This window comes from Nodularia chucula CCY0103 (assembly GCF_963923915.1).
In the GTDB taxonomy this organism is placed as follows: Bacteria; Cyanobacteriota; Cyanobacteriia; order Cyanobacteriales; family Nostocaceae; genus Nodularia; species Nodularia chucula.
The window spans coordinates 1-43,135 of the sequence record NZ_CAWUOL010000036.1 but is presented as its reverse complement, the minus strand read 5'-3'; the positions used below and the strand labels follow the sequence as shown (position 1 = coordinate 43,135).

General features: G+C 39.8%; 49 protein-coding genes, 1 tRNA gene and 1 pseudogene. 23 read left to right on the top strand and 28 right to left on the bottom strand.

Features of this window, described 5'->3' with window-relative positions; genetic code table 11:
- The first annotated feature begins 153 nt into the window (after positions 1-153).
- On the top strand, positions 154-414 hold the full coding sequence (locus ACM0OP_RS12205; RefSeq protein WP_414528675.1) for a MoaD/ThiS family protein: 261 nt from the start codon (positions 154-156) through the stop codon (positions 412-414).
- A gap of 90 nt (positions 415-504) precedes the next feature.
- Here the strand turns inward: ACM0OP_RS12205 and ACM0OP_RS12200 are convergent, their stop codons facing one another.
- Entirely contained in the window at positions 505-2,154 is a 1,650-nt protein-coding gene (locus ACM0OP_RS12200; RefSeq protein ID WP_414528674.1) for an alpha-keto acid decarboxylase family protein, read from the bottom strand.
- Positions 2,155-2,313: 159 nt separating this feature from the next.
- Positions 2,314-2,463 carry a DUF2267 domain-containing protein gene (locus ACM0OP_RS12195; protein WP_414528673.1) on the bottom strand — a complete coding sequence of 50 codons (150 nt, stop codon included), beginning with the start codon at positions 2,461-2,463 and terminating at the stop codon, positions 2,314-2,316.
- Between the two features lie 143 nt (positions 2,464-2,606).
- Here ACM0OP_RS12195 and thrC point away from each other — a divergent pair, with 143 nt between their 5' ends.
- The 3 genes from thrC (at position 2,607) to ACM0OP_RS12180 (ending at position 5,361) form a co-directional block, all read left to right on the top strand.
- Entirely contained in the window at positions 2,607-3,911 is a 1,305-nt protein-coding gene (thrC, locus tag ACM0OP_RS12190) for a threonine synthase (protein ID WP_414528672.1), read from the top strand.
- A 292-nt stretch (positions 3,912-4,203) separates the two neighbouring features.
- Positions 4,204-4,479, top strand: a complete 276-nt coding sequence (locus tag ACM0OP_RS12185; protein ID WP_414528671.1) for a MoaD/ThiS family protein — start codon at positions 4,204-4,206, stop codon at positions 4,477-4,479.
- A 135-nt stretch (positions 4,480-4,614) separates the two neighbouring features.
- Positions 4,615-5,361, top strand: a complete 747-nt coding sequence (locus tag ACM0OP_RS12180) for an FkbM family methyltransferase (RefSeq protein WP_414528670.1) — start codon at positions 4,615-4,617, stop codon at positions 5,359-5,361.
- On the opposite strand, the gene ACM0OP_RS12175 is transcribed toward ACM0OP_RS12180, so the two are convergent.
- On the bottom strand, positions 5,326-5,682 hold the full coding sequence (locus tag ACM0OP_RS12175; protein ID WP_414528669.1) for a PIN domain-containing protein: 357 nt from the start codon (positions 5,680-5,682) through the stop codon (positions 5,326-5,328). The genes ACM0OP_RS12180 and ACM0OP_RS12175 overlap by 36 nt on opposite strands.
- Positions 5,679-5,945, bottom strand: a complete 267-nt coding sequence (locus tag ACM0OP_RS12170; protein ID WP_414528668.1) for a hypothetical protein — start codon at positions 5,943-5,945, stop codon at positions 5,679-5,681. The genes ACM0OP_RS12175 and ACM0OP_RS12170 overlap by 4 nt, the downstream gene beginning before the upstream one ends.
- A 287-nt stretch (positions 5,946-6,232) precedes the next feature.
- On the opposite strand from ACM0OP_RS12170, the gene ACM0OP_RS12165 reads away from it, so the two are divergent.
- The gene (locus ACM0OP_RS12165) at positions 6,233-6,424 is read left to right on the top strand and encodes a type II toxin-antitoxin system RelE/ParE family toxin (RefSeq protein ID WP_414528678.1); all 192 of its coding nucleotides are present in this window, start codon (positions 6,233-6,235) and stop codon (positions 6,422-6,424) included.
- A 10-nt stretch (positions 6,425-6,434) separates the two neighbouring features.
- Entirely contained in the window at positions 6,435-6,728 is a 294-nt protein-coding gene (locus tag ACM0OP_RS12160; protein ID WP_414528667.1) for a HigA family addiction module antitoxin, read from the top strand.
- Positions 6,729-6,926: 198 nt separating this feature from the next.
- Here the strand turns inward: ACM0OP_RS12160 and ACM0OP_RS12155 are convergent, their stop codons facing one another.
- The 5 genes from ACM0OP_RS12155 to ACM0OP_RS12135 form a co-directional block, all read right to left on the bottom strand.
- The gene (locus ACM0OP_RS12155) at positions 6,927-7,481 is read right to left on the bottom strand and encodes a hypothetical protein (RefSeq protein ID WP_414528666.1); all 555 of its coding nucleotides are present in this window, start codon (positions 7,479-7,481) and stop codon (positions 6,927-6,929) included.
- A gap of 13 nt (positions 7,482-7,494) precedes the next feature.
- Positions 7,495-7,908, bottom strand: coding sequence for a type II toxin-antitoxin system VapC family toxin (locus tag ACM0OP_RS12150; protein ID WP_414528665.1), 414 nt, complete (start codon positions 7,906-7,908; stop codon positions 7,495-7,497).
- A complete protein-coding gene (locus ACM0OP_RS12145; RefSeq protein WP_414528664.1) occupies positions 7,895-8,155 on the bottom strand; it encodes a DUF2281 domain-containing protein in 261 nt (86 codons plus the stop codon). The genes ACM0OP_RS12150 and ACM0OP_RS12145 overlap by 14 nt, the downstream gene beginning before the upstream one ends.
- Positions 8,156-8,316: 161 nt before the next feature.
- Positions 8,317-8,730, bottom strand: a complete 414-nt coding sequence (locus tag ACM0OP_RS12140) for a PIN domain-containing protein (RefSeq protein WP_414528663.1) — start codon at positions 8,728-8,730, stop codon at positions 8,317-8,319.
- Positions 8,720-8,956: a hypothetical protein gene (locus tag ACM0OP_RS12135; RefSeq protein WP_414528662.1), complete on the bottom strand. Its 237-nt coding sequence runs from the start codon at positions 8,954-8,956 to the stop codon at positions 8,720-8,722. Before ACM0OP_RS12135 ends, ACM0OP_RS12140 begins: the two co-directional genes overlap by 11 nt.
- A gap of 191 nt (positions 8,957-9,147) precedes the next feature.
- Between ACM0OP_RS12135 and ACM0OP_RS12130 the strand changes: the two genes are divergently transcribed.
- Together ACM0OP_RS12130 and ACM0OP_RS12125 are read left to right on the top strand one after the other, a co-directional pair.
- Positions 9,148-9,384, top strand: coding sequence for a DUF2281 domain-containing protein (locus ACM0OP_RS12130; RefSeq protein ID WP_414528661.1), 237 nt, complete (start codon positions 9,148-9,150; stop codon positions 9,382-9,384).
- Between the two features lie 14 nt (positions 9,385-9,398).
- Positions 9,399-9,797 carry a type II toxin-antitoxin system VapC family toxin gene (locus ACM0OP_RS12125; protein WP_414528660.1) on the top strand — a complete coding sequence of 133 codons (399 nt, stop codon included), beginning with the start codon at positions 9,399-9,401 and terminating at the stop codon, positions 9,795-9,797.
- Positions 9,798-10,017: 220 nt separating this feature from the next.
- On the opposite strand, the gene ACM0OP_RS12120 is transcribed toward ACM0OP_RS12125, so the two are convergent.
- The 3 genes from ACM0OP_RS12120 to ACM0OP_RS12110 form a co-directional block, all read right to left on the bottom strand.
- Positions 10,018-10,947: a GTPase gene (locus ACM0OP_RS12120; RefSeq protein ID WP_414528659.1), complete on the bottom strand. Its 930-nt coding sequence runs from the start codon at positions 10,945-10,947 to the stop codon at positions 10,018-10,020.
- Between the two features lie 187 nt (positions 10,948-11,134).
- Positions 11,135-13,339, bottom strand: a complete 2,205-nt coding sequence (locus tag ACM0OP_RS12115; RefSeq protein ID WP_414528658.1) for a phosphoketolase family protein — start codon at positions 13,337-13,339, stop codon at positions 11,135-11,137.
- 257 nt (positions 13,340-13,596) lie between these two features.
- The gene (locus ACM0OP_RS12110; RefSeq protein WP_414528657.1) at positions 13,597-14,355 is read right to left on the bottom strand and encodes a YebC/PmpR family DNA-binding transcriptional regulator; all 759 of its coding nucleotides are present in this window, start codon (positions 14,353-14,355) and stop codon (positions 13,597-13,599) included.
- A 125-nt stretch (positions 14,356-14,480) separates the two neighbouring features.
- Between ACM0OP_RS12110 and ACM0OP_RS12105 the strand changes: the two genes are divergently transcribed.
- On the top strand, positions 14,481-15,830 hold the full coding sequence (locus tag ACM0OP_RS12105) for an ABC transporter substrate-binding protein (RefSeq protein WP_414528656.1): 1,350 nt from the start codon (positions 14,481-14,483) through the stop codon (positions 15,828-15,830).
- Between the two features lie 122 nt (positions 15,831-15,952).
- Here the strand turns inward: ACM0OP_RS12105 and ACM0OP_RS12100 are convergent, their stop codons facing one another.
- Genes ACM0OP_RS12100 through ACM0OP_RS12090 form a run of 3 tightly spaced genes read right to left on the bottom strand, consistent with a single transcriptional unit; the run spans position 15,953 to position 18,295 of the window.
- Positions 15,953-16,864, bottom strand: a complete 912-nt coding sequence (locus ACM0OP_RS12100) for a glycine betaine ABC transporter substrate-binding protein (RefSeq protein WP_414528655.1) — start codon at positions 16,862-16,864, stop codon at positions 15,953-15,955.
- Positions 16,865-16,907: 43 nt separating this feature from the next.
- Positions 16,908-17,540 carry an ABC transporter permease gene (locus ACM0OP_RS12095; RefSeq protein ID WP_414528654.1) on the bottom strand — a complete coding sequence of 211 codons (633 nt, stop codon included), beginning with the start codon at positions 17,538-17,540 and terminating at the stop codon, positions 16,908-16,910.
- A complete protein-coding gene (locus ACM0OP_RS12090) occupies positions 17,537-18,295 on the bottom strand; it encodes an ATP-binding cassette domain-containing protein (RefSeq protein WP_414528677.1) in 759 nt (252 codons plus the stop codon). Before ACM0OP_RS12090 ends, ACM0OP_RS12095 begins: the two co-directional genes overlap by 4 nt.
- A 37-nt stretch (positions 18,296-18,332) precedes the next feature.
- On the opposite strand from ACM0OP_RS12090, the gene ACM0OP_RS12085 reads away from it, so the two are divergent.
- The 4 genes from ACM0OP_RS12085 to moeB all read left to right on the top strand — a co-directional run bounded on the left by ACM0OP_RS12085 (position 18,333) and on the right by moeB (position 21,500).
- Complete coding sequence (locus ACM0OP_RS12085; RefSeq protein WP_414528653.1) at positions 18,333-19,148, top strand: alpha/beta fold hydrolase; 816 nt, start codon at positions 18,333-18,335, stop codon at positions 19,146-19,148.
- Positions 19,149-19,449: 301 nt separating this feature from the next.
- On the top strand, positions 19,450-19,815 hold the full coding sequence (locus ACM0OP_RS12080) for a four helix bundle protein (protein ID WP_414528652.1): 366 nt from the start codon (positions 19,450-19,452) through the stop codon (positions 19,813-19,815).
- The gene (locus tag ACM0OP_RS12075) at positions 19,808-20,275 is read left to right on the top strand and encodes a M67 family metallopeptidase (protein ID WP_414528651.1); all 468 of its coding nucleotides are present in this window, start codon (positions 19,808-19,810) and stop codon (positions 20,273-20,275) included. The genes ACM0OP_RS12080 and ACM0OP_RS12075 overlap by 8 nt, the downstream gene beginning before the upstream one ends.
- 52 nt (positions 20,276-20,327) lie before the next feature.
- Positions 20,328-21,500 carry a molybdopterin-synthase adenylyltransferase MoeB gene (gene moeB / locus ACM0OP_RS12070; protein WP_414528650.1) on the top strand — a complete coding sequence of 391 codons (1,173 nt, stop codon included), beginning with the start codon at positions 20,328-20,330 and terminating at the stop codon, positions 21,498-21,500.
- Between the two features lie 119 nt (positions 21,501-21,619).
- On the opposite strand, the gene ACM0OP_RS12065 is transcribed toward moeB, so the two are convergent.
- The 8 genes from ACM0OP_RS12065 to ACM0OP_RS12030 form a co-directional block, all read right to left on the bottom strand.
- Entirely contained in the window at positions 21,620-22,360 is a 741-nt protein-coding gene (locus ACM0OP_RS12065; protein ID WP_414528649.1) for an ABC transporter ATP-binding protein, read from the bottom strand.
- A 306-nt stretch (positions 22,361-22,666) separates the two neighbouring features.
- Positions 22,667-23,452 carry a PEP-CTERM sorting domain-containing protein gene (locus ACM0OP_RS12060; RefSeq protein ID WP_414528648.1) on the bottom strand — a complete coding sequence of 262 codons (786 nt, stop codon included), beginning with the start codon at positions 23,450-23,452 and terminating at the stop codon, positions 22,667-22,669.
- Between the two features lie 396 nt (positions 23,453-23,848).
- Complete coding sequence (locus ACM0OP_RS12055; RefSeq protein ID WP_414528647.1) at positions 23,849-24,073, bottom strand: indolepyruvate ferredoxin oxidoreductase subunit alpha; 225 nt, start codon at positions 24,071-24,073, stop codon at positions 23,849-23,851.
- 116 nt (positions 24,074-24,189) lie between these two features.
- A complete protein-coding gene (locus ACM0OP_RS12050) occupies positions 24,190-25,401 on the bottom strand; it encodes an ATP phosphoribosyltransferase regulatory subunit (protein WP_414528646.1) in 1,212 nt (403 codons plus the stop codon).
- Complete coding sequence (locus ACM0OP_RS12045) at positions 25,401-26,345, bottom strand: J domain-containing protein (protein WP_414528645.1); 945 nt, start codon at positions 26,343-26,345, stop codon at positions 25,401-25,403. Before ACM0OP_RS12045 ends, ACM0OP_RS12050 begins: the two co-directional genes overlap by 1 nt.
- Positions 26,346-26,465: 120 nt before the next feature.
- Entirely contained in the window at positions 26,466-27,278 is an 813-nt protein-coding gene (locus ACM0OP_RS12040) for an inositol monophosphatase family protein (protein WP_414528644.1), read from the bottom strand.
- Positions 27,279-27,377: 99 nt separating this feature from the next.
- A complete protein-coding gene (locus tag ACM0OP_RS12035) occupies positions 27,378-27,932 on the bottom strand; it encodes a thermonuclease family protein (protein WP_414528643.1) in 555 nt (184 codons plus the stop codon).
- A gap of 3 nt (positions 27,933-27,935) precedes the next feature.
- Positions 27,936-28,304 carry a 2Fe-2S iron-sulfur cluster-binding protein gene (locus tag ACM0OP_RS12030; RefSeq protein ID WP_414528642.1) on the bottom strand — a complete coding sequence of 123 codons (369 nt, stop codon included), beginning with the start codon at positions 28,302-28,304 and terminating at the stop codon, positions 27,936-27,938.
- Positions 28,305-28,409: 105 nt separating this feature from the next.
- Between ACM0OP_RS12030 and ACM0OP_RS12025 the strand changes: the two genes are divergently transcribed.
- Together ACM0OP_RS12025 and ACM0OP_RS12020 are read left to right on the top strand one after the other, a co-directional pair.
- Positions 28,410-28,496 (top strand) — tRNA-Ser (locus tag ACM0OP_RS12025).
- A gap of 128 nt (positions 28,497-28,624) precedes the next feature.
- Positions 28,625-29,401 (top strand): ABC transporter ATP-binding protein, encoded by a 777-nt coding sequence (locus tag ACM0OP_RS12020; RefSeq protein ID WP_414528641.1) that lies wholly within the window; start codon positions 28,625-28,627, stop codon positions 29,399-29,401.
- On the opposite strand, the gene ACM0OP_RS12015 is transcribed toward ACM0OP_RS12020, so the two are convergent.
- The gene (locus tag ACM0OP_RS12015) at positions 29,398-30,060 is read right to left on the bottom strand and encodes a GIY-YIG nuclease family protein (RefSeq protein WP_414528640.1); all 663 of its coding nucleotides are present in this window, start codon (positions 30,058-30,060) and stop codon (positions 29,398-29,400) included. The two genes, ACM0OP_RS12020 and ACM0OP_RS12015, sit on opposite strands and share 4 nt — an antisense overlap.
- 147 nt (positions 30,061-30,207) lie before the next feature.
- Between ACM0OP_RS12015 and ACM0OP_RS12010 the strand changes: the two genes are divergently transcribed.
- The gene (locus ACM0OP_RS12010; protein ID WP_414528639.1) at positions 30,208-31,131 is read left to right on the top strand and encodes a carbohydrate ABC transporter permease; all 924 of its coding nucleotides are present in this window, start codon (positions 30,208-30,210) and stop codon (positions 31,129-31,131) included.
- A gap of 236 nt (positions 31,132-31,367) precedes the next feature.
- Here the strand turns inward: ACM0OP_RS12010 and ACM0OP_RS12005 are convergent, their stop codons facing one another.
- Positions 31,368-32,243, bottom strand: coding sequence for a phytanoyl-CoA dioxygenase family protein (locus tag ACM0OP_RS12005; RefSeq protein WP_414528638.1), 876 nt, complete (start codon positions 32,241-32,243; stop codon positions 31,368-31,370).
- A gap of 1,816 nt (positions 32,244-34,059) precedes the next feature.
- Here ACM0OP_RS12005 and ACM0OP_RS12000 point away from each other — a divergent pair.
- From ACM0OP_RS12000 to ACM0OP_RS11985, 4 genes and pseudogenes are all read left to right on the top strand, one after another.
- Positions 34,060-34,581 (top strand): LabA-like NYN domain-containing protein, encoded by a 522-nt coding sequence (locus ACM0OP_RS12000; RefSeq protein ID WP_206265518.1) that lies wholly within the window; start codon positions 34,060-34,062, stop codon positions 34,579-34,581.
- A 92-nt stretch (positions 34,582-34,673) separates the two neighbouring features.
- Positions 34,674-36,269 (top strand): 2-isopropylmalate synthase, encoded by a 1,596-nt coding sequence (locus tag ACM0OP_RS11995; protein WP_414528637.1) that lies wholly within the window; start codon positions 34,674-34,676, stop codon positions 36,267-36,269.
- A 237-nt stretch (positions 36,270-36,506) separates the two neighbouring features.
- Positions 36,507-36,809, top strand: coding sequence for a type II toxin-antitoxin system ParD family antitoxin (locus ACM0OP_RS11990; RefSeq protein ID WP_414528636.1), 303 nt, complete (start codon positions 36,507-36,509; stop codon positions 36,807-36,809).
- A gap of 76 nt (positions 36,810-36,885) precedes the next feature.
- Positions 36,886-37,533, top strand: a pseudogene (locus tag ACM0OP_RS11985) (ester cyclase).
- 235 nt (positions 37,534-37,768) lie between these two features.
- Here the strand turns inward: ACM0OP_RS11985 and ACM0OP_RS11980 are convergent.
- The 3 genes from ACM0OP_RS11980 to pdxR all read right to left on the bottom strand — a co-directional run bounded on the left by ACM0OP_RS11980 (position 37,769) and on the right by pdxR (position 39,977).
- Complete coding sequence (locus ACM0OP_RS11980) at positions 37,769-38,173, bottom strand: type II toxin-antitoxin system VapC family toxin (protein WP_414528635.1); 405 nt, start codon at positions 38,171-38,173, stop codon at positions 37,769-37,771.
- Positions 38,170-38,397 carry a hypothetical protein gene (locus tag ACM0OP_RS11975; protein ID WP_414528634.1) on the bottom strand — a complete coding sequence of 76 codons (228 nt, stop codon included), beginning with the start codon at positions 38,395-38,397 and terminating at the stop codon, positions 38,170-38,172. Before ACM0OP_RS11975 ends, ACM0OP_RS11980 begins: the two co-directional genes overlap by 4 nt.
- Positions 38,398-38,510: 113 nt before the next feature.
- Positions 38,511-39,977, bottom strand: coding sequence for a MocR-like pyridoxine biosynthesis transcription factor PdxR (pdxR, locus tag ACM0OP_RS11970; RefSeq protein ID WP_414528676.1), 1,467 nt, complete (start codon positions 39,975-39,977; stop codon positions 38,511-38,513).
- Between the two features lie 183 nt (positions 39,978-40,160).
- On the opposite strand from pdxR, the gene ACM0OP_RS11965 reads away from it, so the two are divergent.
- The 3 genes from ACM0OP_RS11965 to ACM0OP_RS11955 all read left to right on the top strand — a co-directional run bounded on the left by ACM0OP_RS11965 (position 40,161) and on the right by ACM0OP_RS11955 (position 43,116).
- The gene (locus tag ACM0OP_RS11965) at positions 40,161-40,715 is read left to right on the top strand and encodes a GNAT family N-acetyltransferase (protein ID WP_414528633.1); all 555 of its coding nucleotides are present in this window, start codon (positions 40,161-40,163) and stop codon (positions 40,713-40,715) included.
- A 53-nt stretch (positions 40,716-40,768) separates the two neighbouring features.
- The gene (locus ACM0OP_RS11960; protein WP_414528632.1) at positions 40,769-41,434 is read left to right on the top strand and encodes a pyridoxamine 5'-phosphate oxidase family protein; all 666 of its coding nucleotides are present in this window, start codon (positions 40,769-40,771) and stop codon (positions 41,432-41,434) included.
- Between the two features lie 101 nt (positions 41,435-41,535).
- The gene (locus tag ACM0OP_RS11955; RefSeq protein ID WP_414528631.1) at positions 41,536-43,116 is read left to right on the top strand and encodes a GAF domain-containing protein; all 1,581 of its coding nucleotides are present in this window, start codon (positions 41,536-41,538) and stop codon (positions 43,114-43,116) included.
- The last annotated feature ends 19 nt before the right edge of the window (positions 43,117-43,135 follow it).

Here is a 43,135-nt window from a genome sequence, read left to right as displayed (position 1 = left end):
TTACTGTATTTACTTATTGTTACACATTTTGGTTATTTCACGCCCACCTACTTATACCATACTTGTGAATGGTGAATCTATTCAAACCATTAATTTAGATGCCGATTCCCAGCCTTATCAAGAACTAGACATTCAGCAGCCATTCTGATTTTTATGTCCCAATCTACAATTACAGTAAAAGTCAAGTTATTTGCTGCCTATCAAGAAGCATATCAGGTTGCAGAATTAACCCTGGAGTTTCCTGAGCATACACCAGTTAGCCAAGTGTGCGATCGGCTGATTTCCCAACACCCAGAATTAAGTAAATGGCGTGATATCACCCGGTTTGGCATTAATTTAAGCTTCGTTTCACCAGATACACCCCTGCAAAATGGCGATGAAGTTGTCTTAATTCCTCCAGTCAGTGGAGGTTAATTACTAACGGTGTTTCCCACTCCCCACACTCCCTACTCCCCACTCCCTACTCCCCACCTACGCAAGTAAGTTTAAAAATCAAAGCGGATTCTATGCCTTTTTACCTAAAGCTTTACCTAAACGGATTAAACCTGGAGAACAATCAAACCTATCCAAATGAATTTCAATAAAAGAAACACAATCAGTATTGGCTTTAGCTTGGGATAAAGCTGCTTCTAATTCCCCTTCTGTAGAAACTTCACAACTCCAACTTTCGCCAAAAACTTGCGGTATTTGATGATATTTCCAAGGTTGAATATCATTATAAGCACCATCTTGAATCACCCGCTCAATAGTGTAACCATCATTATTAATTAAGAAAATGATCGGGTTCAATTTATAGCGAATAATCGTAGATAATTCTTGAGCCGTCATTTGAAAAGCGCCATCACCCACAAAAATCATTAACCGACGGTGAGGATCAGCCATAGCTGCACCTAAACAAGCCGGAATGGAATAACCAATGGATAAATAAAAGGCTTGTCCAATAAAATCTGTATTTTGAGGCATGAATAAATCCATTGTCGAGATAATAGCATCTCCCGTATCAGCAATTACAATAAAATCATCTTCCAGAAAATGATTAATCCGCTCATAAAAACGCTGATTTGTCAATTTGTTTTCTGGTTGGGAAATAAAACTTTCAGAAAGTACATGACAAGCTGGTTTAATATCTAAATTTTCGGGGTCTTTTTTCTGAAGTTTGCTAATTAAACCCTCAATAAAATCTCCTAAATATACAGGTTGATAAAAATGATGCTTAATCTTCACTTTCTCAGAATTAGCATTAATCAACTTACGCTCATCCAGGTTAGCTGTATATCCTCCCAAATTCATATCAGACATAATCGCACCCAGACATAACACACAGTCAGCCGTTTCGATCCTTTGACAGACATCTTCTCGACTCAAAGCCCCGACATAGTTACCAATAAATTGGGGGTGCATTTCCGAAATACAAGATTTACCCAGCATAGTGGTAGCCAGAGGATAGCCAGTATTTTCTAACAGTTGCAGCAATTGATTTTCTAAACCAAACCGATGAAATTCCACACCTGCTAAAATTACGGGACGCTGTGCTTTTTCTAATAAATTGACCGCTTCTTCTACTGCTTCCTCTAAAGCGGCTGATTCTGTTTCTGGATTTGTGAACTTTAAGGACAGAGGTAGTTGAATTTCGGGAATAATGCAAGGTTGATTCACCAAATCTACAGGAATTTCAATATAAACAGGTCGTTTATAATGCAGACAAGCCGCCAAAGTTTGATCAATTTGAGTTGCTGCTTGACTAGCTTGAGTCAAATTGACAGCAGCAACCGTGATTTTTTCCATAATCGAAAGTTGCAGGTTATAGTCTCCGGTAGTGTGGTGTAACAGCAATTTACTTTTTTTCACGGAACTGTTAGGCGCACCACTAATTACTACTAGGGGAACCCGTTCTGCATAAGCACCAACCACAGCATTCACTAAACTAAAACCACCCACACCATAGGTAATACAAACAGCACCTAACCCCCTGATCCGTGCATAAGCATCTGCTGCATAACCAGCATTTAATTCATTACAATTACAAATTAAATTTATGGAGGTTTGGTTCAAGACATCCATTAAATCAAGAACATAATCTCCCGGTACACCGAATATATGTTCCACATCTAAGCCTTCTAATCGCTGAAATAAATATTCGCTAACTGTAGTCATGAGAAAAGAAAAATAACTAAAAATAATTTATGTATTATTTTAGCTTGCAGATTCTTCTTCCTCCACCTTAAATATCTATTCCTCATGCATTTAAGCGCGGACTTCTTCAGGCCAAAGTTCTCGCAAAGCGGGCGGTAACATATTAATCACATCATCAATTTACCCTCTGGTAATGCGTTGAGATAGTAATTGGAAAACTGAGCGCACTACTCGTTCTGCATCAACTTCTGGATCTGTGTTACGGAAGTAATCACGGATATGTTGCAAGAATGCTTCTTTATTCCTTTCTTTATTGGGAGTAGCTGTCATAGCTGAACAACTCCTCTATCTAAAGGATTCACATCCACACGATAACAATACCCGATAAAAATAGTCGGGTATGTTTGACGGTTATTTTGCCTCGTGCTAGTATCAATCCACAGTTGACTGACAAAACAGGGAAGGCTTTATTTATGACTCAGGCAATCACCAAAGATACCCAAGCAACAAACGCGACGTTCACCGCATTAAAGTGTAAAGAGTGTGGTGCAGAATACGAACTTAAAGCTAGTCATGTTTGCGAGTTGTGCTTTGGTCCACTGGAAGTGAAATATGACTATAGTCAATTACGTCTAACTGTCACCCGTGAAAAAATTGCCGCCGGTCCCAATTCTATTTGGCGTTACCGCTCCTTCTTACCTGTTGCAACTGATAACGTGATTGATGTGGGAACAGGTATGACTCCCCTGGTTCGTTCCCACCGTCTGGCGCGTCGCCTGGGTCTAAATAAACTTTATATTAAAAATGATGCTGTAAATATGCCCACCTTGAGCTTTAAAGATCGGGTGGTGTCAGTGGCTCTTAGCCGGGCGAGGGAATTAGGCTTTAGTACAGTTTCCTGTGCTAGTACTGGTAACTTAGCAAATTCTACAGCTGCGATCGCAGCTCATGCCGGTTTAGATTGTTGTGTATTCATCCCCGCAGATTTAGAAGCTGGTAAAATCTTGGGTAGTTTAATCTACAGTCCCACCCTCATGGCAGTTAAAGGCAACTACGACCAAGTAAATCGCCTCTGCTCTGAAGTTGCCAATACACATGGTTGGGGTTTTGTCAATATTAATTTACGTCCTTATTATTCTGAAGGTTCCAAGACATTAGGCTTTGAAGTAGCAGAACAACTGGGATGGGAACTTCCTGACCATGTAGTTGCTCCCCTGGCTTCTGGTTCCCTATTTACAAAAATTTATAAAGGTTTCCAAGAGTTTGTAGAAGTCGGTTTAGTAGAAGGTAAAGATGTCCGCTTCAGTGGCGCTCAACCAGAAGGATGTTCACCCATAGCCGAAGCCTTCAAAGAAGGACGAGACTTTATTAAACCCGTCAAACCCAATACAATAGCTAAATCATTAGCTATTGGTAATCCTGCTGATGGTATTTATGCTGTGGAACTAGCCAAGAAAACTGGCGGTAATATTGAATCAGTAAACGATGCCGAAATTATTGACGGAATCAAGCTACTAGCAGAAACAGAAGGCATTTTTACAGAAACAGCCGGCGGTACAACTATTGCTGTGCTGAAAAAATTAGTCGAAGCCGGCAAAATTGATCCAGATGAAACTACAGTGGTTTACATTACTGGTAATGGTTTAAAAACCCAAGAAGCAGTCCAAGGCTATATCGGTGAACCGTTGACAATTGACGCTAAACTCGATAGTTTTGAACGTGCCTTAGAGCGCTCTCGGACACTTGACCGCTTAGAATGGCAACAAGTCTTGGTTTAATTTAGTAGTTGTGAGTTAAGAGGATGTTTGTAAATTATCGATTATTACTAGCCCTGGCGACTAGAAGTCGCGGCTACACAAACTAAACCCGCCTGCGCGGGTTAAAAACCTCGGTTTTTCATTAGTCCACGGAGGTGGACTTCCCTACGGGAAGCCGCTACGCGTTCTGCTTGTGTAGTAGCGAATTATATTCGCCCAAAACTTTTAAAACATCCTCTAAGAGTTTTTTCCTAACTTTCAACTGCTAATCTGACTCTTAACTCTCCCCTTTCATTCTTAAATTTCTACTTCTATGGCTGTTACTGTTTTAGTTCCCACTGCGCTGCAAAAATTCACCAATAACCAAGCTACCCTCACCTGTAGTGGTAGTAGTGTTTCCGAACTTTTTGACTCTTTAGAAACACACTGTCCAGGTATCAAAGCTCGGTTGTGTGATGAAACAGGACAGGCTCGGCGCTTTTTAAATTTCTATGTGAATAGTGAAGATATTCGCTTTTTAGAAGGGATAGATACACCCCTAAAAGATGGCGATGAGGTCAGTATTGTCCCAGCTGTGGCTGGTGGTTGATATAGGGTAATTTTGATTGGAATTTTCATGCAGGCGATCGCACGTTAAAGAATGCGATCGCTTTCCAGTAAAATTGAGCTATGGCGGTATCAACCACACTCCCCCCACTCCCCACTCCCCACTCCCCAGATATATATGCCTACTGAAACAAGCAAATTTATTGCAAAAATTAAACAATCTGTAAAAGTAGCTCTCGGATACTCTACCGCATATACTAATCACCAGTATGCTTTCCACAAAATATCCTGGTCTCAAGATGGGGAGGATATGATTGTTGCAGAATTGTTTGACGGTAGGTTCAAAGGTTTTTATGTAGATGTCGGCGCGCATCATCCCCAAAGATTTTCTAATACATATTATTTCTACTTACTCAGAGGATGGAAAGGGATTAATATTGATGCTATGCCGGGAAGCATGAAAATTTTTAATGATTTGCGTCCCAGGGATATTAATTTGGAAATTCCCATATCTGATAAACCAGAAACTTTAACTTATTATCAATTTGATGAACCAGGACTCAATAGTTTTTGTTTACCCGTATCCTCAGAACTTGCTACTACAAGAAGTAAATATAAAATAGTTGCTGAAACTCAACTACAAACTCAAACATTAGCTGAAGTTTTAGATCAATATCTCCCCCCAGGACAGACAATTGATGTCTTGAGTATTGATGTTGAGGGTTTAGATTATCAAGTTATGATTTCTAATAACTGGGATAAATATCAGCCTAAAGTTGTTTTAATAGAAGATTTAGCCCTAACTAATCTCAAAAATATAGATACTTCTAAAGTATATCTGTTTTTAGAAGCAAAAGGTTATGTCTTGTTTGCTAAAACCATGAGAACTTTAATTTTTAAATTGGAAAGCTGGGAGAAAATCTAAACTTGCAGCCATTGCTGCTGCACTTGTCACTGCATCTTCAAAATCTTTAATTGGACTTTGCAAAGATTGGTGAATTACTTCATCTGTAACGCTGGCAATTTTAATGTGTTGCAATAAGGTTTCTATTAATTTACGTGCTGCTTCGCTACTAATTTGGCGACGTAAAATATAGAAAATATTAGTAACAGCGTGTCCTGAAACAAAGCCTTGTACCTGTTTTTTGATAACTGTATTTAATGCTTGCGCTGAGGCGACAACAAACGGTTGTCGCTCTGCTAAAATATCCAGCAAAACATCGCTGTCAAATAATACCCGTTTCAACTATATTTCTCCTCTAGGTAATTAACATAACTTTCTTCTGGATTTTCTGATTCTAAGCGAATTACACCTATTAGGCTTTGTGTCCAGGGGTCAAGCTCAGATAAAGATTCTAGGGTTTGGAGAGGAGAAATAGAAGTATGATTTTCTAATTCTGTTTGTGGGTAACGCTTTTTGAGTAACTGAATAAAATCAAGTAGTAAGGTTTGAGCTTCTTCTGGTAAAGTATCAATATCTCTATATATTTCTTCAAATTTTATTACCATGATTAACTCCTACATTGAGTAAAATTTTCGGTATTATTTTATTATAACTGAGGCGCACCGGATAATCTGGTAAACATGATGATTGTCCTTTGCAACCTCAGCCACTATTTACACATATTTATTGCTTTGGTGGCTTACGCGATCGCTAACTATTGACGAGTGTAACCTCATGGGTTACACTAAATATTATTATTTTACTTATGATCAGAAATTTCAAGCATAAGGGCTTAAGAAAGCTGTTTGAAGACGATAATAGAAGTGGGGTTAATCCAAATCATGCTTAAAAACTGTTAGATTTATTAGATAGATTAGATGCTGCATCTGTAGCTGAGGATATGAATTTTCCTGGCTCTAAGTTTCATCAATTAATAGGAAATAGGAAAGGTGAATATTCAGTTACAGTTTCTGGTAATTGGCGTTTAACTTTTGTTTTTCAAGATGGAGATGCTTACGACGTAAATTACGAGGATTATCATTAGGATTATGAACATGAATACTAACAGAAAACCTAGACATCCTGGTGCTTTGATTAAACGTCAATATTTAGAACCTTTAAATATAACGGTGACAGAACTTGCTAATATTTTGGGTGTGTCTCGAAAAACGGTTTCGGAAATTGTCAATGAACGTGCAAGTGTAACACCTAATATTGCTTTGCGGTTAGCAAATGCTTTTCAAACTACGCCGGAACTTTGGTTAAATCTTCAGCAGAAGTTTGACCTTTGGTGTGCAAAAAATGACTCTGAAGAATGGAAAAATGTCTCACCTATTGAAATTAGTTAAAATAGTTCGACGGACTGTTTTGCAACCTCAGCCACTATTTACACATATTTATTGCTTTGGTGGCTTACGCGATCGCTAACCCACCCTACAGACTGAGGCGCACTGGATAATCTGGTAAACATGATGATTGACCTTTGCAACCTCAGCCACTATTTACACATATTTATTGCTTTGGTGGGTTACGCGATCGCTAACCCATCATCGCTGTGTTATCATAACGTCTGAGGTCAGAGATGATAAGAAAACTATCATTTCTTGTATTAATGGGTGTTGTTGCAATATTTTAATTTCTTTCTCATTGATATTGCTAAATATTCTCTCGTTTATTGACTGTTCTTTTCCTAAGACTGTCTCTAAAAATTCTTTAGGTTTACTTTGTGCAAATTGCCATTCTAAATCATTAAATTTCCTTTGTGCCATTTTCTCAATTAATGATTTATCTTCTAACAATAAAATTTCTAATTGAGGAACAGCCAAAAATAATTGAAAGGGAGTACCAGAAGATGCAAGATTTAATACATAATTAATTAAATCTTGCTTTTCAAATACTTGAGATTCGTTATCTGTATCTGCATCGATGACAAGAGCAACTGGTATTTTTCGAGTCGCTAGAAGTGAAGTAGCTAAAGAACGCGCTCTATAAGAACTTTCACCTGCTATAAATTGGATATCTTGAATCAAATTTTTTGGCAGTAATTTCTGTAAAATCTCTATATCTGTTTCACCTTTTGCAATCATATATGCTAGTGTCATCAAAAACTCTCCGTTAAAATAGGAGATTTTCAAAAGGATAAGTTTGCTTCCAACGATAGGTATTAAAATCACGTTGGTCTACTGAAAAAATGCGTCCATGTCCTAAATGTTCTGCTAAAATTACTAAGGAAGCATCAGCTAAATCCATTGGTAGGTCAGCATATTTTTCCATTAATTCAATAATTCTAGCAGTATGATTAGTTTCTAAATTAAAAATCGTAAATAATTCTTGTTTCAGACTATTGATAAAAGTAACTTGAGCTTTAACTCCCTTGCGAGTTAGCAAAAGATAACAGGTTTCTGTTACAACACACCATGTTGTGATTAAAGGTTCGTTGTATTTTTTCAAAGCTTGTTTAGCTATTTCATGGTAATTGTCTTTTTTATCAATCAGAGCTAACCAAAATCCTGTATCAACGATGATCATATTTAGTCGATAATGTATTAGATAAAACTTGTTTATAAGTGGTTGATAAATCTTCTTCGACAGAACAACAACCAATTAATCCCATTTTCTCAAACTTTTCATAGAGATTTTTCTCTTGATTATCATTTTCCAACTCTGTTTGTGGGTAACACTTTTTGAGTAACTGAATAAAATCAAGTAGTAAGGTTTGAGCTTCTTCTGGTAAAGTATCAATATCTCTATATATTTCTTCAAATTTTATTACCATGATTAACTCCTACATTGAGTAAAATTTTCGGTATTATTTTATTATAACTGAGGCGCACCGGATAATCTGGTAAACATGATGATTGTCCTTTGCAACCTCAGCCACTATTTACACTTATGTTATTGGTTTGGTTGGTTACTGAATACTGAATCAAAATTAAATTAAATCAATGGATTGAGGATTCTTACTTTATTCTCTATTAGCTGATTATGTTGCATATATTCTGAGTAGATGATGGAACATTCACTTAGTAAAGCTGTAGCTATAATCAGACTATCCCAATAAGAATAATGATATTTTGCGTTAATTTCTAATGCTTGTATAACCTCTGTTGTGTTAATTGGCTGAATCGGAAAAGTGTTAACTATATCTGATATTATTGTTATAGCATCTGCTTTTGATGTGAATTTTTTTCTGGTTAAAACATGAAATAATTCACCCAAAATCTGAGTGCTAACTAGAAGCGATGAAGAATTATTTTTTAATATTTCTGCAACTTGCTGGGATTTTTCGGGCGGATTTTTAGCATAAAGATAAATCCAGCGATTGGTATCGAGAAAAATTTTATCTGTCATAGATTTCTTCTCGATTGAATTTGTAGTTTTGGGGGAGTGGGAAGGAGTAGTTATTAACTCGTTCTAGAAATTGCTGTATTTTGGATTCTTCAGAATCTATTGCTTGAGTAGATTCGCTTGGTTCGAGAATCATAATTTGTATGGTTTTACCCTCTAATTCGGAACTTAGCTTTTCACTCAAAACAAGTTCACCGTTTGTACAGGTTGCTTGGATGATTTGCAGCATTATGAATAACCTTAAGTCTGAAATTGAGGAAAATTTTTGGTATTATTTTATTATAACTGAGGCGCACCGGATAATCTGGTAAACATGATGATTGACCTTTGCAACCTCAGCCACTATTTACAATAGTAGCTAATTATAGTGTTATGTGATAAAATATCAACTATATTTATTTCTCCTAGAGGACAAATAAAATGAGTATTGAAGAAATCATTATAGATAAGGTAAGGATATTACCTCCTGATAGGCAACAAGAGGCGCTGGATTTTGTGGAATTTTTACTAGCGAAAATCGACAAACAAGGGTTATCAAATCAACCCCAAACATCAGGTGTTTCGGCTTTAACTATGGCTCAAGAATACATTGGTTGTGTGGAAGCAGCAAATGATTTGTCTACCAATAAAAATTATTTGGATGGTTACGGTTCGTGATGAAGGGATGTGTATTGCTAGATACAGGACCATTGGTTGCTGCAATTAATCGCCGGGATAATTTTCATACATGGGTAACAGCACAATGGGCTAATATTGAACCGCCTTTATTAACTTGTGAAGCTGTTATTTCAGAAGCTTGCTTCATATTGCGAAATGTTTATGGTGGTCAATATGCTGTGATAAGTTTGGTGAGTAATGGAGTTATTAAAATACCTTTTAATTTGGATGAAGAAGCTACCGTTATTGGGGAACTTATCAAAACTTATCAATCTGTACCTATGTCTTTAGCGGATGCTTGTTTGGTGCGAATGTCTGAAATGTATTTAAATAGTTCTTTATTAACTTTTGATAGTGATTTCCTTGTGTATCGACGAAATAAAAATCAAGTTATTCCGATAATTATGCCATAGTAGAGTTCTATTTCTATGTCATCTCTTATTTGTATAAGAACTAAAGATACAAAGGATGTAGGGTGGGTTAGGCGCAGAGAATAATATGTTGAACGTGAAGATTTTTGTTTGCAACATAACCCACCATTTTAGCTTAGGTTATTGGTTTGGTGGGTTACGCTGTCGCTAACCCACCCTACAGACTATATATTTAATATTTTTTTCAATAGTATGTATAAATTTAATCCCAAAGCCATGCAATTAATCCTATTGCAGCACCAATTCCACCACCAATAGCAGTACCTGCCGGACCGAATACCGATCCAATACTAGCTCCTGCTATCGCTAAACCTGGGATAATTGAAGCATCAATTCTTTTTTTGACTTCCTTCTTCTGTTCTTCAGTAAGTTCTATTCTCGCTTGATAAGCACCGACGGTATTATCTATTAATGGATTTAGTGATACTGGTTTAATACTATCTGCCATCATCAAAAAAAATGGTAAGGCAGCACGTTCTGATATTCTAGAAAATACTTTTGTAAAAAGTTCTCCCAGCCATTTTTCGCCATCTGGGGTTGTTTCGCTTTCAGTATCGACTGCTAGAGATGGAATAGCTTGTGCCACTTCTGAACCTACATCTTCACAATTCGCTATTGCTTTTTGAATAAGTTCTGTTCTTTTTCTTAAAGCTTCTGAATATTTTGATGAATTAACATAATTAGCAAATGTGAATATAATAACAGCGTGTTCCCATACTTTAGTACCAAATGCTTTTGTAATTAATTCAATTGCCTGAATCTCATCTCTCCTAACTCTTGTCTCATTTAAAGGACTAACAAACCACATTGAATCTATCTGTGTTACTTTTGAAAGCATAAGGTCTAAATACTCTTGATCTCTTCCTGCTTCTTCAATATCGTCGCAAAGACCGGGAGTATCAATCACTTGAAATTTTATGCCTTCTAATTCAGACTCATAAGATTCAACTCCCATTGTTGTTGCTTCATAGTCACCAACTTCTGCAACTGTTTTTCCTATCAGTGCATTGACCGTACTAGACTTTCCAACTCCTGTACGACCAATTAACAGAAAAACAAGTTTTTTCTTCCGCAGACCTGGAACTTTCTCTTGAAAAGCTTGAAGAAATTTTTCTGCTTGTTGTTCACGCATAACATTGTTATTTAATTTATAGATCAGTTCAGTAGAAAATTAATCTAGAGTTATATTTATGAAAATTTATAAATATAAAACATTAAGAAATTATCTTATGTTTATTTTATATTGCAAACAGCAAATATACGCAACCAAACGCCAAATTATGCGCGTTCGTCTGCGTACATCTGCGGTTTAAAAATCCTTAATGGACTAACTCAATAGCCCGCTTAGTCAACGCTTCCGCAGTCAAGCCATTAAACGCCATCAACTCACCAGCACTGGCGGTAGTTTCCCCACGCTTCCAGGCGAAAGTATCACGCTTGCAATTACTGCGTAACATAATTGGTTCCAGCATCGCCGCAGCACCACCAGTTACACCAATTAAGGCACTTCCATCAAACAATTCGGCAAATTTGGCATCATCCATAAAACCACCATCGGCTTCTGAACAAGTTTCCCAAGCAGTATCTTCAGGACGATACAAACGGCGAGGATTGATAATAGAAATAATCTTCACTCCAATACCTTCAGTTTCTAAGAAAGCCGCCGCTTCAAACACAGGAATTAATGTCATATCGCCAATGACTGCAAACACAACTTGTTTATCTCCTGGTACTTCTTGTAATAAGATTGCACCATCTTCTAATCCTTGCCGAGTTTGTTCTAAAGTTGTGCGAATTGGTAACGGTGACTTACTGGCTGTAATCACAATTCCCTTATTCTTTGTTTGCAAAGCCCAGTCATAACAGCCTTGGATACTGTTAGCATCAGGGGGAAATAATGGGAAGACATTTCCATTCCGCATCAGTGACGCAAAGTAAGCTTCTATTTCCGGGCGTTGGTGTGTCCAACCGTTGCGCCCTTGCTCTAATGCTCCGGCTGTAAATAATGTTATGCTAGACGGTGTTTGACGGCGCAATTCTGCCATTGCTTGGATGACTGTTTGCCAAATTGGTACACCGTTGATGGCAAAAGATTCATAAGAACACCATAATGTTCTCGCACCCATTAAGGATAAACCAGCCGCTAAACCTGCACAAGCATCTTCACTCAATGGTTCATAAACTTGTCCGTTTGGTGCTTGATGATAGGTTTCATCAGTGGTGGGGTGAATGATTTTTAATGCCTCATTAATATTACCAATTCCTGATGCGGCGTTTCCGTCGGCGTTGGTGACTAAGAAGTTACTATCTTTTTTACCCACATATCCCACTAATTTACCCATTACAGTTGTAGCAACTTTGGGATCTCCACCTACTGGATATTCTTCTAAGGGTAATTTTCCTAAATCTGCTAATGGTAATTCAAATTCTGTAACTACTGTTTTGGCTGCGGGGCCTCCTCCGGCGCGTTCGGCATTTGTCCGCACTAATTCCCAAGCTTCTACTGATAACGCACGGGTTTTTAATGCACTGATAATGTGCGGCGCATCTAGGGTATCTTTCGGATACAGGTTGTGAGATTGGGAACCCAAGGCGTGAACTCCTGCGCCTTTGAGTTGTTTAATGATGAATACCGTTAACTTTCCATTTAAGGCTGAATGGGCGGCTTTATCCATTCCTAAAAGTACGGCTTTGGTGAAGGCTAGGCGCTGCTCGAAGGAAAAGACGGTACTATCTACATAATCCTCTGGTTGGTTTTGGTCGTCAAAGTCTTTCGCATCGACTAATACGACTTCCGCAAAACCGTTTCCTTGCCAGTAGGCTTTCATTTCGGCGTTGGTTTTGAGGGAAACCATACTATGATGTTCTTGGCTGTAACCATTCCACACCATGACGGGTAAGAAGTTGGTGACGCTGGGATATGCTGTGTTAAAGTGTGCGATCGCACTGACAATATAAGGCTCACCCAATCCACCATCACCCACAGTAAAGGGGAATAATTTATCTTGATGCAGCAAAGCGGCGGACATAGCAAAGTGTTGTCCTTGTCCTAGAGGTCCCGCCGGTGCGAGTATACCAGGGATGAAACCGGAAAGGTGTCCTAATAGTCCGTGCTTTTCTCGGAAGCGATCGCGCAATTGTTGTACATTAAAAATGCCCATGTCTTCTAAGGAACGATCCAAAAACATGGCACTATAGAATCCAGGGGCATGGTGTCCCACTTCGGTGATAATATTCTTGTGACCCAGCATTACTAGGGCTGCATAAGCTTCGGCTTGACTGGCAAAACCGCCTGGGTGTCCAGATGCCTTACTAGCTGTAACTTGCAGTGTGAGGTAGCGGAGGGCATCAGCAGCAAGTAAAGTTTGATATACGGCTGCGGGATCTGTAGGGTCTGCGATCGCCTTTTTGCCAGAATCTATAGCTGGCATTATACCATATTTTTCAAAATTTGGTAACGCCTCACCAAAATATTGAATCCCTTCACAAAAATTAGGTAGGGGGGAAGATGCTTTGGATGTCATGGTGAGAACCTTATAAAAAGAGGACAAATTCTAGATGCTTAATGAATGTAACCAAAATTTTACATCCTTGGGGTAGTTACAATGATTGCATTTTCCCCAGGTGGATATTTGATATTTGTCTATATAGCGATTCCCGTGCAAATGAGTCAGCAGTAATCACTCAACGCAGATGGACGCAGATAAACGCAGATAATTTTGTATTTTATTAGACTAGGAAATGCTATGTATTGGGGGAAGTTTTTCAATACCCCTTACTGTCAAACCATCAACAAATCCACAACACTATCCGCTATTTCAAAGTTTGCAGTCACATTTTGGACATCATCTAACCCTTCTAGGGTATCAATTAACTTGAGAAGCGATCGCCCTTGGTCAGCATCAGCAATTTCGATATAATTACTGGGAATCCAGCGTAACTCTACATCATTTACCTGAAAACCTCTATCCTTGAGAGTTTGACTGAGAACCTCTAAATTTGACATTTCTGTAAATACCTCAGCCATGTCATCTTCTGTCATCTGATATGACTCAGCCCCACCTTCCATTGATGCTTCCAAAAGCTGTTCTTCATCCTCTACCCCATGCACAACACACACACCTTTTTGGTCAAACATCCAGCTAACGCAACCAGTTTCACCCAGATTTCCCCCATTTTTACTAAAAGCACCCCGTAAATCAGCCGCCGTGCGATTACGATTATCTGTGAGGGCTTCAATTAAAATTGCTACACCACCGGGTCCGTAGCCTTCATAGCGAATAGCCTCAAAATTAGCGCCATCTCCCCCAAAAGTTCCCGCACCTTTGGCGATCGCCCGTTCAATATTATCATTAGGAATATCCGCCGCCTTGGCCTTATCAATGGCTGTGCGTAGCTGAAAGTTAGCGCTAGGATCTGGTACACCACTCCTGGCTGCAATAATAATCGCCCTAGACAACTGCGCGAAAGTCTTACCCTTTTTGGCATCTACCACCGCTTTTTGACGTTTAATATTAGCCCATTTACTGTGTCCTGCCATAATCTTAAATAATTAACTCTTACTTCAAAGTTTAGGATATATATAGTTTTGAATTTAATCCAAAGGATAGCCTATTGAATTTTATAGCTTCACTATTGCCAATTAACTCAATTTTCCGAACCCTTATGAGACGTTATTCTCGGCTTTTTTTCACCCCCCAGAAATCCCGGAAAAAAAGCCATAAATTCCGATTTTATTCCAGAAAATTATTGCTGTTACTGTTTGTCGGCATAGTAGCATTAGCTGGATGTCAAACCCTACGCACAGCAAACACCAATGTAGTTCATCTAACTTTATGGCAAGGTGTCAATCCCCCAGCCAACCGCGATGTTTTAGACAGGCTTGTAGATAAATTTAACCAAACTCATGCCAATATTCAAGTAGAATCACTGTACGCAGGACAACAAGACCAGCAAACGCCCAAAATTTTAGCCGCAGTGGTGGGCAATGCTCCTCCGGATTTATTATGGTATAACCCTACCATTGCCGGGCAATTAGTGGAACTGCAAGCCTTAATTCCTTTAGATGAACAACTGAATAATTCTCCAGTTAAAGCCGAAATTGACCCCGCCTTGTTTGAATCAATGGAATACCAGGGGAAAATTTGGTCTGTGCCATTTGCGACAAATAATTTAGCTGTGTATTACCGTCCCAGTTTGTTTGAAGCCGCAGGTATTACAGAATTACCCCGGACTTGGGAACAGTTTCGGGAAGTTGCTAAAAAATTGACTCGTGATACCAACAATGATGGTCGCATAGATCAATATGGGATGTTTTTACCTTTGGGGAAGGGAGAATTTACAGTTTTCACTTGGCTACCATTTATGTGGAGTGGTGGTGGTGAATTAGTACAGGGAGATGTCCAAGAACCAGGGGGCGTAATGTTAGAAAATAATGCCAGTGCGATCGCTGCTTTGCAATTTTGGCGTAATCTGATTGACGATGGTTCCGCTATTTTATCCGGCCCAGAAAGAGGCTATGAAACCGGAGACTTAATCGCTGGTAATGTGGCTATGCAAGTCACTGGCCCTTGGAGTCTGGGAGAATTTACCTCTAGTGGGGTAGACTTTGACGTTTTTCCCATACCCATGAATCAAGAACCTGCTACTAGCATTGGTGGTGAGAATCTATTTTTATTCAAAACCACACCAGAACGGGAAAAAGCCGCTTTCACTTTTGCTGAGTATGCCATGAGTGCAGAATTTCAGACAGAATTGGCATTAGGAACTGGTTATTTACCAATTAATATCAAATCTCGCCAAGACCCACAATATCAGCAATTTGTCCAGGAAATACCCCCAATTCAAGTATTTTTAGACCAAGCTAAATACGGGCGATCGCGTCCCATTTTTCCAGGTTATAATCGCATATCAGATAGCTTAGGTCGGGCAATAGAATCAGTATTACTAGGTCAAAATTCTCCAGAAGAAGCCTTAGAAATCACCCAAAAGCGGTTAGATTTAATCTTCAATTAGGGATATTGCGGTGGGTTACGACGGAAACAAAGGTTGCTCATCAAAAAATCATTAACCGCCGTCTAACTCACCCTACGAACTGGTTAAAATCCTTTTGATTTTTTAAGATTGAACTTGCACATTTAGAATGACGATACTAATCCCTTTGTTTTGCGAAACTCACTTACGACTGTTTTAATATCCTGTAATTCACCTTCAACTAAATTGTTTAACTGTCGCATTTCATCGGCTGTAATTTTACCAGTAATTTGATTTATGGCTGTGATTAATTGAGGATATTTAGCTAAGGTTTCTTTACGGACAATGGGAGTCGCTTCATAAGGGGGGAAATATTTTTGATTATCTTGAAGTACCACTAAACCGAGGCGGGATATTTGCCCATCTGTGGAATTACCTGCAATTATATCTACTTGTTTTTGAATTAATGCCCGATATATTAACCCTAAATCCATAATTCGGGGAGGTCTACCAAAACTTAAATTGTAGGTTTGTGCTAATCCGGGTAAACCATCTTCTCGTTCTACAAATTCGTATCCGAACCCTCCCCGCCATTGAGGTGTATATTTAGCAGCTTCTGAGAGAGTTTGAATATTATAACGTTCAGCATCTTCACCACGAATAATCATGGCGTAAGTGTTTTCAAACCCTAAGCTGGGCATAACTTCTAAATTGAATTGTTCTGCATAGGTCTGTTTTAATTTTTCGTAAACTACATTTGGATCATTAATTACTGGTTGTTTTAAAATGGCGGTAAAGGCTGTGCCTGTGTATTCAATATAAGCGTCAATTTGTCCAGAGAGAATTGCATTATGGCAGACGAAGGAACCACCTAAACGGGGACGGCGGGTAACTGTTAAATCGGTAGTTTCTTCGATTTGCTGGGCTAACAGTTCGCCTAAAATATCTTGTTCGGTAAAGTCTTTAGAGGCAACAACAATATCACCAGCACTGCTAGAATTAGGATTAAAATTACAACTGGCGATCGCCACTAACAAAAAACAACTTAAAATACATAATGTCAAATATTTTTTCATACTATCTCATCAATAGAATTACAAAATTTCTACCCCACTAAATTCAGGCTTTAAATTTTAACTTCTGTTCCACCCAACCAATACCGAAATCAGCTACTAATGCAATCATCGCGGCTGGGACTGCGCCAGCTAAAATCAACTGATTATTTACCACTGCAATTCCGCGAAAAATAAATACTCCCAAACCACCAGCACCAATGGCGGCCGCAATTGTGGCAATACCGATGGAAATTACTGTTGCTACCCGCACACCTGCTAAAATTACCCCCATAGCTAAGGGAATCTCTACTTGTAATAACAATTGTTTATCTGTCATTCCCATACCTCGCCCAGCTTCTCGAATGGCGGGATCTACGCCAGTAATACCAGTGTAAGTATTGCGGATAATGGGCAGAAAGGAGTATAAAGTTAAAGCTACAATGGCAGGGATAATACCAATTCCCCCAATTACAGGCACTGGAATTAGTAACCCGAATAATGCTAAACTGGGAATAGTTTGCAGAATATTGGCAATAGTAAGAATTGGTCGCCGCAGATAAGTTTTACGGGTAATTAAAATACCCAATGGAATACCAACGATTGTAGCAATGCCGATGGCAATACTTACCATTAATAAATGTTCCGAAGTATGTCGGATGATTCCTGGCGCATACTTAATTAAGAAAAAGTCCTTCATAAATTCTCCTGTAGTGATTGCAGACATTGGAGAAAGGCGAGGCTTTCTGGATGTTTGGATCGCTTAAATTCATCCTTTGTCCCTAATACTACCAATTCTCCCCCAGACATCAACCCAATGCGGTCAGCCAAAACAAAGGCTTCTTGAATATCATGGGTCACAAAAACTACTGTCTTATTTAATTCTTGCTGTAAGCGGTGAAATTCTTGTTGCAGTTCTAAGCGGGTAATGGGATCAAGTGCGCCGAAAGGTTCATCCATTAATAATACTGGCGGATCGGCGGCTAAAGCCCTGGCTACACCTACCCGTTGCTTTTGTCCCCCAGACAGTTCATGGGGATAACGCTTGGCAAATTGTGCAGGATCTAAACCTACCATTGCTAACAATTCCGAAACCCGCATTTTAATTTGTGGCGATCGCCAATCCAGCAACTTCGGGACTAAACCGACATTTTGTTCTACAGTAAAATGGGGAAATAATCCAGTTTCTTGAATCACATAACCAATATTGCGCCGCAATTTAATTGCATCCCATGTAGTTGTAGGAATACCATCAAATAATACATCTCCCTGTGTGGGTGTAAACAGGCGATTGATTAATTTCATGGTGGTAGTTTTACCACTTCCACTGCGTCCGAGTAATACTAAAGCCTCTCCCTGGCTAATAGAGAAATTAAGATGAGATACTAAAGGGCGATGGTTGCGGCTAAAAGTAACATCACGAAATTCTACTGCAATTGGGTTGTTTTGTTGCATCATTAAATTGATTTTGGCAGATACTTCTTGACTCTTTATGCCTAAACTTCAGGTTAACGACATTGATTTGTTCTACGATATCAAAGGAGATGGTGAACCTTTATTATTAATTGCTGGTTTCTTATGCGATCGCTCCTATTGGTCGTTAATCATGCCATCTCTGGTTGAACAATATCAAGTGATTCGGGTGGATAATCGCGGGATGGGTCGCAGTTCAGCCCCTGATATTCCCTACAGTATTCAACAGATGGCCAATGATCTCACTGCATTACTTAATTATATTGGGATAGATCAGGTCAATGTGGTTGGTCATTCGATGGGCGGTCAAATTGCCCAAGAACTAGTATTATCAGACCCCACAAGGGTAAAAAGTCTAATTTTGCTTTCTAGTCTCGCCCAGGGTGATAGGAAATTCCATCAGATAATTGAGACCTGGGGGGATTTGCCGGGTAATATAGACCTAAAGCTGTATGAAAAAGTTGTTTTTCCCTGGATATTTACTGACAAGTTTTATGCTATTCCCGGTATGGTAGAACAACTAATTGAGTGGGCGGTGAATTATCCTTTTGCTCCCGCTAGACATACACTCTATCATCATAGTCGAGCCATACTGGGCAGCGATACCAAAGACCGTTTGCAGAATATTCACTGTCCCACCCTGATTTTAGTTGGTAGAGAAGATATTCTCACCCCAGTTAAGTTTTCGCAACAACTAGCCGCAGGTATTCCCCACGCTGAATTGGTGGTGATTGACAGTTGTGGTCATGGCTTGTTGATTGAGTCACCGGAAACAGTGGTTTCCTTAATGGGTGAATTTTTAGCTAATTTTGGCAAGTGTATAGCTGGGGAGTAGGGAGTAGGGTAAAAGCCTTTCGTTGTATAACTTTTATGATCAGTTTATGTTCTAATGTCCTTGGCGGTTGTTGTAAATAAAAATGTCCAATTTTTACAAAAGTCTAATTCTCCTTAATATGAGTAGTTGAGAGGATATAGCCTTTCCCAGTCTGATGAAGTACACACCAATTTGTTCCCTGTTCCCTGTTCCCTAAAACTAAAAAACTTTGTACCTCACGAGCATGGGAACTGCTATAGTGGCATATTATGATAAATAGGCATTGGTCCCCCTATTAATCCTCAAGGATACCAACATAAACATGACAGACTTCAGAGAACTGCCAGAATGGGAAAAAGCGCATGAACTCACAGTTGCAGTTTATGAAATTACTAAAACCTTTCCAGAAGAGGAATTACAGGGGCTAACACAGCAAATTCGTTTAGCTTGCGCGACTATCCCCATTAAGATAGCGCAGGGATGCGATCGCGATGACTATGAAATGCAACTGGATTTTCTGGAAATAGCTAGGGATGGAGTAATTGAGGTGGAATATTACCTACTGCTTTGCTATGAGTTGAAGATGCTGGAATCTTCTGATTACGATCGCCTGATTAGTGCTGTCGTGGAAGTGAAGGAACTGTTAGCATCTTATATTGACAAGCAAAGTCACAATTTTGATGAATAGCTGGATTATAAATATCCTTCCCCAAGACCTGCAAATAATTTGCAACCATGCAGAAAGCACCTACCCAGAAGAATGCTGTGGATTAATTCTCGGTTATCTGGGTAGGGATGGTAAAACTGTCATAGATATTATCCCCACAGAAAACGCCTGGAATACCCAAGCAGAAGATTTTCCCGGTGAATATAAAGTACAGACTACCAGAAGCAGATATGCTATTGCTCCCCAAGTCATGTTACAAGCCCAAAAAACAGCACGCGAACGCAGTTTAAACATTATCGGTATTTACCACTCCCACCCCGACAATTCCGCTACACCCTCAGAATGCGATCGCCTATATGCTTGGGAAGAATACTCGTATATAATAGTATCCGTTCAAAACGGCAAAGCTACCACAGTCAAAAGTTGGACTCTTGATCATCATCACCAGTTCCAACCAGAGTCAATTGAAAACATAACTTAAAAATATCGTTTTTCGATAAGATCAATATTCCTTGGTGATCTCCATAACTCCTATGCTAAATCCCAACCTGGATGAAATCCAGTTGACCAAAGACGATTATGAACGCTACTCCCGACATCTAATTTTGCCAGAAATTGGACTAGAAGGACAGAAGCGCTTAAAAGCTGCCAGTGTCCTATGTATTGGTACTGGTGGACTAGGTTCTCCATTACTGTTGTATCTTGCAGCCGCAGGTATCGGACGCATTGGTATTGTAGACTTTGATATCGTCGATACTTCCAACCTGCAACGCCAAGTCATTCACGGTACATCCTGGGTAGGTAAACCCAAAATTGCATCCGCCAAAAACCGGATACATGAAATCAACCCCCATTGTCAGGTTGACTTACACGAAACTCGCCTGAGTTCCGAAAACGCCCTAGAGATCATTAAACCTTATGATATCGTCGTGGATGGTACCGATAACTTCCCCACCAGATACCTCGTTAATGACGCTTGCGTATTATTAAACAAACCCAACGTCTACGGTTCCATTTTCCGCTTTGAAGGCCAAGCCACAGTCTTTAACTACGAAGACGGCCCCAACTATCGTGACTTGTATCCCGAACCACCACCACCAGGAATGGTTCCATCCTGTGCAGAAGGTGGCGTACTCGGTATTTTGCCAGGAATGATTGGTATTATTCAGGCTACAGAAACAGTAAAAATCATTACCGGACAGGGAAACACTCTCAGTGGGCGATTACTGTTATACAACGCCCTAGACATGAAATTCCGGGAATTAAAACTGCGTCCTAATCCCATTCGCCCAGTCATTGAAAAGCTGATAGACTACGAACAATTCTGTGGTATTCCCCAAGCACAAGCAGAGGAGGCTAAACAGCAGATGGAAATCTCAGAAATGACCGTCAAAGAATTGAAAGAATTACTGGATAGCGGTGCAAAAGATTTTGTCCTGTTAGATGTCCGGAATCCTCATGAATACGAAATTGCTAAAATTCCCGGTTCTGTATTAATACCCTTACCGGATATTGAAAACGGTGACGGTGTAGCCAAGGTCAAAGAAATCCTCAATGGTCATCGTTTAATAGCTCATTGTAAACTAGGTGGACGTTCTGCCAAAGCCCTGGGTATCCTCAAAGCAGCAGGTATTGAAGGAACTAATGTCAAAGGCGGAATTAACGCCTGGAGTAAGGAAGTAGATCCTTCAGTTCCAGAATATTAAAATGTATTAGCCAGAGTAACGCAGAGATTACACATTTACTCTCTGCGCCTCTGCTTACTGAGCGAAGTCGAAGTATGCGCCTCTGCGTGAAACTAAATTAAAAAGTAACTCAAATTAAGTCAATGAGCTTTACCTGCACCTAAATATAGTTCCGCTACTTTGGGATCATGCAATAATTCTTGACCAGGGCCAGAAATCGCATCACGTCCTGATTCCAAGACATAACCACGGTCAGCCATTTCTAAAGCTTTCCGCGCATTTTGTTCTACTAAGACAATAGCTGTACCTGTTTGATTAATTTGTTTAATTTGCTCAAATACTTGCGTTACCAAAATAGGGGATAAAGCCGCAGAAGGTTCATCTAATAGCAATAAACTTGGTTCTAACATCAAAGCTTTGCCCATAGCCAGCATTTGACGTTCTCCTCCCGATAGTGTACCAGCACGTTGACGACGGCGATCGCTCAGTCTGGGAAACATAGTAAAAATTTTATCTTTTAAGGGTTTTAGGGGAATATCACGCACAAACGCCCCCATTTCCAGATTTTCTTCAATACTCAAAGAAGGAAAAACATTCGATATTTGCGGCACATAACACATTCCTTTCCGGACTATTTGATTAGACTTTAGCCCCGCAATATTTTCATTTTTAAAGGTAATTGTACCTGTGTGAGGAGTTAATAGCCCGAAAATAGTCTTGGCTAAGGTAGATTTACCCGCACCGTTAGGGCCAATTACTGTTACCAATTCCCCCGGTTCTACACAAAAATTCACCCCTTGTAGAATATCTATATCTTTGCTGTATCCGGCGTGAACATCTTTAACTTGTAGTAGTGGAGTAGAATTATGGACTGATATCATTTTGGGTTAAACACTTATAAATAAGTTAGGTAATATAGCTGGGGAGTAGGGAGTAGGGTAAAAGCCTTTCGTTGTATAACTTTTATGATCACTTTATGTCCTAACGTCCTTGGCGGTTGCCATAACCTACATTGATCGATTTTATTATAAGTAATCACCAAAAGTTGAATCAGAAACATAGACAAAAAAGCATAGATATGTAATCTATGCTCCCATGTCTGGCTGCTTATTTTCACAACTCAGAGTATTTGAGGAAAGAAGTTATGTGGGGTTTCTATCCTCAACTAGTTGGTTTCAGTGCGAAACCTATACAGTTTTTGCAGCTTGCTTACGGCGAGATGCGAAGTAAACTCCCATTAGGGACAAAGCAGCTACACTAGCAGGCTCAGGAACTGAAACAGGATCGGTGGGATCGACGGGATCTACGATGTCATGATCACCTAAAACAGTGATGGTCGCAGTTTCTAAGGACGGGTTGTTTACATTAGCAGAACCCACTTCTCCAAAGTAAAGATATAGTGGGGTGTTTGTAGAAACTGCACTAGTCAGGTCAAATTGAACTTGACCACCATCACCCAAGCTCAAAAATCCGTTACCAACAAAGTTATTCAGGTCAGTACCAGAAAATATGCCATCAAAGCTGCCCAATGTAGCAACTGTGTTGTTCACATTACCACCAGTGCTACCAAATAAATTGGCAGAAACAGGAGGACGTTGGTTTCCTGGTGTAAAAGTAGTGTTAGCAGGGCTGAAATCGAATACTCCTAAACCAAATAGAGCTTCAACCTGTGACGCATTGCCAACCAGAGTGGTGCTGAGTTTAACAGCATCTAAATCAAAACCGCTTAAGAAACCAGGAGATCCAGCTAAGTTGTTACTGTCAGCAATCAAGATGGAGGTGATGTCAAAGCCAATATTACTTAAGTCAGCTACGAAAACACCGGTTTCTCCATTTATAGAACCAGGTAGTCGTGTGAAGTCAATATTCAGTGTTGAAGCTGAAGCTGCGGAAGCTGACATCAAGCCTACGGCTGTGGTAGCCAGAGAAAATGCCAACACCTTAGATGTGGTAGCTATACTGTTTTTGGTCATAAATTTTGCACAACCCTAGATGAATTATCGTTTACACGGTTTTTTGTATTACCCAACTAATCATACCTGTTACCTGATGAAATTGACTAGACATTTTTACACAGTTTACAAAAAATTTATTCAAAAATAGCTATAATGTATCTAATAATTCAAATTTTCTAGAAAAAACTGTTAGCTCAAGGCTTAACACCGCTCCTATAGCAATGGGTGAAAGGAGATGATTAACGGGGTGAAAATCTGTGACTGGTAACGGTTTTATCCTCTATTTTTCTCTTAACTACCTTTAGGGTTGCCATACTTACGCTCCACTGGTGGCGACAAACCTATAAAAAACAGGCAATGTTGAAGTGTTTCAAATGCCTGTATTAATCTAAAATTTCCGCCAAAATTGTAAATTTATGGTGTTTTTTGCAGATCAGGCCGTTCTTCTGGAAGGATCGCATCTGCTACAGGACAAACTTGAATACATATACCACAATCGATACAAGTGGCAAAATCAATCCAATACCAATCTGTTCCTTTGACATTTTTCCCTGGCCCTTCGTGAATACAAGCTACTGGACAAGCATCTACGCAGTCAGCAACTCCTTCACAAACATCAGTAACAATTGTGTGTGCCATTTCTCGATTCCCTTTATTGCGGATCAGCTATATCTAGCCTAGCAGGGGAGGAATGGCGAATGGTCATTAGTCATTGGGACGTTACCGCCTTCTCCCCCCTACTCCCCATTCCCTCACTAACCCAAGGATTCATTGGCGATGGAACCATCAGATTTAACCCAAGCTATTTGGGTGATACCGCGATCGCTGGCGTATTGTCTGATAGCTTCCATATCTCTGCCACTTAGATATATTTCCACCCTAATGGCTTCGGTGGAATCCCGCAATTTTTGGGCATGGGACAAAGCGGTAGCTTCGGCATTTGCTGTTTGGGCTACTACTAACCAGTCACTGACTGGGGTTGATTGTGGTAATTGATTTGTAGTTAAAATCACTTGGTATAAATCCTCGATATTGAGTACAAAACCAATACCGGGGATGTTTTCTCCTTGGGGATGATACAGACCTAAAAGCTGGTCGTAACGGCCACCTCGTCCTAAGACTGTGGCTTGTGAATTGGTATGGCTGACGATTTCAAATACTATACCTGTGTAGTAGTCTATGGTTTGAATTAAGCTGAGGTCAAGAATTAAAGGAAAGTCACCTTCTGATTTTAATAACTCTACTAAAGATTTGAGGTGATTAACTGTTTCTTGTTGTGCTGGATCTAAATCTAGGCTGCTGACTTTTTGTAGAACATCGCCACTATCACCCCGTAAATCCATCATCATACGGGCGCGATCGCGTAATGTATCACTTAGGGGTAAATTATCTATGGCTATGCGGTCCAGATGGGCGATCGCACTGCGAACTTGACCTTGGATATTTACCGGAAAAGCCTCCAGGAGCGATCGCGTAATTCCCGCTTCCCCTAAAATTAAATGCCAATCCTGCAAACCCAGTGCAGTCAAACAATTTTTCGCCAATAGCAACACTTCTGCATTAGCCAACAATCCCCCCACACCTAACAACTCAACCCCAGCTTGATAAAACTCTTGCTGACGGTTATGCTTATTTTCCCAAGTGCGGCGAAACACATTAGCATTGTAGTACAGGCGTTGGGGATAGGTAACACCTGCCATTCTTGTCGCCACTGCACGAGCAATAGAAGCCGTCAACTCTGGACGCAAGCCCAATTCTTCATCTTGACCATTTTGCAGTTGAATCACCATTTGGCGTTGAATTGCTTCCCCCGCCATCAAAGTATCCATCCGTTCTAAAGTTGAAGTGATAATCCTGTGATATCCCCAACCATGAAACACCTGCTGTAACCTATCTTCAATCCAGCGTTTTTGAGCCACGTCTAAAGGTAATAAATCCCTGGCTCCCGCTGCTGGCTGATACACCATTATTTTTTATTTCCACCAAAAAGACCACCAAACATACCCCCACCTCCAGATTTATCTGGTTGATTAGTGCCATCATGAGGAGGTGAAGTTACTTGAGAGCCACTCGATTGTTGCCCTAAAGCCTTTTCTATTTTAGGTTTCCATGTCAACGCTATTTCATCCTTGGGATTTAATTTCAAAGCATTATCAAAATGAATTTTAGCCATTTTTAACTGATTTTGCTTTAAATATACCAAGGCAACTAAACTATGACAGCGACTATTCTTTGGTTCTAGCCTCAGTGCATCCTGTAATTCCACCTTGGCTTGACTAAATTGGTTTTGCTGAATAAAGTTTTGGGCGCGACGGATATACTGATCTGCGGCGGAATCTTGTTTAACTGGCGGCGGTGGTGGCGGTGGTGTAGTTGAAGCGGTAGCTGTTTTACTTTGGACTACACCTGATGAACCTGGCACAGTGGAAACATTACTACCATTCCGCATCAGGTACACTAAATTTAACTCGCTAATCTGGGATATAATTTTAGCAGATTGTTGTATGTTTTTATACTGATGCTCACCCAATTTAGAGATAGCGGTTTTGTAAAAAAAATCAATATTAGAAGCAATAACCAGTTGTTTCGCTAACTCACCATTCACCTCTACTGAATGGGATTCTTGTCGCAGAGATTTACCCATGTGGGACAAAACAATTACCTGTTCTGTGCGACTCCGTTCTGTAGAGAGACTTTCATAAGCCGGGTTAACGAATTTCGACAGTAATTCACTAGCCAGATTTTTTTCTTCAGTAGAAGTAAACGCAGTGCTATCTGGGTGTAACCGGCGGGCAATTTCCAGATAACGTTTACGTATTTCCTTTACACTTGCATCAAGGGAAACACACAAAATTGCGTGATTATCTGTGACATCATATTTAAAAAATCCACGATCTATTTTGAGAGACATAGAGCGGTGTTGCACCCAAATAGCTTAATCTTTATTTCCAGTTTACCTTTATCGGTAATTTGTCAGTAACAAATTATCAGGGTTCTATAATTATTTTTCCCTAATTTGATCAATTATCGATCACTTCCAACTTGACAAAGGTGGAACTTCTATTAACTCATGACTCAGCTTTTCGTGAATATTACCATTAGTTGCCAGGATTCTACCTGATTCCAGTTGGAAAGAATTACCATTATAAGCTGTAACTTTCCCCCCAGCTTCTTGTAATAAAACTATACCTGCCACTACATCCCAAGGAGAAATTCCCCGTTCCCAGTAACCATCAACCCGTCCACAAGCAACATAAGCCAAATCCAGGGCGGCGGAACCACTACGCCTCACACCTTGGGTAAGATGAGTCAGATGACAAAATTCTGCATAGTTATTATCCGATGTTTCCCGGCGATCGTAGGCAAATCCTGTTACTAACAGACTTTGACTAAGTTCTGATGTTGCAGAAACCTGAATTTTCTGGCGGTTGCGCGTCGCCCCTAAGCCAGTAGCAGCCCGAAATAATTCATCATGGAAGGGGTCATAAATTACACCTACTGAAGGCACACCATTAACTAATAAGCCAATGGAAACAGCAAAAGCTGAATATTGGTGAGCGTAATTGGTAGTACCATCTAAGGGATCGATTGCCCAAAGATACTGATTGTCTTGATTTCCTAACTTTCCGGATTCCTCAGCCAAAATAGAATGTTCAGGAAAGTGGCGACGTAAAATATCCAAAATCACGACTTCGGAAGCTTTATCCGCAGCTGTGACTAAATCACCAGGGCGGCCTTTTTCGGTAATAGCATCTCCTAATTTACCCAAATAACCCTGCAAAACCGCACCCGCAGCCAAAGCCGCTTCCGTAGCAATATCTAAAAAAATCTGTAAATTAGTCATCAGTAATTAGTCATTGTAAATTAGTCACAATCTTTCTTGTCCCCCCACGTCTTCTCCCCCTGCTCCCTGCTCCCTGCCCCCCTGCCTCTTACCCACTCCCTAAAGATAACGACGGCGAAACTCAGCAGGGGAGATTAGCAGAGGTTTTTCTGGGTTCCAAATGCCTTTTCCCATGAGTCTAGCCCATTGCTGGGCGCGTTCCAAACGTTGGTCATATTTATGGTTAGGCGATCGCCCCACAAATAAGGCATATCCCTGTTTAACCACTTCTTCATTCAATAACTGCTGATCTTTCCACACATAAGCCAAAAACCGCCCATTTTGATCTTTGGCTTCCAGATCAAATTCTAAAATTACAGGTTGTGCAGAATCACCAATCAAATTCGCTAACACTTGTCTAGATTCCTCACCCCAAGGGCGTTGGCGGAAATCTGGGGCATCAATTCCCACCAACCGGACGCGAGAAGTCAAGTTTGGTTGTTCAGCCATACCTAAAACATCCAAAGTTTGCCCACTGACTACTCGTGACACCTTCACCTGAACCTGATTGCTTGCAGTTGAATGATCAGCTTGACAACTCACCAGCAACAGCAAGCAACACAACAAGGCAATTTTACTTAGCAACACCCTAACAAAAACCTTAGCGCCAACCAAAATTTAATCCTCATCTAACGGTAAACCCGCCTTTACTTTACCCCTAGCAAAATACCGCCCAAACTGTAATTCATAAACCTCATCCTCATCTTGAGTTTCCACCTCTAAATCAGAACGAGCATAACTCACACATAACAAAGCGTAACCTTGGCGGCGCAAAGCTGGGGATAATCCAATAGCCTCTGGTTGGTAGATTTCTCCCGACACCACCCGCACAGCACAAGTTGTACAAGCCCCATTCCGGCAAGAAAATGGCAGTTCCCCTCCTTGTTGTTCGATGGTGTGGAGGATGTAGCGATCATCTGGGACTTGTAGACTGTATTCTTTGCCTGTAGCACGATCGCGGACTTTAACTGTATAGGTATCGGACATCGTGATTAGAGATCAGAGTGTGGACTTTCAACTTTAATTTAATTTATTTGCTCATGTATTTGCATTTTTTTTAATTTCATTGTATAGTTGTAAATCGTTGCCCCTGGAGAGGTGGCCGAGTGGTTGAAGGCGCAGACCTGGAAAGTCTGTTATGCGGTAACGTATACGAGGGTTCGAATCCCTCCCTCTCCGTTCCCAAAATGAAAATAACAATCTGCCCTAGTGTGGTGAGATTTTGGCAGATAATCACTCTCTTATTGCGGTAAACTGTCAATAGTTAAACTATAACTCTGCCCAATTCATAAATTTTCATCCTTTCAATGCCCCTAGAACTACAAAACCTCACAGGTGGTTATACAGCATTACCCATCATCCAAGATATTAATTTATCCCTACAAACTGGAGAATGGTTAAGTTTAGTTGGTGCTAATGGTTCTGGTAAATCGACAATTTTGAAATTACTCAGTCGGATTCTGTCACCACAGCAAGGGACAGTATTATTGGATGGTAAAGCTATTCATTCGGAACCGCCTCATATAGTTGCCCAGAAGTTGGCATTATTACCCCAACAACAAACAGTTCCTGGGGGCTTAACAGTGCGACAATTAGTGAGTTTAGGACGTACCCCACATCAACCTTGGTGGCAATGGGAATTAAATAATCAAGATCGGGAAAAAGTATCAGCAGCTATTGCAGAGACGCAATTAGAACAATTGAGCGATCGCCTAGTAGAACAACTTTCTGGCGGTGAAAGACAACGGGCATTTTTAGCTTTAGCCCTAGCCCAAGAACCCAAAGTATTACTATTAGATGAACCCACCACTTATTTAGATATCAACTATCAATTGCAACTCTTAGAACTGCTAAAAAAACTGAATCAAAAGCAAAATTTAACCATTGTTACAGTCTTACACGAATTAAATTTAGCAGCCCGTTACAGTTCCCGAATTGCCTTATTAAAACAAGGTCATTTGTGGGAAGTTGGCACACCGGAAGCCGTTCTCAACCCCAATGCGATCGCCCAAGTTTTTGGAGTAGAATCTGTAATTATCAACACACCCGTTGGCTTACAAGTTTGTGCAATTTCTGCTGTCTAAGATTTAGTTTCCTCCGTCTGCGCCGCAATCACTGAACTCCAATTATCATTATTGATAGCCGCTTCCAGTTGATGCTGACGTTCTGCAACAGTTCCATCCACATTTTCTATTTCCTGAGACAAAGTAGAATCAGCCATTGCTTTCCGCAACTTTAACTTTTTCTCCTCATAAGCTTGGCGTTCCGTTTCTGACATTACCGCCTTAGCAGCTTCCCCCACTCTACTCGCCCACATTCCCCCTTCAGCAGCATTACCAGGGGGTGTACTTTCCAATTCCCCAATCCAAGCATCTCGCAAATCTTCCATTTCTTGACGCTTAGGAAACTTAAAAGTTTGCACACGCACAAAAGCACATTTTTCTGCACCATATTGGCTAACATGGCCGTTGAGGGAAAGCAACACATTCCGGGAATAACCAACATACTGGGTTTGGCTTTGTGCATCTAAAACCGCATAAACTCCAGCAATTTTGGCATTTTGAGAAGCCGTTACCCAACTTTCCAGAGGCATAATATTCACCCCATTATTTGCCAATTCAGGAGTTACCATTATCTCAGTGGTATCGTGTTCATCATCAGAACTGTACAAAAACTCATGTAAATCACGGTGATTCACTGGTACATTTTGATGTTCAATTGGCAAATTGTTCTCAGATTCCATCACAGTTGATCTCCCTTTCAATGACACAGATAAATTTTTCCATTCACCAAAACCTCCATCACCGGCGGTTTTATCCCGCCAAATTCATGCAATTCTCACCATAGTGCTGCATTACATACCTAATTTTTTCATAAATCACAACTCTCTATGAATCAACTGAAGCTGCAAAACTGGAACTTAATCAAACAGCGATTAACCCCGTACTTATTCTTACTTCCGGCTTTAATTCTCTTGGGTTTAACAGTTTTTTGGCCAGCAACACAAGCATTTTACCTAAGTTTTACCAGCTATGAAGACCTTTCCCAGCCTCCCCAATGGATTGGTTTTGATAACTTTCTCCGCTTGTGGAAAGATCCAGTTTTTTGGAAAACCTTAGAAAATACATTTCTCTATCTTCTAGGAGTTGTACCAATTTTAGTCATGGCTCCCTTAGCTTTAGCAATTTTGGTAAATCAGAAACTCAGAGGCATGAATTGGTTTAGAGTAGCTTACTACACGCCAGTAGTCATATCAATGGTAGTTGCTGGTATAGCCTGGAAATGGCTGTATGCAGAAAACGGCTTACTCAATCAGTTACTCAAAACCTGGAATATCGTTCCCGAAGGAATCCCCTGGTTAACTAGTCCAGAAAAACTGCTGGGAATTGTCCCAATTTCCCTAGCCAGTGTGATGGCTGTGACTATTTGGAAAGGACTGGGCTATTACATGGTAATTTATTTAGCCGGATTGCAATCAATACCTGCTGATGTGTATGAAGCCGCCGCCATTGACGGTTCTGATGGTATTCGCAAACACTGGGATATTACAGTACCCTTAATGAAGCCTTATTTAGCACTAGTGGGAGTGATTTCTGCCATTTCTGCCACTAAAGTATTTGAAGAAGTATTTATTATGACCCAAGGCGGTCCACTAAATAGCTCTAAAACCATTGTTTACTATTTATATGAAGAAGCATTTAGCAACTTAGAAATTAGCTATGCTTGTACAATTGGATTAGTATTATTTTTAATAATTTTAGGCTTATCAGTTTTACGATTACTAATTAATCAACAGGAAGATATAACAATTTAGAGGATGTTTTAAAAGTCTAATTTATTACAGCCCTGGCGACTAGAAGTCGCGGCTATACAAACTAAACCCGCCTGCGCGGGTTAAAAAACCGATTTTTTGATTAGTCCACGCAGGTGGACTTTGCCTGTGTAGTAGCGAATTATATTCGCCCAAAACTTTTCAAACATCCTCTTAAAAGTTTGTAGTCAGGACTTCAGTCCTCACTCTAAAAATTCCCTAAAGCAGCGCAAAAAGTCCTAATAAATATACTGCTTTTTATCTGAGGGGAGATTTTGCACCAAAATAGACAAATCCTGAGATGGTAAAGAATTAGGGATATAGTATCTCTTTTTTTGCCGCCTAGAACTATAGTCATAAAATATCGCAAATCTATCAGAAGTTACAGGTGACTTTCCCCGATGGAAAATACTACCAGTAGCAGCAAAAATTACAGTCCCGGCGGAACCCGTACATGATTTATAATTTTCTGGTGATAAAAACTGCTCCATTTTTTGGTCTGAAATGTAGCCGGATGTATATTTTAAAGTCTTGGCTATTTCTGAGGTGACATCTGGGGGAATATATTCAAATGGACCTGTATGATCATTAATATCATTTACATAAATTATAACTTTGAGAATTTTTCTATCTTCTTTATCTATATGCCATAATCTAGAACCTTGTTCGATATTATTAGCAATATCTCTCCGAAAATATACTCCGTTGTAGGATAATGGCAAACCAATATAATTTTCTACAATGTTTAGCAAACGTTGTTCTAGTCCCCAGTAAAAAATTTCTGGATATGCGATTATTTGTTGAGAACTAGCATGAATAACAAACTGGTTTTTATCTAAAGATTGATGGGGATTTATTTGGGGAATCAAATCTTTGGCTGCTGTGATTATATCAGACTTTGATGCAATTCCTAATTCTGTTAATGAAGTAATTACTACTCCTTTATTTCTGATATTTTCTACTAGCTGTAAGTCATCCTGTGGCAGAATAGGTAAATCTCTGATGTGGTTTTTGACTGCTGTTTGATAAGCTAAATCTTCTTGATATTTGATCAACGGTAAGGAAATAATTTTTTTGACAATCTTATTCCGCATTTTCTGGGCAATTTCATACATTAGACATCTCCAGAATTTTTTATATGCAATTAAAATATAGGATTCATATTTGATTTCTGAAAAACACGTAGGGTGCTGTATAGCCCAAGGGGCATGGCTCCGCTAAAGCGAAGCGTAACGCACCATCCTGAAAGCCTTTCGTGCGTTACGACGTTCCGTCTAACACACCCTACAACACCTAGATTTTTTCAATAATCAAACCGTAGTCCTATATTTGTATTAAAATTATTTCTGAAACCGAGGAGAATTTTAAAATAGAGTTTCAGAATATAATCATTATTCTCTAAACAATTTAGCCCTCAACTATATTAATTATTTAATTCCTGATTTATGAGGATTTTTTGTACAATTCAGCATATATGATATGGTTGGGATTAACTATCCTACTCAGGTTATATTTTCCGATTTATCGATTCACAAATATTTTATATCGTGTATAAAAATTAATAATTCTACATTTTTAATCTATCTAAAGGCAGGATATTAAATATTAACTAAATAATTGCTATGGGACTAATATTTGATTTCTGTTGGCGTAGCCTGTGCTTTGCGCTTAAAATTTCGTCATAACACAAACAGGTTTTTCCCTACTCCCCCTGTTTAGGACTGAGACAAAAAACCGACTTACTCCCATGTTATGAGCGATCGCCAGGGATGCTGTAACTAATTGGCACATTCAAGACTACAATCTAGTATAATAGCTCTCACATCACCTTAGACTAACTTCTCGTTGTTCTCAGCGTAGTACACTAGTTCCAAGGAAAAGACTTCAGTGGTTACAAGTAGCCATACTGTTGCCGATTTGTTTTATGGTACTGTACGGCAGTTGGGAGCAACTGAAGATTACTTGCCAAAATAACTATATTTTATGGAGGTATTCTTAACCCACAGAGATACAAAAAATTCAGGATAGCATTGATTTTGTAGTAATTGTACTCAAACTCAAACCACAAGAGTCAAGAATGCTGGACTCATGAGATCAGTTTAACTGACACAATTATCTTAGATAAACCACTAACCAAAAGGGTTTTGGGTTGACTTGAGGTTATGTTGGCAGTAAAAACATATTTTTTAGTTAAGGTAGATATATGTTGTTTTGTCATATCCTGTTAATAGTTGATTGAAGTTCTACTACTTTATCTATTCAAGACTGGTTAAACTAAAAATAAATTTGAATAAAATTTAAATGAGAATCTTATACTTTTGTAATCTCTTTTCTATTTTTGAGCAAACTTGGGTTAATAAACTGCGGCTAAGTCAGGTGTTAAGCAAAATTCGGCTCAATCTCGTTCTTTGATTGAGAATGAACTTTTGATCATATCCCAGAATGGAGTGGTTAACGTACTGCTTCGACTCTTAAGTTAAGGTGATCTTTGATTTTTCACCTCTAGGGATAACTGTCCTAAGTTGATTTTAGTTATATTGCCAAATTTTCTAGAAGCTCCAGCATTTACCACCAACTTTATACTTTTATGAACTCAAAAATTTATAGTTGGTCATCCATATACTACCCTAATACCTATGGCTAATGTCTTTGGCAGTAAACTTGATAGTTACATAACTACGAATCCTGTTAATCAGTCTATTTCATTGATAGATTTTGCTGATGTACTGTATCTGGAACTGTTAAACATCAAAAACTGTAAGTTTCAACAGCTTAAGTCTAAGATTTTAGCCAGTTTTATGCGGTGCAAGCGGTAAGATAAAAGCTATACCTAAAACCCTGTTACGGGAATTTTAGTAAATTTATCATTTGAGAATTGCTATAATCTATTGTCCAATCTATTACTTTTTTATTTGTTAGGTGTATTTTTCTATGGGTTCCCCAATGAATCGTCTGTCTATTTTTGTAGACGGAAACAATATGTTCTATGCTCAACAAAAAAATGGCTGGTTTTTTGACCCAAGACGAGTCTTAGAGTATTTCAAACACGAGCAATCAGACACAACATTGATTAATGCTTTCTGGTACACTGGTTTAAAAGACCCACAAGATCAACGAGGTTTCAGAGATGCTCTAATTAGCTTAGGATATACAGTACGGACTAAAATTCTTAAGGAATATTATGATGACTCTTCCGGGCGATATTCCCAAAAGGCTAATTTAGATATTGAAATTGTCGTAGATATGTTTAATACCGTTGATCAATATGATCGAGTAGTTTTATTCAGTGGTGATGGAGATTTTGAAAGAGCTATCGAACTATTACGCTCGAAAAATACGCATATTACTGTGGTATCGACGGAAGGAATGATAGCGAGAGAGTTACGCAATGCTACTGATAGATATATTGATTTAAATGATATCCGAGACCGTATAGAAAAGGTAGAAGGTTAGTGATCTTAGCAAATATTTACAAATCTTTAAAGTAAAAAAACTAAGGTTAAAGATATTTAAAGGAAACAGTAAAAATTTTACAAGGAGGAAAAATGACTAGCAAAGCTGACAAAATTATCATTTTTGACACGACGCTCAGAGATGGGGAACAGTGTCCAGGAGCAACCTTAAATATAGATGAAAAGCTAGCGATCGCCAAACAACTCGCTCGATTAGGGGTAGATGTGATTGAAGCGGGTTTTGCCTTTGCTAGTCCTGGGGATTTTGAAGCGGTTCAGAAAATCGCCCAACTTGTGGGGACAGAAGATGGCCCCGTAATTTGTAGTTTAGCCAGAGCCATTAAAGCAGATATTGAAGCCGCAGCCAAGGCCTTAAAACCAGCAGTTCACGGTCGGATTCACACATTTATTTCCACATCGGATATTCATTTAGAGTATCAGTTGCGGAAGTCGAGAGCGGAAGTTTTGGCGATCGCCGAAGAAATGGTAGCCTATGCTAAATCATTCATGGCAGATGTGGAATTTTCGCCAATGGATGCAGCCCGCTCTGATCCAGATTTTCTTTATCAAGTATTAGAGCGTGCGATCGCCGCCGGCGCAACAACAGTTAACATTCCCGACACTGTAGGTTACTTAACACCCAGTGAATTTGGGGCAATGATTAAGGGCATTAAAGATCATGTCCCCAACATTGATCAAGCGATTATTTCCGTACATGGACATAACGACTTAGGTTTAGCAGTTGCCAACTTCCTAGAAGCTGTGAAAAATGGTGCAACCCAGTTAGAATGTACAATCAACGGCATTGGAGAACGGGCTGGGAATGCTTCCCTAGAAGAATTAGTCATGGCCTTACACGTGCGGCGACAATATTTCAATCCCTTCTTAGGAAGACCAGAAAATTCTGAAGAACCACTAACTAATATTGACACCCGCCAAATTTATAAAACCTCCCGTTTGGTTTCTAATTTGACAGGAATGTTAGTGCAACCAAACAAAGCCATAGTTGGAGCCAACGCCTTTGCTCACGAGTCTGGTATTCACCAAGATGGGGTGTTAAAAAATAAGCTCACCTACGAAATCATGGATGCTCAATTGATTGGTTTAACAGACAATCAAATAGTATTGGGCAAACATTCCGGGAGAAATGCTTTTCGTACCCGGTTAGCAGAATTGGGTTTTGAACTATCAGAAACCGAATTGAATAAAGCCTTTGTACGGTTCAAAGATGTAGCTGACAAAAAGAAAGAAATTTCTGATTGGGATTTAGAATCTATTGTTAATGATGAGATTCAACAAACACCAGATTTATTTAAACTTGAGTTAGTACAAGTTACTTCTGGTAGTAATACTCAACCCACAGCTACCGTTACTCTCCGCACCCCCAACGGTGAAGAATTGACTGATGCGGCCATTGGTACTGGCCCAGTAGACGCAGTTTATAAAGCAATTAACCGTGTTGTGAATGTACCTAATGAATTAATTGAGTTTTCTGTGCAGTCAGTCACAGCAGGTATTGATGCTATCGGAGAAGTAACTATCCGTCTCAGAAATGAGTCGAGAGTGTTTTCTGGTCATGCGGCGAATACAGATATTATCGTTGCTTCAGCCCACGCTTATGTTAATGCGCTAAATCGTCTTTATGCATCTTTGCAAACTCAAGAGAAGCAAGAAGAAGTAACTGCTTAGAAAATTCAGGAAAACATCTAGTTTCAGGGTGGGTTTGTCCCGCCCTATTTTTTTTGCTAAGGGATGGAGAATCTCACCCACAAGTCCTCTTCTTGCTAAGGAACCACCGTTTACACACAAGATATTCCCAGAGATTCCGAAAATCATTAATATTGAAAATATGGATTTGTTTCGCGCATACCGCTAAGGCGAAACCCGCAAAGAAGAAAGCAAAGGTTTTTTTTGAGGTATGAAGTTATGAATATCACTCTCAAGCCAGAAATAGAGCAATTTATTCAAGCACAGCTTGCAAGTGGGAGATTTGCTAGTGCAGATGATGTGATAAGTGAAGCCTTTAAATTGCTACAAGATAAAGAACAGCAAATTGAAGAATTACGTCAAAAAATTGCTATTGGGACTGAACAAATTGCTAAAGGTCAAGTAACTGATGGCGAAGCTGTTTTTGCTAGGTTTCAAAAAAAAATTCGTAAAATTGCTGAGGAGTCTGATTACCTGAAAATAGCTGTAATTATAAATATTTGTTGCTTTTTGAGAATTTGAGATTTATCTACTATGAGAAAATTTTATTCTAAAAGTGGATGCTGATATCAAGCCACATTTAAAGAGTAGCGAGCAAATGACAGAATTACCTCTTTGGGTGCAAGATAGAGAAAAAGTCCTGGCTCATGATCAAGGCGTAGAATGGCGGTAAGGACAACGCCCTGATTATTCCTACACCAATGAATTTCTGCACAAAGAAAGTCAATTTAACCATCCAGAAGGTTCTTTAGAAGCGATCGCGCAAAACTTAGTCCGTACCTTTGAAATGGAAGCTTCTCATAAAATCAATCCACAACAATGGCTATCAATTGTCACTGATAAGTTTAGAATGAGTAGCAACGGCGGAGAAAAATACACTGCTGAAGAGGTAGTGAAAGAAGGTACTTATAACTTATTTATTAGTGAAACCGAGCATTATAGCTCTAAAAATGAAACTTTTGAAAGTTCATTTGAACTGTTTCATAATGCTTTTCCTAACGGCTTTTTGTGGGAATTAACAGAAGTTCTAGCTGGACCACCAAATGTTACCTTTAAATGGCGGCATTGGGGAACATTTACTGGTAGTTACAAAGATTATAAACCCACTGGGGAAACAATAGAAATTACTGGCATGAGTATTGCTCGTGTGACTGAAGATTTAAAAATTGAGTCTTTAGAGCATTATTTTGACAACAATGCTTTTCTAGAAAAATTAACTGCTGGTGGTTGCCCTTTCCATTCCTAAAATCAGCATAATTGACTTAAAACTAGTGAGTTTCGAGTTAATTAATTTCAGAATTTATTTGGAAGTAGAGGCGTTTCGTAAACTACGACATGACTCTAGTACCGCAAGGTAGAAGTCAAAATTGAAAAAGTTTATTCTATAGGCTTTTCATGGATTTTAAATGGTTGTCATATTTACGCCGTGTTGTACTAGAGTCTTTTCTGCTCATCCGGCGAATGCAGATATCAGGCTTTTTTTACCAAATAGTTTTGATAGTTGTTAAAGCTTGTATTCGTAAATCACGCGTAACTAAAGGAATACCCAAAGAGAAAGCTGTAGCCGCAATAATCCTATCAGGCATATCAGGCACAGTTACCCGGTCAATTTGTCTAATTGCCCCTGAAACATTCCTATCTAGAGGTACAAGTATAATACCTATATTGGGGTCATCCAAAGCGTTTAAAATTCGTGTTAATACTTCTTCTGCAAAGCGTCCTTTCTCAACTAAATAAGCAATTTCTATGATTGTGATAGCTGACACGTAAATAGGATTACCTGTATTAACTGCTTGTTCCAACGCTGTTAATGCGTCTGCTGACAACCTCTGCAAGTCGAAAACGTACCAAATTAAAGTGTGTGTATCTGCTACTACTGATGTCATGAAACGATATCCTTGGGGAAATTAGCCCACATTTCTTGACGTGCTTGAGCAATATCTTCTTCAGTAATATCTACTTTTAAATCAGCACATAATCCTTTAATAGTCCCTAAAGGTTTCTTAGTAGTAGCTTTTTGAGACAAAAATTCGGCAAAATCTAATAGTTGCTGCTGTTTATCCACAGGTAAATGGCGTAATCTTTCTAACACTGCTTCCTCAAGATTCATTTCACTTTCTCCTGATTTAATTTTCCAAAAGAGCTTTCATCTCTGTGATTATTGCAGTTAATTGTCTATCTTTCTCTAAGATATCAGCTTATAAAAAAACTTGCTCTACTAGCTTAACTAGCAAATATTTGAGCGAATCTCCGAATACCCTCGGCTAGTTGTTGTTCTGTCAATTCACCATAGCCGAAAATAAATTCACCTGTATGATCAGGTTGAAGATACTGGGAGTTAGCAGACATGATTCCCACACCAATTTCGGCTGCAAGATGGATGATTTCTTCATCACTGAGATGGGTATGGATTTTTATCATTAAATGGATTCCGGCTTTTTCACCTAAAATAGTGACTTTTTCCCCAAAGTGCAAGTTTAAGGCTTTAACTAGGACTTGACAACGCCTTTCGTAAAGCGATCGCATCTTTCTAATATGACGTTCTAAATGTCCTTCTGTAATGAAGTCTGCAAGTGCTTGCTGTTCTAGAATTGGTAAATGGCGATCGCATAACCACTTAGCACGGGCAAATATAGCCACTAAATTCTTTGGTAATACTAAATAGCCAATCCGCAATCCCGGAAATAGCACTTTGGAGAAAGTCCCAATGTACAGCACTGAATCACTGCGATCTAAACCTTGTAAAGCCGGAATTGGTCTGTCACCATAGCGATATTCACTGTCATAGTCATCTTCAATAATTAATCCCCCGGTTTGTTGCGCCCAAGCTAATAGTTCTAAACGGCGTGGTAAAGACAAAATTGCTCCGGTGGGGAATTGGTGGGAAGGTGTGACATATACCAGCGAGATGGGTTTGCTGGTATAGTTGACCAGTTCTTTGACAATTAAGCCGGAATCATCCACAGGTATTGGCAAAAGTTCAGCACCTTGAGTCTGAAAAATTAACCGCGCACTCATATAACCAGGATCTTCCAGTGCAATCATATCTCCAGGTTCAATTAATAGCCGCATAATTAAATCGAGTCCTTGCTGAGTCCCATTGACAATCAGCACTTGATCTGTGTCACATTTAACAGCACGAGAACGGGATAAATAAGAAGAAATAGCCTCCCGCAAAGGTCTGTAACCCAAGGGTTCGAGAGAATAATCCAGCCAACTCAAATTAGTGTAAAAGTAACGCGATAGTAATCTACGCCACAGCTTCAGGGGAAATTGGTCTATGGCTGGTTGTCCGTAGCGAAAGTTAATTTCGGTATCAGGTGCGGCGATTCTTGGCAGATTTTCGGTGTTAGCTAAAATCATCCCGTACCGATTTAATTTAACTGGCGATCGCGTAATTATTTGGCTCGATTCTATGGGTGTGGAATGCAGCAAATCATCAGGAAGTTGGGCGCAGACAAAGGTTCCAGAACCCGAAATTGTGGTTAAATAACCCTCACTCAAAAGTTGTTCATAGCTTTGAGTCACAGTAGTACGAGAAATACTCAAAGATTTGGCTAGCGATCGCGTTGACGGAATACGCACACCAGGGGACAAACGCCCGTTGAGTATGGCTTGGCGCAGTTCTTGATATAGCTGCTGATGCAGAGGTACAGGGGAATTACTATTCAGGGCGATCGCTAAATCCATAATCCAGCCATAAAAGTGGACTTGTATTAAATCACAAAAGTGGCTCTTGTCTAATACCACTTGAGAAATTACGCTTATATGTCTACAAAGGTAATATCAGAGCGCAGGAGGTTTATGCAAAAGTGGGGATGAATCCTTAAAACTCTGTCATGTTTGAGGAATACCTGTAATTTGAGACAAAAAATGCTGACTATTAGAGAAGCAATTCCCTCAGAAGACGCACTGATTACACAGCACTTTTACCAAATGTGGCAAGATATTGGCGTTTCTGATGAAGCGATGAATCCTAACTGGTTGGATATTACTCTTGAGTTTATCGCCCAAGCTCGTCAGGACTTATTTTATCAAGCTTTTGTGGCAGAAGTAGACGGTGCAATAGTGGGTTCTGCAAGTTGTCAATTATTTTCTGGTTTGTACCCGAATGTATTCAAAACAGAGTACCGGAAATTCGGATATATCTGGGGCGTTTATGTTGAACCAGCTTACCGCAGACAAGGCATTGCTAAGAAGTTAACTAATAGTGCGATCGCGCATTTAAAAGCAATTGGTTGTACGCGAGTAGTTCTGAATGCGTCGCCATCGGGGAAACCTGTCTATTCCAGTCTGGGTTTTGTAGAAAGTAATGCTATGCAACTTGATTTGGGGATTAAGAATAAACGTATCGCTAAAGCGAAAGCTCCGCTAACGCGTAGCGTGCGCGCAGCGCATACCACAAAGGACACAAAGGACACGAAGTAAAGAGGGTTTTAGAGAGTTTTTGCGTAAGTCTTGTTTTAGTTGGAAATAGAATCATGAATGAAATTAATCAGGAACAGTTAAGCCCTACACAACGCAGTCAAATTAAGCGCGTACCTCAAAGGGGAAATTATGAGCGTCAGGTAATCTATGACATTTTAGATGAAGGGTTAATTTGTCATGTGGGATTTGCGGTAGATAATCAGCCTTTTGTGATTCCTACTGCTTATGGTCGGGTAGAAGACCAATTATATATTCATGGTTCCCCAGCTAGTCGAATGTTGAAATCTCTCCAAGCTGGTATCGAAGTTTGCTTGACTGTGACTTTATTAGATGGGCTAGTTCTGGCGCGTTCTGCATTCCATCATTCCATGAACTACCGTTCAGTAGTAGTATTTGGTACAGCAACTATCGTTAAAGATGCTGAAGAAAAATTAGCAGCCCTCAAAGCCTTTACTAATCATGTCATGCCCAAACGATGGTCAAATGTGCGGACACCCAACCGCCAGGAAATGCAGGGAACTCTGGTACTTTCCTTACCTCTAACCGAAGCATCTGCCAAAGTGCGGACAGGGCCACCCCTAGATGATGAAGCCGATTATACTTTACCAGTGTGGGCGGGTGTTTTGCCATTAAAATTAGTGGCTGGAGACGCGATCGCAGATTCTCGTGTACCTTCAACAATTAATCTGCCGATGGAAGTGCAAAACTATAGTCGTTGATCCCAGTAATTTTACCTTTTCTTAACTTTTTAGTCATAATTGGGAAAATTAGGCAAAAAATAGGGAACACTGAGAATATATATTTCATTCTCCTACACCCTATGACCACTAACGATTATGAAACTTCCCACCGCTTAGAGTTGCAAGAGTGTCAACAACAGCTACAGATAGCGGTGCAATCTCAAAAAATCTTGGCGAGAATTTTGGCTAAAGTTCGCGCATTTGTCAACCTCGACTCTCTGTGTTCCAGTTCTTCCCAAGAGATTTGTAGGCAATTAAAGATTGAGCGAGTAGCAATTTACCGCTTTAATGCTGATTGGAGTGGTAGTTTCATTAATCGTTATGGCTTTGCAGAATCACCTTGGAATACATTAACTGCCTTTGGGCAAGACTTGGTGTGGGCAGATTCCCATTTACAAGAAACCCAGGGTGGAAGATATCGGCAAAATGATCCTTTTGCCGTAGCTGATGTTTATGCAGCCGGACACGCCCGTTGTCATATTGAGGTGTTAGAACAATTTCAGATTCGCGCCTATGCGATCGCACCTATTTTCATTGGCCCAAAACTTTGGGGACTGCTTGCCGCCTATCAACATTCTGTGCCTCGCCAATGGCATACTCATGAAGTTGAATTTGTTGCCCAAGCCGCCAGCCATCTGGGAATAGCGATACAACAGGCGAAAATTATGGAACAAACCAAACAACGCACCGCAGAATTGCAAGATGCGATCGCCCGACAACGGACACTGACAGAAGTAGTCGGGAATATTCGTTCCTCCCTAAATATTGACCTCATCCTCAAAACCACCTGTCAGGAAGTGTGTAAAATGTTGCGAGTCGAGCGAGTCGGCGTTTATCGTTTTAATCCAGACTGGAGTGGTGAATTTGTCAGTAATTTTGGCATGGTAGAAGCCCAGTGGGACAGCATCAATCCCTTTGGTAAAAACCTCGTTTGGGAAGACACCCACCTGCAAGAAACCAAAGGCGGGCGCTACCGCAACAACGAACATTTTGCCGTCAACGACATTTACCAAGCCGGACATTCCCGTTGTCACTTAGATATTCTGGAACAATTCAAAATTCGGGCTTATGCCTTAACACCAATTTTTGTCGGGCGCAACCTCTGGGGACTGCTAGCAGCGTATCAACATTCTGCACCCCTTCAGTGGGATAGTGTAGAAGTAGAATTTTTGGGACAAGTAGCCAGCCAACTAGGAGTAGCCCTGCAAAGTTCCGAAATGATGACCCAAATTCAATCCCGCGCCGATCAAATGCGCCAATCTGCTGAACAGAGGCGGATATTATTTGATTTAGTCGTCAAAATTCGGGAATCCTTGCATTTAGAGACAATCTTAAAAACCACTGTACAGGAAATCAGGCGATCGCTCTGTGCAGATCGAGTCGGTATCTTCCGGTTTGATCCCAATGTCGGTTTTTGTAGTGGTGAATTTATCGCCGAAGATGTCTTACCTAAATTTGATTCTACCCTCGCCGTCAAAGTCCAGGATTATTGCTTCGGTGATCACTACGCACCCCAATATAGCCAAGGCCAAGTCCAAGTAATATCTGATGTTAATAGCGTTGGCTCAAAAGTACCTCACTTAGATGTAATTGAGCGATTCCAAATCAAAGCCCAGATTGTTGTCCCCCTCCTCGCTTGCCTACGGTGTACACACAAGTAGAAGTAAACTACTAGGGGAG

Excerpts from the sequence above, each read along its gene's own strand:
- pdxR (WP_414528676.1), bottom strand. The coding sequence starts at position 39,977 with ATGGATTTAGCGATCGCCCTGAATAGTAATTCCCCTGTACCTCTGCAT.
- ACM0OP_RS11995 (WP_414528637.1), top strand. The coding sequence starts at position 34,674 with ATGACTAGCAAAGCTGACAAAATTATCATTTTTGACACGACGCTCAGA.
- thrC (WP_414528672.1), top strand. The coding sequence starts at position 2,607 with ATGACTCAGGCAATCACCAAAGATACCCAAGCAACAAACGCGACGTTC.
- ACM0OP_RS12145 (WP_414528664.1), bottom strand. The coding sequence starts at position 8,155 with ATGGTAATAAAATTTGAAGAAATATATAGAGATATTGATACTTTACCA.
- ACM0OP_RS11980 (WP_414528635.1), bottom strand. The coding sequence starts at position 38,173 with ATGACATCAGTAGTAGCAGATACACACACTTTAATTTGGTACGTTTTC.
- ACM0OP_RS12170 (WP_414528668.1), bottom strand. The coding sequence starts at position 5,945 with ATGGTAATAAAATTTGAAGAAATATATAGAGATATTGATACTTTACCA.
- moeB (WP_414528650.1), top strand. The coding sequence starts at position 20,328 with ATGCTAAATCCCAACCTGGATGAAATCCAGTTGACCAAAGACGATTAT.
- ACM0OP_RS12135 (WP_414528662.1), bottom strand. The coding sequence starts at position 8,956 with ATGCTGCAAATCATCCAAGCAACCTGTACAAACGGTGAACTTGTTTTG.
- ACM0OP_RS12200 (WP_414528674.1), bottom strand. The coding sequence starts at position 2,154 with ATGACTACAGTTAGCGAATATTTATTTCAGCGATTAGAAGGCTTAGAT.
- ACM0OP_RS11990 (WP_414528636.1), top strand. The coding sequence starts at position 36,507 with ATGAATATCACTCTCAAGCCAGAAATAGAGCAATTTATTCAAGCACAG.
- ACM0OP_RS12005 (WP_414528638.1), bottom strand. The coding sequence starts at position 32,243 with ATGTATGAAATTGCCCAGAAAATGCGGAATAAGATTGTCAAAAAAATT.
- ACM0OP_RS12045 (WP_414528645.1), bottom strand. The coding sequence starts at position 26,345 with ATGTCTCTCAAAATAGATCGTGGATTTTTTAAATATGATGTCACAGAT.
- ACM0OP_RS12030 (WP_414528642.1), bottom strand. The coding sequence starts at position 28,304 with ATGTCCGATACCTATACAGTTAAAGTCCGCGATCGTGCTACAGGCAAA.
- ACM0OP_RS12015 (WP_414528640.1), bottom strand. The coding sequence starts at position 30,060 with ATGGAATCTGAGAACAATTTGCCAATTGAACATCAAAATGTACCAGTG.
- ACM0OP_RS12020 (WP_414528641.1), top strand. The coding sequence starts at position 28,625 with ATGCCCCTAGAACTACAAAACCTCACAGGTGGTTATACAGCATTACCC.
- ACM0OP_RS12010 (WP_414528639.1), top strand. The coding sequence starts at position 30,208 with ATGAATCAACTGAAGCTGCAAAACTGGAACTTAATCAAACAGCGATTA.
- ACM0OP_RS12105 (WP_414528656.1), top strand. The coding sequence starts at position 14,481 with ATGAGACGTTATTCTCGGCTTTTTTTCACCCCCCAGAAATCCCGGAAA.
- ACM0OP_RS12195 (WP_414528673.1), bottom strand. The coding sequence starts at position 2,463 with ATGACAGCTACTCCCAATAAAGAAAGGAATAAAGAAGCATTCTTGCAA.
- ACM0OP_RS12155 (WP_414528666.1), bottom strand. The coding sequence starts at position 7,481 with ATGACACTAGCATATATGATTGCAAAAGGTGAAACAGATATAGAGATT.
- ACM0OP_RS12140 (WP_414528663.1), bottom strand. The coding sequence starts at position 8,730 with ATGACAGATAAAATTTTTCTCGATACCAATCGCTGGATTTATCTTTAT.
- ACM0OP_RS12100 (WP_414528655.1), bottom strand. The coding sequence starts at position 16,864 with ATGAAAAAATATTTGACATTATGTATTTTAAGTTGTTTTTTGTTAGTG.
- ACM0OP_RS11965 (WP_414528633.1), top strand. The coding sequence starts at position 40,161 with ATGCTGACTATTAGAGAAGCAATTCCCTCAGAAGACGCACTGATTACA.
- ACM0OP_RS12110 (WP_414528657.1), bottom strand. The coding sequence starts at position 14,355 with ATGGCAGGACACAGTAAATGGGCTAATATTAAACGTCAAAAAGCGGTG.
- ACM0OP_RS12130 (WP_414528661.1), top strand. The coding sequence starts at position 9,148 with ATGAGTATTGAAGAAATCATTATAGATAAGGTAAGGATATTACCTCCT.
- ACM0OP_RS12075 (WP_414528651.1), top strand. The coding sequence starts at position 19,808 with ATGAATAGCTGGATTATAAATATCCTTCCCCAAGACCTGCAAATAATT.
- ACM0OP_RS12055 (WP_414528647.1), bottom strand. The coding sequence starts at position 24,073 with ATGGCACACACAATTGTTACTGATGTTTGTGAAGGAGTTGCTGACTGC.
- ACM0OP_RS12080 (WP_414528652.1), top strand. The coding sequence starts at position 19,450 with ATGACAGACTTCAGAGAACTGCCAGAATGGGAAAAAGCGCATGAACTC.
- ACM0OP_RS12085 (WP_414528653.1), top strand. The coding sequence starts at position 18,333 with ATGCCTAAACTTCAGGTTAACGACATTGATTTGTTCTACGATATCAAA.
- ACM0OP_RS12120 (WP_414528659.1), bottom strand. The coding sequence starts at position 10,947 with ATGCGTGAACAACAAGCAGAAAAATTTCTTCAAGCTTTTCAAGAGAAA.
- ACM0OP_RS11960 (WP_414528632.1), top strand. The coding sequence starts at position 40,769 with ATGAATGAAATTAATCAGGAACAGTTAAGCCCTACACAACGCAGTCAA.
- ACM0OP_RS12065 (WP_414528649.1), bottom strand. The coding sequence starts at position 22,360 with ATGATATCAGTCCATAATTCTACTCCACTACTACAAGTTAAAGATGTT.
- ACM0OP_RS12115 (WP_414528658.1), bottom strand. The coding sequence starts at position 13,339 with ATGACATCCAAAGCATCTTCCCCCCTACCTAATTTTTGTGAAGGGATT.
- ACM0OP_RS12205 (WP_414528675.1), top strand. The coding sequence starts at position 154 with ATGTCCCAATCTACAATTACAGTAAAAGTCAAGTTATTTGCTGCCTAT.
- ACM0OP_RS11975 (WP_414528634.1), bottom strand. The coding sequence starts at position 38,397 with ATGAATCTTGAGGAAGCAGTGTTAGAAAGATTACGCCATTTACCTGTG.
- ACM0OP_RS12095 (WP_414528654.1), bottom strand. The coding sequence starts at position 17,540 with ATGAAGGACTTTTTCTTAATTAAGTATGCGCCAGGAATCATCCGACAT.
- ACM0OP_RS11955 (WP_414528631.1), top strand. The coding sequence starts at position 41,536 with ATGACCACTAACGATTATGAAACTTCCCACCGCTTAGAGTTGCAAGAG.
- ACM0OP_RS12180 (WP_414528670.1), top strand. The coding sequence starts at position 4,615 with ATGCCTACTGAAACAAGCAAATTTATTGCAAAAATTAAACAATCTGTA.
- ACM0OP_RS12185 (WP_414528671.1), top strand. The coding sequence starts at position 4,204 with ATGGCTGTTACTGTTTTAGTTCCCACTGCGCTGCAAAAATTCACCAAT.
- ACM0OP_RS12090 (WP_414528677.1), bottom strand. The coding sequence starts at position 18,295 with ATGCAACAAAACAACCCAATTGCAGTAGAATTTCGTGATGTTACTTTT.
- ACM0OP_RS12000 (WP_206265518.1), top strand. The coding sequence starts at position 34,060 with ATGGGTTCCCCAATGAATCGTCTGTCTATTTTTGTAGACGGAAACAAT.
- ACM0OP_RS12060 (WP_414528648.1), bottom strand. The coding sequence starts at position 23,452 with ATGACCAAAAACAGTATAGCTACCACATCTAAGGTGTTGGCATTTTCT.
- ACM0OP_RS12050 (WP_414528646.1), bottom strand. The coding sequence starts at position 25,401 with ATGGTGTATCAGCCAGCAGCGGGAGCCAGGGATTTATTACCTTTAGAC.
- ACM0OP_RS12160 (WP_414528667.1), top strand. The coding sequence starts at position 6,435 with ATGAATACTAACAGAAAACCTAGACATCCTGGTGCTTTGATTAAACGT.
- ACM0OP_RS12150 (WP_414528665.1), bottom strand. The coding sequence starts at position 7,908 with ATGATCATCGTTGATACAGGATTTTGGTTAGCTCTGATTGATAAAAAA.
- ACM0OP_RS12040 (WP_414528644.1), bottom strand. The coding sequence starts at position 27,278 with ATGACTAATTTACAGATTTTTTTAGATATTGCTACGGAAGCGGCTTTG.